Source organism: Salmonella sp. SAL00670 (assembly GCF_046552235.1).
Classification (GTDB): domain Bacteria; phylum Pseudomonadota; class Gammaproteobacteria; order Enterobacterales; family Enterobacteriaceae; genus Salmonella; species Salmonella enterica.
The window spans coordinates 173,014-225,443 of sequence record NZ_JBGDUO010000007.1; the positions used below are offsets into that span (position 1 = coordinate 173,014).

The following is a 52,430-nucleotide window of genomic DNA, read 5'->3' on the forward strand; positions in this document are numbered from 1 at the left end:
TCGATTGTTGACTGCCAGCGTTGCCCATTTAACAGATAGTTAATATTGACATCCTCCCCCACCTTCGCACTTCGTGACTCAGGTGGGGGATTCCCATTAGTGGGTGACGACTGATTGCTCAGCGTCTGGTTCCTGTTTCAGACGGGCGGCCTGACTGCACCATCCCTCCACAGGCAAGAACGGCGTGCCCCGCCGCTAAAATGTTACGAGCGCCGTTTACATCAGCGTTCGCTGTATATCCGCATGCCTGACACACAAATTTACTTTGTGACAGGCGATTTTCTTTCGCGGTATGACCACAGCACGCGCAACGCTGGCTTGTGTATGCTGGCGGAACCGCAAGCACCTGACCGCCACGCCAGAGCTGTTTGTACTCAAGCTGGCGGCGCATTTCATACCAGCCCTGATCCAGTATCGAACGGTTTAGACCTGATTTGGCCTTGACGTTTCGTCCGTGCTGTTCTGCTGTACCTTTTGCCGATTTCGACATGTTACTAACCTTCAAATCCTCAATGACTATCATCGCGTGGTTTTTGCTGATTTCACTGGTAACTTTATGAAGGTAGTCGCGCCGGATATTGGCTATGTGCGAGTGCAGACGCTGGACTTTTCGCTTTTGTTTCTGCCAGTTACTGCTGAATTTGACTTTACGGCTTAACTGCCGCTGGAGTGTTGCCAGCTTGCGCTGACTTGCTTTAAAACTGTTGACTGGTTGGTATACCGTACCGTCTGAAAGCGTGGCGAGTTTTGTTACTCCTGCGTCCAGACCGACTATCGTTGTGCTTGTGTGATTGGGTTCTGCCGTTTCAACTTCAACCTGAAACGAGATATACCACTGTCCCGCTAACTGACTGATTGTCGCATTTTTGATTTTACCGTTCACACGTTGAGATTGCCGGAATTTTACCCACCCAAGACCTGACGGTAGCTTCACTCTGCGATTTTCAAGGCGGCAATATTTCTCAAAGTTCACAAAACGGATTGAGTCTCTGCCCTTATTTTTTCGTTTCCATACCGGGGCCTTAGCTGCGAGCTTTTTATCAAAGCAACGTTTCCATGCAGCATGCAGGTCTTTCAACTTTTGTTGCAGATTGTCGGTATAAGCATCCTGTTCAACTCGAAAGCCGAAGGTAACTTTTCGCCTGAGCCAAGGATGCGCTTTGTCTCCGCAAGACCTAAATTCCAGACAAAACGGGCGCAACCACATAACTGCCGCAAACGCTGCGACTGTTCAGGCGTTGGTTCCAGTCTGAATTTGTAGGCTTTCAGGATTAACATCATCACTCAGTGTGTAGGAGATTTGTTTTCTATGTTACTGTTTTTACGGTCAACTTCAATGCAAAAACATAATATTAATCGTTCAAGACATGCCGCCTTCCTTTTGCATGTTCATCTTGTCTTTGTAACAAAATACCGTCGAAAGATACTGGGTGAGTCACACTATGCTGCATTCCATCAGTATGCAGCAGAAGTCTGCCGTGATTTTGGTGCAGAACTTAAAGAAAGTAACGGAGACGTCGATCATGTCCACATGCTGATCGAATACCCACCAACAGTGCAGCTTTCGGTACTGGTTAACTCACTGAAAGCTGTGACATCCCGCCGTCTGCGAAACGAATTTATTGATTTGCGGGGAGCATACGGAAAAGCCGTGCTCTGGTCGAGGTCATACTTTGCTGGCTCGTGCGGAGGTGCGCCGCTGGAAGTTGTGAAGCAATACATTCAACATCAGCGTGGCTGATGATCCTTCGGGCTTTTCAAGCCCGTCCAAATTCCCCTCCCGCCTTATGTCGGCGGGAGTACCCTTTGGAGTTAAGATGGTATCCCGATGTCCGTTTTTTCTGTCGTGTCCTTGCCAGTGAAAAAAAGCATTGCCGTTTTCAATAATTTCGGTACGCCAAATCTGTTCTGTCCATGTTTTATACTCAAAAAATCGACTCACGGTTTTTATGGAAGGGTTAGCGCGTTGGGTATTGACGAAAAGATAACGGTCGTTCCCTACCAGACGCGCCTGCATACTCACATTCATAAAAGATCATTCCCGAATACCACAAATTTTGATAAAAACACCCGCACCCGAAAGTCAAAATAAAATTATATTCTAAAATAAAAATTAAATTATGCAGAGAGTTCCCGACGAATTCGCACTGTAATCCATTTTTATTTAACCATAGCGGCCAATTGGAATATTATATTTCTACCTGACGGTGCGGATGTTCCAAATGAAATTGTTACACTTTTCATTAAGTAAAACAAACAAAAAATATCGCTTTTTTGTTAATCCGAGAAATAAGTAACAGATTCGAACAAGCGCCTTTCTGAAAAATACTTAATGTATGAAAACAGACTTGACACAAAACGGCTAACACATGGGTAAAAACTGTAAATAAACATGATTCAAAATTAGCAGTTATAGGATAATTATATCTGCTGTCTACACCAGCATCATTATACCCTTCATACTTCGAGTTGCTTATGTGTTGGCTACGGATTACTCGGCCCATCCATGGGCCTTGCCCTGACGGGCCGTCGCACGCGACGTTCAAATCTGCTCCCGGCAGATTGGTCGCTCACCCCAGTCACATAGTTATCTATGCTCCTGGGGACTCACTCCCTTGCCGCCTTTAAGCAACTCGAATTATTTTGGGTATATATTGATAAATATACGTCAGCAAAAATATCTGACGCTAAAAGCCCTTTTATCGTTAAAATATCCATTACACCCGTCACGGGGAACGAACTCATTCATGAAATATCGCTACATCACCAGAATCGCGGCAGGCATAATTCTTATTATGGCCACGGTGTTTATCCATAACGCTATCGCTATTTATCAGTTCAGTCAGCAAAACCAGACGCGCGTAGCTGACTGCGCGATTGTCGCAGGAGCAGGCGTTAGCGGAAAAACGCCTTCTCCCGTTTTTCAGGCCAGACTGGATCATGCCATCTGGCTTTACCAACAACACATTGTCCGCGCGTTGGTATTAACCGGCGGCTACGGCGCTGGCGCAACGGTTTCCGACGCGGCGATAGCCCGTCAATACGTTCTGGAAAAAGGGATTCCGGCTAAGGCGATTTTTATTGAAGAGCGCTCTACCGTGACGCGCGAAAATATTCGTTACGCAAAACAGATACTGCGACAACAACAATGGCGCACAGCGTTACTGGTCAGCGATCCGCTGCATATGCTGCGTCTGAAAACTATCGCTCAGGATAATGGTATCGATAGCCGCTCATCACCCACGCGATCCACCCGCTATAAATCCTGGTGGGCGCAAACCCGCTTCTTACTGCGAGAAACTTTTTATTACAGCGGATATCGGCTTTTACGTTATATGCCTGTACAAAATAACAGTATTACCCCCTAAAACAGGTTATAATTAGCGTGAATTTTTTAGACAGGTAATCATCGTGGCGCAGGCAGGTTTCATTTTAACCCGGCACTGGCGGGATACGCCGCAAGGGACGGAGGTCTCTTTCTGGCTGGCGACAGACAACGGCCCTGTGCAGGCGACGCTGGCGCCGCAAGAGTCCGTGGCGTTTATTCCGACCAGCCAGACCTCCCGCGCAGCCTCGCTGCTACAGGCGGAAAAAGACTATCGCCTGACGCCGCTCCAGCTGCGAGACTTTCATCGTCAGCCGGTATCCGGTCTGTATTGCCGCACTCACCGCCAGCTTATGCGGATGGAGAAACTGCTGCGCGAAAGCGGCGTCACCGTTTATGAAGCGGATGTACGCCCGCCGGAACGTTACCTGATGGAGCGTTTTATTACGTCGCCCGTTTGGGTAGACGGCGAGATGCGCAACGGCGTTATCCGCAATGCGCGTCTTAAACCCCACCCCGACTATCGACCGCCGCTAAAATGGGTCTCGCTGGATATCGAAACCACGCGACACGGCGAACTGTATTGCATTGGTCTGGAAGGCTGCGGCCAGCGTACCGTTTATATGCTGGGTCCGGCGAATGGCGATGACCGCCAACTGGACTTCGAGCTTGTGTATGTCGCCAGCCGCCCGCAGTTGCTGGAAAAACTCAACGCCTGGTTTGCCGAACATGATCCTGACGTCATCATCGGCTGGAACGTGGTGCAGTTCGACCTGCGTATGCTGCAAAAACATGCCGAACGCTACCGTATCCCTTTACGGCTGGGGCGAGACAATAGCGAACTGGAGTGGCGCGAACATGGCTTCAAAAACGGCGTTTTTTTCGCCCAGGCCAGAGGGCGAGTCATTATCGATGGTATCGACGCGCTTAAATCCGCGTTCTGGAATTTTTCGTCTTTTTCGCTGGAAGCCGTCTCGCAGGAACTGCTCGGCGAAGGAAAATCCATTGATAATCCCTGGGATCGTATGGATGAGATCGATCGCCGCTTTGCCCAGGATAAACCCGCCCTCGCCACCTACAACCTGAAAGACTGCGAGCTGGTCACGCGCATTTTCCATAAAACCGAGATCATGCCGTTTTTGCTGGAACGCGCGACGATCAACGGTCTGCCGGTCGATCGCCACGGCGGTTCGGTCGCCGCATTCGGGCATCTTTACTTTCCGCGAATGCACCGCGCCGGCTATGTCGCGCCCAATCTCGGCGAAGTGCCGCCGCTGGCAAGTCCCGGCGGCTACGTAATGGATTCACAACCCGGATTATACGATTCAGTACTGGTGCTGGATTATAAAAGCCTGTACCCGTCGATTATCCGCACGTTTTTGATTGATCCCGTCGGGCTGGTCGAAGGCATGGCGCGGCCGGACCCGGAACACAGTACTGAAGGTTTCCTTGACGCCTGGTTTTCACGAGAAAAGCACTGCCTGCCGGAAATTGTTAGCCAAATCTGGCACGGGCGCGATGAAGCCAAACGTCAGGGCAATAAACCGCTCTCGCAGGCGCTTAAAATCATTATGAACGCCTTTTATGGCGTACTCGGCACCACGGCCTGCCGCTTTTTCGATCCCCGTCTGGCGTCGTCAATCACCATGCGCGGCCATACGATTATGCGCCAGACCAAAGCGCTGATTGAGGCGCAGGGTTATAACGTAATTTATGGCGATACCGATTCCACTTTCGTCTGGCTCCGGCGCGCGCATTCAGAAGCCGACGCGGCGGAAATCGGGCACAGGCTGGTGCGTCACGTGAACGAATGGTGGGCGCAGACGTTACAACAGCAAAAGTTGACCAGCGCGCTGGAGCTGGAGTTTGAAACCCACTTTTGCCGTTTTCTGATGCCGACCATCCGCGGCGCGGATACTGGCAGTAAAAAACGCTATGCGGGCCTGATTCAGGAAGGCGACAACCAGCGCATGGTATTTAAAGGTCTGGAAACGGTGCGGACCGACTGGACGCCGCTGGCGCAGCGCTTTCAACAGGAGCTGTATCTGCGCGTTTTTCGCAATGAACCTTATCAAGACTATGTGCGTGAGACTATCGATAAACTGATGGCGGGCGAACTGGACGCGCAGCTGGTTTATCGCAAGCGTCTGCGTCGCCCTTTACATGAGTACCAGCGTAACGTCCCGCCGCACGTTCGCGCCGCCCGGCTGGCGGATGAACAAAACCTGAAGCGGGGCCGTCCGGCGCAGTATCAGAATCGCGGCGCCATAAAATATGTCTGGACTGTTAACGGCCCCGAGCCCGTGGATTACCAGCAGTCGCCGCTGGATTACGAACACTATCTTACCCGCCAGCTACAACCCGTGGCGGAAGGAATTCTTCCCTTCGTTGAAGATAATTTTGCTACACTACTGACCGGGCAACTGGGGTTATTTTGACGCGTGACGAAAGCGCCGCCTTCCAGTACCATAGCGCCCTTTCCATTCCTGGACCTAATTAACGCCACTACCACATTAGCCTGGTAGCGGGGTCGTATACTCGCAATTATCCAGTGCTGTCGCCTGGGAATGGCGAGTAATGCCTGCAATTAAAGATATAGAGCCGAACACATATGCCTTTTACACTTGGTCAACGCTGGATCAGCGATACAGAAAGCGAGCTGGGACTTGGAACCGTTGTTGCGATGGATGCGCGAACCGTCACCTTACTTTTCCCGTCCACGGGGGAAAACCGCCTGTATGCGCGCAGTGATTCTCCCGTGACCCGCGTCATGTTCAACCCTGGCGATACGATTACAAGCCATGAAGGCTGGCAGCTACATATCGATGAAGTAAAAGAAGAAAATGGCCTGCTTGTTTATGTCGGCACCCGCCTGGATACCGAAGAGACCAATGTGACGTTGCGCGAAGTTCTGCTCGACAGCAAGTTGGTTTTCAGTAAGCCCCAGGATCGTCTGTTCGCCGGTCAAATCGATCGAATGGATCGGTTCGCGCTGCGCTATCGCGCCCGTAAATTTCAGAGCGAGCAGTACCGGATGCCATACAGCGGTCTGCGCGGTCAGCGGACCAATCTGATCCCGCATCAGCTTAATATCGCTCATGATGTAGGTCGTCGCCACGCGCCGCGCGTACTGCTGGCGGATGAAGTGGGCTTAGGTAAAACCATTGAAGCCGGGATGATTCTGCATCAACAGTTATTATCCGGCGCGGCGGAACGCGTATTGATCATCGTTCCGGAAACCCTGCAACACCAGTGGCTGGTAGAAATGCTGCGCCGTTTCAACCTGCGCTTCGCGCTGTTCGATGACGAACGCTATACCGAAGCGCAGCACGACGCGTATAACCCGTTTGAAACCGAACAACTGGTGATCTGCTCGCTGGATTTCGCCCGCCGTAATAAGCAGCGTCTGGAACATTTGTGCGACGCCGAGTGGGATCTGCTGGTGGTCGACGAAGCGCATCATCTGGTGTGGAGTACCGATGCGCCGAGCCGTGAATATATGGCCATCGAACAGTTAGCTGAACGCGTACCGGGCGTGCTGCTGCTGACCGCCACGCCAGAACAGCTGGGGATGGAAAGCCATTTCGCCCGTCTGCGCCTGCTGGATCCGAACCGTTTCCACGATTTCGAACAGTTTGTCGAAGAACAGAAAAACTACCGACCTGTCGCCGATGCGGTGGCCATGCTGCTGGCGGGCAATAAACTCAGCAACGACGAACTGAACAGGCTGGGCGATCTGATCGGCGAACAGGATATTGAACCGCTGTTGCAGGCCGCTAATAGCGATCGCGACGATGCGCAGGCCGCCCGTGATGAGCTGGTGTCGATGCTGATGGATCGCCACGGCACCAGCCGCGTTCTGTTCCGCAACACCCGTAACGGCGTCAAGGGGTTCCCGAAACGTGAACTGCATACGGTAAAACTGCCGCTGCCGACCCAGTATCAGACCGCCATTAAGGTCTCCGGCATTATGGGCGCGCGTAAAAGCGCGGAAGATCGCGCCCGCGATATGCTCTATCCGGAACAAATTTATCAGGAGTTCGAAGGCGATACCGGCACCTGGTGGAACTTCGACCCACGCGTTGAGTGGCTAATGGGCTATCTGACCAGCCATCGTTCGCAAAAAGTGCTGGTGATCTGCGCCAAAGCGACCACCGCGTTACAGCTGGAGCAGGTGCTGCGCGAACGCGAAGGCATCCGCGCCGCCGTGTTCCATGAGGGCATGTCGATTATCGAACGCGACCGCGCCGCCGCCTGGTTCGCCGAAGAAGATACCGGCGCGCAGGTGCTGTTATGTTCCGAAATCGGCTCCGAAGGACGTAACTTCCAGTTTGCCAGCAATCTGGTGATGTTCGACTTGCCGTTTAACCCGGATCTGCTGGAACAGCGTATTGGTCGTCTGGATCGTATCGGCCAGGCGCATGATATCCAGATCCACGTCCCGTACCTGGAAAAAACCGCCCAGTCGGTGCTGGTTCGCTGGTATCACGAAGGGCTGGACGCCTTTGAGCACACCTGCCCAACCGGTCGCGCGATTTATGATTCAGCCTACGCCAGTCTGATTAACTATCTGGCCGCGCCTGAAGAAACCGACGGGTTTGACGATCTGATCAAATCCTGCCGCGAGCAACATGAAGCGCTAAAAGCCCAGTTAGAACAGGGCCGCGACCGCCTGCTGGAGATCCACTCCAACGGCGGAGAAAAAGCCCAACAGCTCGCACAAAGCATTGAAGAACAGGACGACGACACCAACCTGATCGCGTTCGCCATGAACCTGTTCGATATTGTCGGCATTAACCAGGACGATCGCGGCGACAACCTGATCGTGCTGACGCCGTCCGACCACATGTTGGTGCCGGATTTCCCCGGCCTGCCGGAAGACGGCTGTACTATCACGTTTGAACGTGACGTAGCCCTGTCTCGCGAAGATGCGCAGTTTATTACCTGGGAACATCCGCTCATCCGTAACGGACTGGATCTGATCCTCTCCGGCGATACCGGCAGCAGCACCATTTCGCTGTTGAAAAATAAAGCGCTGCCAGTCGGCACGCTGCTGGTCGAACTGGTTTACGTCGTGGAAGCGCAGGCGCCGAAACAGCTACAACTGAACCGCTTCCTGCCGCCGACGCCGGTACGTATGCTGTTAGATAAAAACGGCAACAATCTGGCCGCCCAGGTCGAGTTTGAAACCTTCAACCGTCAGCTCAGCGCCGTGAATCGCCACACCGGCAGCAAACTGGTTAACGCCGTGCAACAGGACGTCTATGCCATTTTGCAACTGGGCGAGACGCAGATTGAACAGTCCGCCAGAGCGCTGATTGATAACGCGCGTCGCGAGGCGGATGAAAAACTGTCCGGGGAACTGTCGCGTCTGGAAGCGCTGCGCGCCGTCAACCCGAACATTCGCGACGACGAACTTGCCGCTATCGACAGCAACCGTCAGCAGGTGCTGGAAAGCCTGAATCAGGCAGGCTGGCGTCTGGACGCGCTGCGTCTTATCGTCGTCACGCACCAATAACGGAGCCGTACATGGGGATGGAAAACTACAATCCGCCGCAGGAACCCTGGCTGGTTATCCTGTATCAGGATGAGCACATTATGGTGGTCAATAAGCCCAGCGGCCTGTTGTCCGTGCCGGGGCGTCTGGAAGCGCACAAAGACAGCATTATGACGCGTATCCAGCGCGACTACCCGCAGGCAGAATCGGTGCATCGTCTGGATATGGCCACCAGCGGCGTGATTGTAGTGGCGCTGACCAAAGCCGCGGAGCGGGAGCTAAAACGCCAGTTCCGCGAACGTGAGCCGAAAAAGCAGTATGTAGCGCGCGTATGGGGTCATCCCTCCCCGGCGGAAGGGCTGGTTGACTTACCGCTCATCTGCGACTGGCCGAACCGGCCAAAGCAGAAAGTGTGTTATGAAACCGGCAAACCGGCGCAAACGGAATATAACGTGGTGGAGTTTGCGGCGGATAATACCGCCCGCGTGGTGCTCAAGCCGATCACCGGGCGTTCGCATCAGCTTCGTGTGCATATGCTGGCGTTAGGCCACCCGATTTTAGGCGATCGGTTTTACGCCTCGCCGGAAGCGTTGTCGCTGGCGCCGCGTTTGCAGTTACACGCCGAAATGCTGACCATTACCCATCCCGCTTACGGCACCAGCATGACGTTTAAAGTCCCGGCAGATTTTTAAATTCAGAGCCAATTTATGCCGGGGCGCTTCGCTTGCCCGGCCTACATTCATTAACGTAGGCCGGATAAGGCGCTAGCCGCATCCGGCAATTCAATCACTTGAAGCCTTTCTGTTCTTTGATTAGCTCATACGCTTTCTGAATTTCCTGCGCTTTTTGCTTCGCCATTTCCATCATTTCCGGCGGTAAACCTTTCGCGACCAGTTTGTCCGGATGATGCTCGCTCATCAGTTTGCGATAAGCGCGTTTAATGGTGGTTGCATCATCGGTGGTTTTAACCCCCAGCACATTACAGGCATCTTCCAGCGTCGGGCCGCGCTGCGCCTGCTGCCAGCCGCCGCCGGACTGTTGATGATAACCGCCGCCAAACTGCGCGCCGCCCTGCATCATGCGCAGAAACTGATCGAACTGTACGCGGGAAATACCTAGCTCTTCCGCAATCACATACAGCACTTCCCGCTCATTAGGGTGTAGCGAGCCATCGGCAAACGCCGCCTGGATCTGAATTTCCAGAAACATCCGGATCAGATCAAAACGCCCGAAGCAGACGCTACGAAACTGCCGCATCTTTTCACGTAATGGGTAATTATCCGCTTTTCCGACCCGAAAGGCGTTCTGCGCGGCAGTACGTGAATCGCCGTGTAAATTCATACGATCCATCAACTGACTGGCGATATGAATATCCGCTTCCGTCACCCGTCCTTTTGATTTGGTTAAGTGGCCCATCACCTCAAAGGTGGTGGCAAAAAACAGCGCCTGCCGTTCCCGCTGGTTGGCAAACCACGCCATTTTTCGGCTGCGGGCTTTGTCGAACATATGGCCCACCAGCAGACCCAGGACCACGCCCCAAAAGCCGCCGCCCATCATCAGGGCTACGGCGACGCCAATTATCTTTCCCCAGTACTGCATAGACTCCCCAAAACGTTACGCTATCGGTGAGGCTATCTCCCACAAAATAAGGTGCTTTTCTGCGAATGAAGGCTACGGTCAATTGTGGGACATCGCCTATAATTTGCATTATCATACCTGTCATTCAATGCCGTGCCTAACACCACAGACGCTAAACGGCAGGATTAACACTGGCGCAGCGAAGATGAGTAAGTTAGGCTGTGACCGTTTGTCACGCGCAACGCTACCGATGATGGAACAATAAATACAACGTATGAAAAAACGTATTCCCACTCTTCTGGCCACCATGATCGCCAGCGCCCTTTATAGTCATCAGGGGCTGGCAGCCGATCTCGCCTCACAGTGTATGTTGGGCGTGCCAAGCTACGATCGTCCTCTGGTAAAAGGCGATACCAACGATCTGCCGGTTACTATCAATGCCGATAACGCTAAAGGTAACTACCCGGACGATGCCGTTTTTACCGGCAACGTGGACATTATGCAGGGGAATAGCCGCCTGCAAGCGGATGAAGTGCAGCTTCATCAGAAGCAGGCGGAAGGTCAGCCGGAACCTGTACGCACCGTCGATGCGCTGGGTAATGTGCATTATGATGACAATCAGGTCATCCTTAAAGGGCCGAAGGGCTGGGCGAACCTGAACACCAAAGACACGAACGTCTGGGAAGGCGATTACCAGATGGTGGGCCGTCAGGGGCGCGGTAAAGCTGATCTCATGAAGCAGCGCGGCGAAAACCGTTATACCATTCTGGAAAACGGCAGCTTTACCTCCTGTCTGCCTGGCTCCGATACCTGGAGCGTGGTGGGGAGTGAAGTCATCCATGACCGTGAAGAACAGGTTGCGGAGATCTGGAACGCCCGGTTTAAAGTAGGTCCGGTTCCGATCTTTTATAGCCCCTATTTACAGCTACCCGTCGGTGACAAACGTCGCTCAGGTTTCCTGATCCCGAACGCGAAATACACGACCAAGAACTATTTCGAGTTCTACTTACCGTATTACTGGAACATCGCGCCCAATATGGACGCCACCATCACCCCGCACTATATGCACCGCCGCGGCAATATTATGTGGGAGAACGAATTCCGTTATCTCACGCAGGCAGGCGCCGGGTTGATGGAATTAGATTATCTGCCTTCTGATAAAGTCTACGAGGACGATCATCCCAAAGAGGGCGATAAGCACCGCTGGTTATTCTACTGGCAGCACTCAGGCGTGATGGATCAGGTGTGGCGTTTTAACGTCGATTACACCAAAGTCAGCGACTCCAGCTACTTTAACGATTTCGACAGTAAGTACGGTTCCAGTACCGACGGTTACGCAACGCAGAAATTCAGCGTCGGCTACGCCGTACAAAACTTTGACGCTACGGTGTCGACCAAACAATTCCAGGTCTTTAACGATCAAAACACCAGCAGCTACTCTGCGGAGCCGCAGTTAGACGTTAACTACTACCATAACGATCTCGGGCCGTTTGATACCCGGATTTACGGCCAGGCGGTGCACTTTGTTAACACCAAAGACAATATGCCGGAAGCGACCCGCGTCCACCTGGAGCCAACCATTAATTTGCCGCTCTCCAACCGCTGGGGCAGCCTGAACACCGAAGCGAAGCTGATGGCGACGCACTATCAGCAAACGAATCTGGACAGCTATAACAGCGATCCAAACAATAAAAATAAGCTGGAAGATTCGGTTAACCGCGTCATGCCGCAGTTTAAAGTCGACGGTAAGCTCATCTTCGAACGCGATATGGCGATGCTGGCGCCGGGGTATACCCAGACGCTGGAACCACGCGTGCAGTACCTGTATGTGCCGTACCGCGACCAGAGCGGCATCTATAACTACGATTCTTCTTTGCTGCAATCCGACTATAACGGCCTGTTCCGCGACCGCACTTATGGCGGTCTCGACCGTATTGCTTCCGCCAACCAGGTCACGACCGGCGTCACAACACGCATTTATGATGATGCCGCCGTTGAACGTTTTAACGTTTCTGTTGGTCAAATCTACTATTTCACGGAGTCTCGCACCGGCGATGACAACATTAAATGGGAGAATGACGACAAAACCGGTTCGCTGGTTTGGGCAGGCGACACTTACTGGCGTATTTCAGAACGCTGGGGGCTGCGTAGCGGAGTGCAGTACGATACCCGTCTGGATAGCGTCGCTACCAGCAGCAGCAGCCTCGAATACCGTCGGGATCAGGATCGTCTGGTACAGTTGAACTACCGCTATGCCAGCCCGGAATATATTCAGGCTACGTTGCCTTCGTATTATTCCACGGCAGAGCAGTATAAAAACGGCATCAACCAGGTGGGCGCGGTGGCAAGTTGGCCGATTGCCGATCGCTGGTCGATTGTCGGCGCGTACTACTTCGATACCAATTCGAGCAAACCTGCAGACCAGATGCTCGGCTTGCAGTACAACTCTTGCTGCTATGCGATCCGCGTCGGATACGAACGTAAGCTGAACGGTTGGGATAACGATAAACAACACGCGATTTATGATAACGCGATTGGCTTCAACATTGAGCTGCGCGGTTTGAGCTCTAACTACGGCCTCGGCACGCAAGAAATGTTGCGTTCGAACATTCTGCCGTACCAAAGCTCTATGTAATCTGATTGATTTACAACGTAATCCGCATTGCGGTTAATTGAAATGGAAAAAGTATGAAGAACTGGAAAACGCTGCTTCTCGGTATCGCCATGATCGCGAATACCAGTTTCGCTGCCCCCCAGGTAGTCGATAAAGTCGCAGCCGTCGTCAATAATGGCGTCGTGCTGGAAAGCGACGTTGATGGCTTAATGCAATCAGTCAAACTCAACGCGGGTCAGGCAGGTCAGCAGCTTCCGGACGACGCCACGCTGCGTCACCAGATCCTGGAACGTTTGATTATGGATCAAATTATCCTGCAGATGGGTCAGAAGATGGGGGTGAAGATCACGGATGAGCAGTTGGATCAGGCCATCGCCAACATCGCCAAACAAAACAATATGACGATGGATCAGATGCGCAGCCGTCTGGCTTACGATGGACTGAACTATTCAACCTACCGTAACCAGATTCGTAAAGAGATGATTATCTCTGAAGTGCGCAACAATGAGGTTCGTCGCCGTATCACCGTTTTGCCGCAAGAAGTTGACGCGCTGGCAAAACAGATTGGCACCCAAAACGATGCCAGCACCGAGCTGAACCTGAGCCATATCCTGATTGCTCTGCCGGAAAACCCAACCTCCGAGCAGGTTAACGACGCGCAGCGCCAGGCGGAAAGCATTGTTGAAGAAGCGCGTAACGGCGCAGATTTCGGCAAACTGGCGATTACCTACTCTGCCGACCAGCAGGCGCTAAAAGGCGGTCAGATGGGCTGGGGCCGTATCCAGGAGCTGCCGGGGATTTTCGCCCAGGCGCTGAGCACCGCGAAGAAAGGCGACATTGTCGGCCCGATTCGCTCCGGCGTCGGTTTCCACATTCTGAAAGTAAACGACCTGCGCGGTCAGAGCCAGAGTATCTCCGTGACCGAAGTTCACGCTCGTCATATTCTGCTTAAGCCGTCGCCGATCATGAACGATCAGCAGGCGCGCCTGAAGCTGGAAGAAATCGCGGCTGACATTAAGAGTGGTAAAACCACCTTTGCCGCTGCGGCGAAAGAGTACTCTCAGGATCCGGGCTCCGCTAACCAGGGCGGTGATTTGGGTTGGGCTACGCCAGATATTTTCGATCCGGCGTTCCGCGACGCGCTGACGAAGCTGCATAAAGGCCAAATAAGCGCGCCGGTACACTCCTCTTTCGGCTGGCATCTGATCGAATTGCTGGATACGCGTAAGGTAGACAAAACCGATGCGGCGCAGAAAGATCGCGCTTATCGTATGCTGATGAACCGTAAGTTCTCAGAAGAAGCGGCGACCTGGATGCAAGAACAGCGCGCCAGCGCTTACGTTAAGATTTTGAGTAACTAATGAGCAGTGCGCAACGCGTTGTTATCACTCCCGGCGAACCCGCCGGGATTGGCCCCGATCTTGTCGTCCAACTGGCGCAACGCGCGTGGCCGATTGAACTGGTCGTCTGTGCGGACGGCGCGCTCCTGACGGAGCGGGCCGCCATGCTCGGCCTGCCCCTCTCGCTTCTCCCTTACTCGCCTGATGTCCCCGCTGCGCCGCAGCCCGCGGGAACGCTGACCCTATTGCCGGTCTCGCTGCGCGCGCCTGCCATCCCCGGTCAGTTGACGGTAGAAAATGGCCCCTACGTGGTAGAGACGCTGGCGCGAGCGTGTGATGGCTGTCTGAACGGTGAATTTGCCGCGCTGATCACAGGCCCCGTGCACAAAGGCGTTATTAACGACGCAGGCATTCCGTTTACCGGTCATACCGAGTTTTTCGAAGAGCGTTCGCAGGCGAAAAAAGTCGTGATGATGCTGGCAACCGAAGAACTTCGCGTGGCGCTGGCGACCACGCATCTGCCGCTACGGGCGATTGCAGACGCCATCACCCCTGCGCTTTTGCACGAAGTGATTGCTATTTTGCATCACGATTTGCGGACCAAATTTGGTATTGCCGAACCGCGCATTCTTGTCTGTGGCCTGAATCCGCACGCGGGCGAAGGCGGTCATATGGGCACGGAAGAGATAGACACCATCATTCCGGTGCTCGACGAGCTGCGGGCGCAGGGAATGAAACTCAACGGGCCGCTACCTGCTGATACGCTGTTTCAGCCCAAATATCTCGATAATGCCGACGCGGTGCTGGCGATGTACCACGATCAGGGCCTGCCCGTGCTAAAATACCAGGGATTCGGTCGGGGAGTGAATATTACGCTCGGCCTACCTTTTATTCGAACCTCCGTTGACCACGGCACCGCGCTTGAACTGGCGGGCCGTGGAAAAGCGGATGTCGGCAGTTTTATTACGGCGCTTAATCTCGCCATCAAAATGATTGTTAATACCCAATGAATAATCGAGTCCATCAGGGCCATTTAGCCCGTAAACGCTTCGGGCAAAACTTTCTCAACGATCGGTTTGTGATCGACAGTATTGTTTCTGCTATTAATCCGCAAAAAGGCCAGGCGATGGTTGAAATCGGCCCCGGCCTGGCGGCGCTGACGGAGCCGGTCGGCGAACGACTGGATAAGCTCACGGTCATTGAACTTGACCGCGATCTGGCGGCGCGTTTGCAAACCCATCCGTTTTTAGGGCCGAAGCTGACTATTTATCAGCAGGACGCCATGACCATGAACTTTGGCGAACTGTCTGCGCAGTTGGGCCAACCGCTGCGTGTGTTCGGCAATCTGCCCTATAATATCTCCACCCCGCTGATGTTCCATCTCTTTAGCTATACTGATGCCATTGCCGACATGCACTTTATGTTGCAAAAAGAAGTGGTAAATCGTCTGGTTGCAGGGCCGAACAGCAAAGCGTATGGTCGTTTAAGCGTGATGGCGCAATATTACTGTCAGGTGATCCCGGTGCTTGAAGTGCCGCCATCCGCCTTCACGCCGCCGCCCAAAGTGGACTCCGCCGTGGTGCGTCTGGTTCCACACGCAACAATGCCTTACCCGGTTAAAGATATTCGCGTGTTGAGCCGTATTACCACCGAGGCCTTTAACCAGCGCCGTAAAACGATCCGTAACAGTCTCGGCAATCTTTTTAGCGTTGAGACGTTAACGGAAATGGGTATTGACCCGGCAATGCGCGCGGAAAATATCTCTGTCGCGCAGTACTGCCAGATGGCCAACTATCTGTCGGAAAACGCGCCTTTGAAGGAGAGTTAAACATGATCAATTCGCCCAGAGTGTGTATTCAGGTGCAAAGCGTCTACATTGAGGCGCAATCCTCACCTGACGATGAACGTTACGTTTTTGCCTATACCGTAACCATCCGCAATCTGGGCCGGGCGCCAGTGCAGCTATTGGGCCGCTACTGGCTGATTACCAATGGTCATGGCCGTGAAACTGAAGTCCAGGGCGAAGGTGTGGTTGGCGTCCAGCCGCGCATTGCGCCTGGCGAAGAGTATCAGTACACCAGCGGCGCGGTAATTGAAACGCCGCTGGGCACCATGCAAGGTCATTACGAAATGATCGATGAAAATGGCGACGCCTTTACCATCGACATTCCCGTGTTTCGACTCGCCGTCCCTACACTCATTCACTAAAATTATAACAATGGCAACTTATCTCATCGGCGACGTTCACGGTTGCTACGACGAACTGATCGCCTTATTACAGCAAGTGGAATTTACGCCAGATACAGACACTCTATGGCTGACTGGCGATTTGGTCGCCCGCGGTCCCGGTTCGCTGGACGTGTTACGCTACGTCAAATCGCTTGGCAATAGCGTGCGTTTGGTGCTGGGGAATCACGATTTACACCTGTTGGCCGTATTCGCCGGGATTAGCCGCAACAAACCTAAAGACCGGCTGACCCCGCTTCTTGAAGCGCCGGACGCCGATGAGCTGTTGAATTGGTTACGCCGTCAGCCGCTGTTGCAGGTAGATGAAGAGAAAAAGCTGGTCATGGCGCATGCGGGTATTACCCCGCAGTGGGATTTGCAGACGGCAAAAGAGTGCGCCCGCGATGTTGAAGCGGTGCTGTCGAGCGACTCGTACCCGTTTTTCCTCGACGCGATGTATGGCGATATGCCAAATAACTGGTCGCCGGAGTTAAGCGGTCTGGCGCGGCTACGCTTTATTACTAATGCTTTTACCCGTATGCGTTACTGCTTTCCTAACGGTCAACTGGATATGTACAGCAAAGCGTCGCCGGAAAATGCCCCTGCGCCGCTGAAGCCGTGGTTCGCCATTCCGGGGCCGGTGAGCGAGGCTTACAGTATTGCGTTTGGGCACTGGGCGTCGCTGGAAGGGAAAGGGACGCCGGAAGGTATTTACGCGCTGGATACCGGCTGCTGCTGGGGCGGGGAGTTGACCTGTTTACGCTGGGAAGATAAACAGTATTTTGTGCAGCCGTCAAACCGCCAGATGGATATGGGCGAAGGCGAAGCGGTCAACGCCTGATAGATTTATGCCTGATGGCGCTACGCTTATCAGGCCTACATCCGGCTACATCTGGCTCAAGAGTAGGCCGGATAAGGCGTTTCGCCGCCATCCGGCACTACAGCGTTAACGACGTTCCAGAATCTCGAAACAATAGCTGTGAGAATTCTGCGCGTCGGCATCGTGAAACTCACTGAATACCGATTCCCAGTCATCCGGTTCATAATCCGGAAAATGGGTATCGCCTTCGACTTCCGCATCAATATGCGTCAGATAAAGCTTCTGCGCCTTTGGCAGGAACTGCTCGTACACGCGCCCGCCGCCAATGACCATAATTTCCGGCGCATCGCCGCAAGCGGCAATCGCCTCATCGACAGACTTCACCCACTGCACGCGATCGTCGGTGCCCGGCTGGCTGCTGATAACAATATTTTTACGTCCCGGTAAGGGGCGTCCGATGGACTCCCAGGTGTGACGTCCCATGACGACAGGTTTATTTAACGTGTTACGTTTAAACCAGGCGAGATCGGCAGGCAGGTTCCACGGCATGGCGTTTTCCATACCGATGACGCGATCCACCGCTAACGCCGCAATCAGACTGATCATTAATTATTTCCTGATACAAAAAAAATTGCCGCCACTATACGTAAAGCGCAATCTTTCGTCGACTGACGAAAAGAGGATGAGCACGAAAATTTTTCGTTCTGCTGGCGACGCCACTCATTTGGTGTGGAGCGCCAGCATTACAGTAGTTCAAAAACAGCCAATTAGCAGTAAAGTTTGCAGAACATCACATTTTTTACTTTAGATTGACGGTTTGACCTCGGGTTCATCAGCGGCCTCCCCGGAATGTTTGCCCTCAGCCGTTCCCTGCCAGCCGTGGCGCTGAATCAACGACAGATGCTCCCGGTCCTCGGTAATAATTTCGCTCAACATCGCGCTGGTACGTTTATAGGCGGCGGCGCGAGATAACGGATCGTTTTCCCCTTTCGCCATCTCTTCCACCATCCGGGTATTAAAATGACGGAACAGATCCGCGCGCTCGCGGGCTTCATAACGTCCCAGCCCCAGCGCTTCCAGCGCCTGTCGTCCGCTTTTGAGCGCGCCTTCGAAGGTTTCACGTTCGGGCATCGCCACACCAGCCTGGCGCAGGCGAATATAATGATCGACATCACGGGCACGGGCGATAATCTGCAGATGCGGGAAATGCGACTTCACCAGTTCACTCAGTTGCAAATTGGTTTGCGGATCGTCAATGGCGTTAATCAATACCTCCGCCTTCGCCGCTCCGGCAGATTCCAGTAAATCCATACGCGTCGCGTCGCCATAAAAAACCTTCATGCCGAATTTACGCAGCGTTTCGATATGATCGGGGTCGTGATCGAGCACCACCATCTTCACCCCGCTCGACAGCAGCAAACGCCCGGCTATCTGACCAAATCGTCCAAACCCGGCCACAATAACCCGCGGTTGCTCTTCGTCGATTTCATCCGCCTCGCGCGCTTCACCCGTCGCGGTCTTCTCCATGCGCGTCAGCAGCACCAGAAAAATCGGCGTAGCCGCCATCGACAGCGCGACCGCCAGCGTCAGCGCTTTTGCCCATTCCGGCTCAAGTACATCCGCCATTTGCGCCGCGCCAAAAACCACAAACGCAAACTCACTTCCCTGGCCTAATAAGACGGCAAACCAGCGACGCTGTTTTGCCGGTACGCCCAGCGGCCTCGCGACCAGCCACAGCATGACGATTTTGATTGCCAGAAAACCGGCCAACAACAGCAGAATGCGCAGCGGATTCTCCACCAGCGTGCCGAAATCAATCGACATGCCGACGCCAATAAAGAACAGCCCCAGCAGCAACCCCTTAAAGGGTTCAATATCGCTTTCCAGCGCATGACGATATTCCGAACTCGCCAGCAGAACGCCCGCCAGAAACGCGCCCATCGCCATTGACAGCCCAACCTCTTCCAGCAACAGGCCGAAACCAAACACCAGAAATAGCGCCACGGCGCTGAACACTTCCCGCAAACCAGAACGCGCGACAAAGCGCAGCGCCGGGCGCGTAACGTAGCGTCCCAGCAGCACCACCAGCGCCAACGCGCCTGCGACTTTCAACGCCGACAGCGCAAACGCGCCAAGCGTGGTGGATGCGCCGCTGGCGGCCAGCAGAGGAATCATCGCCACCAGCGGGATCGCCGCGATATCCTGGAACAAGAGCACTGCGAATGCGCTACGTCCTACTTGTGAAACGGTCAGGTTACGCTCATTCATTGCCTGCATGGCAATAGCCGTGGACGAAAGCGCCAGCGTCATGCCAATCAGTTCCGCCACCTGCCAACGCAGGCCAAGAAACATACAGAACAGACCAATCAGTCCGCCGCAGACCACCATCTGTAACGCGCCGCCGCCAAATACCGAGGCGCGCAGCTTCCATAACCGTTGCGGGTCCAGCTCAAGCCCAATAACAAACAACATCAGCACGACGCCGATTTCCGCAAAATGCAGAATAGATTCGGCGTCCGTTACCAGCCGTAGCCCCCAGGGGCCGATAATGCAACCCGCAATCAGATACCCCAGCACCGATCCTAAGCCCAAACGTACCGCAATCGGCACAATCAGCGCCGCCGAACCAAGATAGATCAGCGCCTGCAGTAGAGTATGGCTATCCATGATTCACCTCCTGCCATGCCAGTAAACGCTGTTTATACTGACGCGCCTGCGCCTGTAAGGTGTCGTCATCGCAAATGAACGTGCAGTGCATGGCAAACGGCGGCAGCCATTTGAGGCCGCAATAGAGCGCCGTCGCCTGTAGCGGCTGAGAAAGGACGTCAAATCCCGGATGTGAACCGATAGTAAAATGGTTTTCACCACCGCCGGTCGTTACCGCCCACAGCAGATGTTTACCGTGCAATGCCGTACCGCCATGACCGTAAGCCCAGCCGTGGGTGAGGACTTTATCCATCCATAATTTGAGTAAAGGAGGGACGCTATACCACTGCATCGGATGCTGCCAGACGATAAGACTCGCGCGCGACAGCGCCTCCTGTTCGGCGGCAACGTCAATATTGAAATCGGGATAGAGGTGATAAAGCGAACGTATTTCGACGTTTTCCAGCGTCCCTGCCTGTTCAAGCATCCGCTTATTCGCATGAGAATGATGCGGATACGGATGCGCATAAATAATGAGGATCATGATTAGCCTGTGATGATCTGTTTTTTATCACAAAGTGTAGTGACAAATTCGCCAGGCTAATAGTGAATATTATTGAGCGGCTAACCAGAAAAAATTGAATTAACGCCCGCAAGGAGTTGACGCCATCCTGCACCAGGAAGGCGCTCTCGAAGGGCCGCAGGCGTTTGCGGAAAAGCGCGATCCGGTGTGGAAAGGTCGGTGATGATAGCAGTCTTAAATCGCTGACCAATCGGTTTAAGGCCTTCTTGTCGGGCGGCGCTGCGCTAAATTTTCCTGTAATGACTGTAATATCAATCCATTACATGATGACACAGGCCCAATAAGCGCAGCGCCAACAGCATCTGAACCTCCAGACACGCTGGATGCCAGATCGCCGACGCATAAATTAACCTAATGGGTCAGGTACTTAGAGCCTGGCCCAGTAGGCGTAATTGTTGAAGCCAGTTTGGGGCCGACCAGCGCGCAGAAACCGGAGCGTACACGTAGTACGTGAGGATTTTGAGCACTGCCCGGTCCCAAAATGGCGAATAAAATAGCCTAATGGGCCAGGCACTTAATCTTTCGCCATGCGGTTAAACTGCTCAATAGTAAGATCCCACGGCTCATGGGCCGCATCCGGCATAAAACTGCCGTCATCCACGCCAATTTCGTCCTTGATAATTTTATTCAGTTTTTCATTCATCGTAAGAATGAGATCCTGATATTTCTGTTTATCAGCAGCAAGGTTATGGTTCTCATCGGGATCATTTTTAAGATCGTAAAGTTCAAGATCGTTGTACTTAATAAGATCCTCCCAGGTTTCCGGCGTATTATGCTCCCTTAGCGAGAAATAACGCGCAAACTTATAACGGCCATCGTTAATCATGCGCGTCCCTGAACGATGGCTAAAATCAGGATGCAGATGGGATATTTCCTGCTTGATTTGCGCCACCGTTTTTTGTTTATCTCTTTGTAGCGCGATAACGCGGTGGAGATAATGGGCATCGGTATACAAGATCATGCCATAGCAATATAAGCTGGCATTTCTCACCGCATTAACCGCAACGCCCTCCGGATTTTTTAGCAATCCGCTAAAATTAACACCTTTGCGGTTGCCTAACGCCTGGTGCTGTTTTTCTTCCGGCAAACCGGTCAGTCCAACTAATGTCGGCGCGATATCAAGATGACAGGTCAACGCCTGACATTTCTTATTACCGGGGTACGCCGGGTGGGAAATAATCATCGGTACATGGATCTGTTCTTTATAAACGGAAGCGCCTTTACCGTGCATCTGATGGCTTCCGCCTAATTCGCCATGATCGGCAGTAAATACAACAATCGTTTTATCAGTTAACTTGAGGGCATCAAGTTCATTTAATATCCGGTCAAGGTGAGTATCACAATCGCGGATACAGTTGAAATAGTAGTCAAGCAGTTTACGCCAACGACGATCTTCATCAGGAAACTGCCCTTCCAGCGCAGCGCGCGCCGTCTGGTATTCAAGATGCGCCGGCGGTCTTCCCTGCTCATTGAATGATTGATGCCTGTTTGCCGGCAGCGGATAGTTCGGCCAGCTTGCCTGATAAAGCTCGTTTTCCGGCGGCTGCGTGGGCGCCAGGGTATTATCATCCTGATCCAACTCGCCACGCCACTGTATCTTTTCTCCCTCTTTATCGGTATCAATAAACATGACGTCATGAGGATTAACGAGGTTAACGGCCAGGAACCAGGGCTTGTGTTGGTCATTCAAGGGCTGCCCCTTGCATCTTAACCAATTTATAGTCTGAGCCGTGGTGGTTGAATCATAAAAATAGCCGCCTTTACTATGGCCTATAATATCGCCGATGCCGTGATAGTCAGCAAAACCATATTTTTCCATAATTTTATGTAATTCTGGTTCAGGAATATCACCGACATCAATATCCTCATCTTTTTCGTCAGGCAAAGGCTTCTCCAGTTTTTCTGTAAGATGCCACTTACCTTTATAGGCCGTATAGTATCCCAGTTCCCGCATCATATGACCTGTGGTTCCAAGAGCGGGGTCAAGGTCATAAGGCATCCAGGGTAATCCCAGATTATCAAACATCTTTGTCTGGGGCATATGTAAGCCGGTATACAATACGGAGCGGGAAGGCGTACAGACATTACTGGTATTCTGATGATTACAGAATGTCACCCCCGTTTTCATGAGCCGCTCTCTGCCGGGTACCGGGAAAGGAAACGTAGGAAAAAAACGCTCCTGGTCGGTCACGACTAACAGAATATTATATCCTTCTGGCAATTTTTCCGGGATTTCGCCAGTAAACGGTTTATCCCACGCCGGTTTCGCCTTGACGGCGCATTTTTCATCAGCCTTTACCGCGCCGGATAACATACCGCCTGCGGCAAGAATACCGGCACTGGTTAACAGTTTCCTACGCGTAAGATCCGTCTCTTCTGCGGACAGATTTTTTTTATTACTCATATTATTATACCTGTAGTCAGTAACTTTATCACATATTCATTTATTACTGTACGAGGAAGCGTGGATATGTATCAATGCCTTCCGGGTAAGAATATGTGTTATAAATTGATTTGTATTTCAAATTAGAAATATATTAATAAATGAGCATAATTCATTGAAAAATTATTTAGATGAAAAGTTCATTGTTTTTATTTTAGAGATACAACTGCAGACATTACTTCATAAAAAAATACATTATTAAACATACTCTATAGCTCTGTGTTCGTGCCTTTTCCCTTCAACTACGGTGATTACCCTATGCCGCTACAATAAAATCGCCCCGAAAGAAACACTATCAGTAACAGGCCGCGCAACCATAGACATACAACCGGTAATATCACGCTGGGAAATTAAAACATAACTCAATTCTGTTATGTTGCTTATGAATAAAACTAGCGTATTGCCGCGTGATTCAATAAAAATTACGCCATTAAAAGAAATAATATAAAAACTATTATTTACAGGGGGTTAAGTTTCTTTTTAGCTGGCAGTGCATTATTTTACATTGACAACAACATAAAGAGGTGACTATAACAAGATATAAAACGGTCACACCAAATAAGGCTATTTTCAGATAATCAACCGAGGTTATTACCCAAAATAATTCGAGTTGCTTAAAGGCGGCAAGGGAGTGAGTCCCCAGGAGCATAGATAATTATGTGATTGAGGTGAGCGACAAATTTGCCGGGAGCAGATTTGAACGTCGCGTGCGACGGCCCGTCAGGGCGAGGCCCATGGGTGGGCCGAGTAATCCGTAGCCAACACATAAGCAACCTGAAGTATGAAGGGGATAAATAATTTCGTTACGGATTACTGATATTGCGCAAACCTTATCATCAATGCAACAGGAACAGAACTATGAAAAAACGCATTATTGCCGCCGCATTACTGGCAACGGTTGCTTCATTCAGCACACTTGCGGCAGAGCAGGTCTCTAAACAAGAAATCAGCCACTTCAAACTGGTTAAGGTCGGCACCATAAATGTGTCCCAGAGTGGCGGGCAGATTTCCTCACCCTCTGATCTACGCGAAAAACTGTCAGAATTAGCCGATGCGAAAGGCGGAAAATATTACCATATTATCGCTGCACGTGAGCATGGTCCGAATTTTGAAGCCGTTGCCGAAGTTTATAACGATGCGACGAAATAAAGCTCTGATTGCGCCATAACGATGGCACTGGCATGAAATAATAAGAGAGCGCCAGCAAGGTGCCATGTTACGTCACAATCCACTCAGGGCCGTCTGGAAACAGATGCTGGCCCTCTTTTTTATCAACAGTTCATCCGGGGCAGGCAAGCCGTTGGAATGTGCGCGCGCAGGCAGTAAGCCCTTCGTGAATAAGACGGTTTTGCGGGCTGTTTTAAGGTAATATTTAGTGCGCTTTTACCTGCCTGAACCAGTAATTTTCCATTTTCGTTATCCATTTCCCCTTTTTATTTTTCGGTATTACGCCAGCCCAAAGTAATTGCAGCTGTCGGTTATAGGTTCCAATAGCGTGTCCACCATACGCCCCTTCAAATGCTATCACCATGGGTCCCTGCCCTTTTACCCCCTCTTGTCCTTCATGGCAATAAAGCGCATTGCGGTGAGTCACGTCAAGTTCATACTGCACGTTCAGTTTCACACATTTTTCCCCGCAGCTTTCTACTGGCGGCAATATTGTCATGGTATAAGGCGGGTTATCTGCCGTGGTTTTCCATGTTCCGATCAGGTCTTTGCAGGCGTTTATCTCCGTAGCCCCGGAGGCGGCAGAAAATAGCGCGAGCAAATAAAAAGGTATTAGTTTCAGTTTCATTACAGACTCCTGTTCCTTATACCTCATCATTTATACCTAATCATAAGGATAAATGCGCTGCGATATGTTTTTCTCCGGGAAATGTTGAGCCGCTGTTCAGAGAAATGTCGATGAGTGTAACCTCATGTAAGCGGGCAGCGCGGTGGGGAAAGCGGGAACGCGGGCGAACGGTCTAACGTATTTCGACGTTTTCCGGCGTCCCTGCCTGTTCAGGCATCCGTTTATTCGCATGGGAATAAATGGATGCGCATAAAGAGAGAATATTATTGCGCGGCTAACCAGAAAAAATTGAATTAATTATCCAGCTCGCTCATATTCTTCAGCTGATCGCGGTTAATCTGTTCGGTTTTCCCGGTGGCGGCGTTTTTGTAAGACACCATACCGGTATCGTTATCGACTTCGGGTTTCCCGTCGGTGACAATAGTTTTGCCATCCGTGGTTTCAACCGCCTGGTTAGAAGAGCATCCTGCGACGGTGAATAGTGTTGCTGCGGTAAACAGTGCGGTCATAAGACGTTTTTGCATGGTGTTCTCCCTGCTTTTCAGTTGTTTTAGCATGTGACTGTTAACTGTAGCGTTATTGGCGAAAAGCAGGGAGAAATGCAGAACACTCTTAACGAGGGTTATCCGATGGCGTTCCGCGCAAAGTCATGTTTCCGGTCTGTGTTAGCGTCAAGCCGCGAGTTTCCGGAGCAAACATCACCGATACGCCAAGCCCGACTAACGAAATCAACGCGCCAATCAGCATGACGTTATTAATACCGTAACGAGTAATAAAAATCGGTAATGCCCAGGTGGATATAATAGTTCCAATACGGCTTAATGACATGATGACCCCCACGGCCGAAGCGCGAATATCCGTAGGGAAGAGTTCATTAGGATAAAGCCATTGCAGTATGCCCGGTCCGCCGGAAAAGAAGGCGTATACCGCAAACGCCACCACGACCAGTATGATGCCCAGATTTGACACCAGCCCCAGCAGCGCCAGCGCGATAGTCATCATGGCGAAGCTGCCAATAAGCAGAGGGCGACGGCCAATACTGTTTAGCCAGAACATCGCCGGTATACAGCCCAGCATAAAAAAGAGGCTAATCACCACATTGCCGAGCGCCGCGTTGCGCCCCTGCTCCCAGCCGAGTAACCCGACGATCTGCGGCCCAAAGGTATAGATAGCGAACATCGGGATTACCTGACAGGTCCAGATAGCCGCAACGAACAGTACAAACGGAAAATGACGGCGGTTAAACAACTGCAGGAAGCGGGTCTCCTGCGGCGGCTCATCGTCAAAGCAGACCGGTTCGCCGAACAGTTTGATCATCATTTGTTCGCACTCTTTTACCCGTCCTTTTCGCAATAGCCAGCGTGGCGATTCCGGCAGGTCAAAGCGGCCAATCAAAATGATTAAGCACGGGATAAAGGCGCTGCCAAGCATCCAACGCCAGCCGCCTTCCATGTCATACAGCCAGTAGCCCACCAGGTTGGCGCAGGTCGCGCCGACGTACCACATCGCGGCGATAAAACCGATGGAGAACGCGCGCTGGCGGGTGTTGGAAAACTCCGTAATCATGGAAGTGGCGATAGGGTAATCCGCGCCGATAACAATGCCAATTAAAACGCGCATCACCAGTAATTCAAGCGGCGTGGAAACAAACATGGTCGCCACGGAGATAACGCCGATAGCGATAATATCAAGCAGGAACATTTTACGCCGCCCGACTTTATCGCAAATATAGCCAAACAACGAGGTGCCGATAAACAGTCCGGCAAGCGTAGCCGCGCCGAGCGCGCCAATCCATTCAGCATCAAGGTGCAATAGCGGCGTCAGTTGTTCCAGCGCCACGCCAATGATCACCAGCACGTAGCCATCAAGGAACGGGCCGCCGCTTCCCCACAGCATAATTCTGCGATGAATGGAGGAGAATTTAAGGTCATCAAAGTTCCTGGGCTGCTGCATGGTGATGTCCTGTTTCAACACGGGCAAAGCGCATCTGTAGGCCGGATAAGGCGTTTCCGCCGCCATCCGGCATTGGCGCCACATGCTTGCCGGATGGCGACGCTACCGCATCTTATCCGGCCAACGGGGGCACAACTTCGTACTTATTAGCCGTAGCGGAACTCCACGCCAAACGTCCCGCGCGGGTATTCCCATTTTTCCAGCGCCGTATCAAGGCCGAGGATCCGGCACGTTCCGCACTCCAGGCACCCGGCGTAATCAAAACGAACACTGCCGTCGTCCTGCTTTTTATACAGTCCCGCCGGACAGGCCTTAATCAGCACCTCCAGCGCCTGTTTATCAGGATCGGTTTTGAGAATGATGTGCGGGCTGTCTTCATCCACATTGAACTTATTGACGCCCAGTTTGACGTCCACATTGACGGGAGATGTCATAATACGGTCACTCCTTTCAGGCCATCTTTCATCAGGTTGATGAAGCCCACTTTCTTCGCATGGCGCAGGATTTTTTTACGCATCGGCACCGGCGCGGAGCCATCCACGGTGAACAGGTCGCGCGCGATATTGACCGCCATTTCGGGATAAGCGGTAAACATGCGGGGATTATCAAGAAAAGCTGGCAGTTTCTGATACATGCGCATATCGCGCATCGGACCTTCGTCCAGATGCTGACGGTATTCACCCAGCGACTGCTTGCTAAAATCGTCGCGCTTCATCGCCGAAAGCACCGTCTTCGCCGCCGCTTCGCCTGCGGATATGGCGAGATCCATACCCCGGATGGTAAAGCCGAGGTTCATACACATGCCGGCAGCGTCTCCGGCAATCAGTACGCCATCGCCCACCAGTTCAGGCTGCATATTCATTCCCGCCTCGGGTACAACGTGCGCGGCATATTCCACCAGCTTGCCACCGGCGATCAGCGGCGCAACTGCCGGATGCTGTTTGAAATCCTCCAGCATTTGCGGGACCGATTTTTTCGCGTCTTTCAGATGATGAAGTCCGCAGACCAGCCCCAGGGAAAGGGTTGTTTCATTCGTATACAGGAAGCCACCGCCCATCAGACCATCGGTTGGCGCCCCGGCAAACAGACAGGCGGCACCTTCGTTGCCCTGTAGCTGGAAACGATCTTCAATGACCGACTTCGGCAATTCGATCAGTTCCTTCACACCGACGGCAACATGCGATGCCTCAACACGCTTGGCCATGCCCAGCTTTTCAGCCAGCAGAGAATTCACCCCGTCAGCGAGGATTACGACTTTGGCTTCCAGAATATCGCCATCGGCTTCCACGCCCACGACTTTGCCATCACGCTGAACAACGTTATCCACGCGAATACCGGTGATCAGTTGCGCCCCCGCCTCTTCGGCCTGCTCCATCAGCCAGGCGTCAAATTTACTGCGCAAAACGGAATAAGAAACTTGCGACGATGCGGCGTCCTCGCCGTTGCAATAATCCATCGTCATCGCCCCGTTGTCGGTCATAAAGGCGAGTTTTTCGTGGGTGATCATGCGTTCAATGGGGGCCTGATCCGCAAAGCCGGGAATGATGCGTTCCAGGCTATGTGCATACAAACGCCCACCGGTGACATTCTTCGCGCCAGCAGAATTGCCGCGCTCGATAACCAGCACCTGTGCACCTTCGCGAGCAAGCACCAGCGCCGCAACCGAACCGGCCAGACCTGCACCCACGATGATGGCATCAAAGATATATTCGGACATACGTACTCCTGTCAGCGGCAGGATACCTTCGCATCCTGCCCGAAATGGTTTATCGCGCTAAGGCAGCCGTCAACGCAGGCAGGATCTTCAGCGCATCGCCAACGATGCCAAAATCCGCATACTGGAAGATTGGCGCGTTTTTATCTTTGTTGATGGCGAAAATCGTCTGCGCGCCGTTGGCGCCGACCATGTGTTGGATCTGCCCGGAGATCCCCACTGCCAGATACAGTTCAGGTTTGAGCATCAGGTTGGAGATACCGACGTAGCGCTCGTGCTCCATCCACTTCTCGTTTTCCGCTACAGGGCGGGAACAGGCCAGCTCGGCGCCAATCGTCTGGCACAGCGCTTCGGCCAGCGAGATATTCTCTTTGCTGCCGATGCCGCGTCCCACGCTGACCACCAGACGCGCTTTGTCGAGGTCAACGCTGTTGCTCTGACGCGCCTGGGTTGCGGTGCGGGTCACGGCAGTGGCCGGAGCCTGCCACTGCACGGTGTGCATCTCGCCGCTGCGAGAAGTGTCCGGTTGTTGTGCGTCAAACGTTCCGCTGCTGAGTGTGATCACGGCAAACGGCGAAGCGATGGTTTCTGCCCCTATCGCCAGACCGCCGTAGACCATATGTTTAACCGCCGCTTTTCCATCCTGCAGGGAGACGTCGCTGGCATCGTTGGAAACCGCAGCCGACAAGCGATAGCCCAGCTTTGCCGCCAACAGCTTGCCCCGACGCGTATTCGGCAGCAGCACCGCGCCGCCCTCGCTATGCTGACGAATAGTCTCAGCCATCGCAGCAGCGTAGTCTTCGATCATGCGGTCTTCTGGTTTGCCGCTGAGCAGCCAGACATGATCCGCGCCCAAATGACATGCTGTCGCGCTATCCGCTTCGTTCAGTACGAACGCGTTAACTTTTTCACCTACAGCCTGCGCGCCACTCATCAGTTCGGGCAGACGAGAAGGGGTATCGCTGAATACCCAGACACTGGAAAATTTGTTCATAACATCCCCTGATAATTAAATGATTTTGCGCAGATTCTCGACAAACGCGGCGATTTGTTCTTCACCGTCACCTTCAATCACCACGCGCTGACGCTCGCGCTGCTTCGGTGCGGCAACCTGTTGTGCGGAATACGCGGATACGCTGTTCAGCCCGATATCCGCAGGCGACCAGACCTGAACCGGTTTTTTCGCCGCGCCAAGAATGGCTTTCATCGAAGGGATTTGTGGGATGTTGATGTCGGTGGAAACCGCGATCACCGCCGGGAGCGGGATGCTCAGCGTTTCAACTTCATCTTCCAGTTCGCGTTCTACTGTCAATGTGCTGTCGGTAAGAGAGAGGATTTTACTCACGCCGTTAATCGCCGGAATGTTCAGCGCTTCGCCCACCAGCAGACCAACCTGCTGAGCATAAAGATCGGAGGAACCGTCGCCGCAGATAAGTAGATCGAAACCTGATTTTTGCGCGGCGGCAGCCAGCGCGGTAGCGGTGTGTTGCGGCAGTGCCTGCTCAAATTGATCGTCGATGACCACAATCAGTTCATCAGGGCCACGAGAGAGGACATCTTTGCGCCCTTTTGCATTAGTCAGCGCTTTGCCGCCAACGCTCATGGCGACAACCTGAGCGTCTCCCAACTGCTGTTTTAACTGGCAAGCAGCTTCAATTGCATTCAGATCATATTGGCTGATTTTGCTATCCGCTTTGCTGAAATCGAGTGTTCCGTCAGCATTATTAATCGCAATATCCTGCTCATCAGGTACGCATTTGTAGCAAGTAATTATCTTCATTGCATCTCCAGAAATCATGAAGGAAACGTATTTATATCGGCGGTGTTAAATACAGATATCACGCTCTTTAATTCGGAAATAAAACCTTAATCACCAATATTGAAAATGTCACACATTGATATTCGTAACTTTCAATAGTGTTACGCACCTCACCAATATTGAAAGAAATATGCCAAATATGAAAATTTTCAATATTGTTTGCTGGCTCAACAATATTGAACGTCAGATACTTAAAAAAGTTAAAAAACCACAACCAATCAATTGATAAATAAAGCAAAAATCAAAATTTAGACACAAAATAATCAACGCAAAAAAGTGTGACGAAGATAACAGAATCACCCGAAGTGAATACCCATCATGAGTTACTCATTGAGGCGTCCCAGAGGTTAAAAACTTATCAACAAATCATTAATAATAAATAAACAAACGTTCATGGACTGGCACGCTAAATAAATTTCGTTTTCACACTGGAATTCACTTATGAAAAATGAAAAGAAAAAATCGGGAATTGAACCGAAGGTTTTTTTTCCGCCATTAATAATTGTCGGGATACTTTGCTGGCTAACAGTCAGAGATCTTGATGCCGCTAACGTCGTTATTAATGCGGTATTCAGTTATGTCACCAACGTCTGGGGTTGGGCATTTGAATGGTATATGGTTGTCATGCTCTTCGGCTGGTTCTGGCTGGTTTTTGGCCCCTATGCCAAAAAGAGATTAGGTGACGAAAAACCGGAGTTTAGCACCGCCAGCTGGATTTTCATGATGTTCGCCTCCTGTACATCCGCTGCAGTTCTGTTCTGGGGCTCTATTGAGATCTACTACTATATCTCCACCCCGCCGTTCGGCCTGGAACCAAATTCCACAGGCGCGAAAGAGATAGGTCTGGCGTACAGCCTGTTCCACTGGGGGCCGCTGCCGTGGGCAACCTATAGCTTCCTTTCCGTGGCCTTCGCCTACTTCTTCTTTGTACGCAAGATGGATGTCATCCGCCCCAGCTCCACGTTGGTACCGCTCGTCGGTGAAAAGCATGCGAAAGGGTTGTTCGGTACCATCGTCGATAACTTCTACCTGGTGGCGCTGATCTTCGCGATGGGCACCAGCCTCGGTCTGGCTACCCCGCTGGTCACCGAGTGTATGCAATGGCTGTTCGGTATTCCGCATACGCTGCAATTGGATGCCATCATCATTACCTGCTGGATCATTCTGAACGCGATTTGCGTGGCCTGCGGCCTGCAAAAAGGGGTCAGAATCGCCAGCGATGTGCGTAGCTACCTGAGCTTCCTGATGCTCGGCTGGGTGTTTATCGTCAGCGGCGCCAGCTTCATCATGAACTACTTCACCGACTCCGTCGGGATGCTGTTAATGCACCTGCCACGGATGCTGTTCTATACCGACGCCATCGGTAAAGGCGGCTTCCCACAGGGCTGGACCGTTTTCTACTGGGCGTGGTGGGTTATTTACGCCATCCAGATGAGTATCTTCCTGGCCCGTATTTCCCGTGGTCGTACCGTACGTGAACTGTGCTTCGGGATGGTGATGGGCCTGACCGCGTCTACCTGGATCCTGTGGACAGTGCTGGGCAGCAACACGCTGCTGCTGATGGATAAAAACATCCTCAACATTCCGCAACTGATTGAGCAACACGGCGTGGCGCGCGCCATTATCGAAACCTGGGCCGCCTTGCCGCTCAGCACCGCCACCATGTGGGGCTTCTTCATCCTCTGCTTTATTGCCACCGTCACGCTGATTAACGCCTGCTCTTACACCCTGGCGATGTCGACCTGTCGTGAAGTTCGCGATGGTGAAGAGCCGCCTCTGTTAGTGCGTATCGGCTGGTCAGTGCTGGTCGGCATCATCGGTATCGTTCTGCTGGCGCTGGGTGGGTTGAAGCCGATTCAGACCGCGATTATCGCCGGAGGATGTCCGCTGTTCTTCGTCAACATTATGGTGACGCTGTCCTTTATTAAAGACGCCAAGGTGCACTGGAAAGACAAGTAATTCTTATTAACCCAATTGATCAAGAGGCTGAAAGATGGATTTCAACTTAAATGACGAACAGGAGCTGTTTGTCGCCGGTATTCGCGAACTGATGGCCAGTGAGAACTGGGAAGCTTATTTTGCCGAGTGCGATCGTGACAGCGTCTACCCTGAGCGTTTTGTAAAAGCGCTGGCGGATATGGGTATTGATAGCCTGCTGATCCCGGAAGAACACGGCGGTCTGGAAGCGGGTTTTGTTACCGTCGCCGCCGTCTGGATGGAGCTGGGACGTCTTGGCGCGCCAACTTACGTGTTGTACCAATTGCCAGGAGGTTTTAACACTTTCCTGCGTGAAGGGACTCAGGAGCAAATTGATAAAATCATGGCGTTCCGGGGCACCGGTAAGCAGATGTGGAACTCTGCTATCACCGAACCGGGAGCGGGATCGGATGTTGGTAGTCTGAAAACCACTTATACACGCAAAAATGGTAAGGTTTATCTTAATGGCAGTAAGTGCTTTATCACCAGTAGCGCCTATACCCCGTACATCGTGGTCATGGCGAGAGACGGTGCATCGCCGGATAAACCGGTTTACACCGAGTGGTTTGTGGACATGAGCAAAGCGGGTATCAAGGTCAACAAACTGGAGAAACTCGGTCTGCGCATGGATAGCTGCTGTGAAATCACCTTTGACGACGTTGAACTGGACGAGAAAGACATGTTCGGTCGGGAAGGTAACGGCTTCAACCGCGTGAAAGAAGAGTTTGACCATGAACGCTTCCTCGTCGCGCTGACCAACTACGGTACCGCAATGTGCGCTTTTGAAGACGCTGCGCGTTACGCGAATCAGCGCGTGCAGTTTGGTGAAGCTATTGGCCGTTTCCAGCTGATTCAGGAGAAGTTTGCGCATATGGCGATCAAACTGAACTCCATGAAAAATATGCTGCTGGAAGCCGCGTGGAAAGCGGATAACGGCACGATTACCTCCGGCGACGCGGCAATGTGCAAATACTTCTGCGCCAACGCCGCGTTTGAAGTGGTAGACACCGCCATGCAGGTACTGGGAGGTGTTGGTATCGCGGGCAACCACCGCATCACGCGTTTCTGGCGTGACCTGCGCGTTGACCGTGTTTCTGGTGGTTCTGATGAAATGCAGATCCTGACGTTGGGTCGTGCGGTACTTAAGCAATACCGCTAATCGATCCCTTGTAGGCCTGATAAGACGCGGGGCGTCGCCATCAGGCAATCATGCCGGATGGCGCTGTGCTTATCCGGCCTACATACCGCAAAAAATGCCAGGAGAAAAATGATGAATCATTTACCAATGCCAACCTTTGGCCCGCTTGCTGGGGTACGCGTTGTTTTTTCAGGAATCGAAATCGCCGGTCCATTCGCCGGACAGATGTTCGCCGAATGGGGCGCCGAGGTTATCTGGATTGAAAACGTCGCATGGGCCGATACCATCCGCGTACAGCCTAACTACCCGCAGCTCTCACGCCGCAACCTGCACGCCCTGTCGCTGAATATTTTCAAAGATGAAGGTCGGGAAGCGTTTCTGAAACTGATGGAAACTACCGATATTTTCATTGAAGCCAGTAAAGGCCCGGCCTTTGCCCGCCGTGGTATTACTGATGAAGTGCTGTGGGAACATAACCCGAAACTGGTCATTGCCCACCTTTCCGGCTTCGGCCAGTATGGTACCGAGGAGTACACCAATCTTCCGGCGTATAACACCATCGCGCAGGCATTCAGTGGTTATCTGATCCAAAACGGCGACGTTGATCAGCCGATGCCAGCCTTCCCGTATACCGCCGATTACTTCTCCGGGATGACCGCGACGACAGCCGCGCTGGCGGCCCTGCACAAAGTACGCGAAACGGGTAAAGGTGAAAGCATCGATATCGCCATGTACGAAGTGATGCTGCGCATGGGTCAGTACTTCATGATGGACTACTTCAACGGCGGCGAAATCTGTCCACGTATGACGAAAGGGAAAGACCCCTACTACGCTGGTTGCGGCCTGTATAAATGCGCCGATGGTTACATCGTCATGGAGTTGGTCGGCATCACGCAAATCAACGAGTGTTTTAAAGATATTGGCCTGGCCCACATTCTCGGTACGCCGGAAGTTCCGGAAGGCACGCAGCTCATCCATCGCGTGGAATGCCCTTACGGCCCGCTCGTCGAAGAGAAACTGGACGCCTGGCTGGCAACACACACTATCGCCGACGTTCAGGCGCGCTTTGCTGAGCTGAATATCGCCTGTGCGAAGGTGCTCACCATTCCGGAACTGGAAGGTAATCCGCAGTACGTTGCCCGCGAATCGATTACTCAGTGGCAAACAATGGACGGTCGCACCTGTAAAGGGCCGAACATCATGCCGAAATTTAAAAACAACCCAGGGAAAATCTGGCGTGGCATGCCGTCACACGGCATGGATACCGCCGCCATTCTGAAAAACATTGGTTATAGCGAAGCAGATATTAAGGAACTGGTCGGCAAAGGCCTGGCCAAAGTTGAGGATTAAACGCGATGCGCTAATCGGTTTTCCGGTTAGCGCTCACGCCTGATTTCAGTGGATAAAGCAATATGGATATCGTTGGCGGACAAAACTTACGTCAGATGTGGGACGACCTGGCCGGGGTGTACGGAGATAAAACGGCGTTAATTTTCGAATCCTGTGAGGGAATCGTTCGGCAGTTTAGCTATGCTTCGCTCAATGAAGAGATTAACCGCACGGCGAACCTTTTTTATTCCTTAGGGATCCGCAAGGGTGATAGGGTCGCGCTGCATCTGGATAACTGTCCGGAATTCATCTTTTGCTGGTTTGGACTGGCAAAAATCGGCGCCATTATGGTGCCGATTAATGCCCGCTTACTGGGCGAAGAAAGCGCCTGGATCCTGCAAAACAGCCAGGTGAGTCTGCTGGTTACCAGCGCCCAGTTTTATCCTATGTACCGTGAAATACGCCAGGACAATAGCACTCCGCTTAATCATATCTGTCTGATTGGCGAGCAGCTTCCGGCTGACGATGGCGTGAGCCACTTTTCCCAACTGCAAGCACGTCAATCGGCCACGCTGTGCTATACGCCCGCGTTATCCACTGACGATACGGCGGAAATTCTGTTTACCTCAGGCACCACCTCGCGTCCAAAAGGGGTGGTAATTACCCACTACAACCTGCGTTTTGCAGGCTACTACTCTGCCTGGCAAATCGCCCTGCGCGATGATGACGTGTACATGACGGTGATGCCCGCTTTTCATATCGACTGCCAGTGTACCGCCGCAATGCCAGCCTTTTCCGCCGGCAGCACCTTTGTGCTCCTGGAAAAGTACAGCGCCCGGGCATTCTGGGATCAGGTACGTAAATATCAGGCGACGGTGACCGAGTGCATTCCGATGATGATCCGCACGCTGATGGTCCAGCCCGCCGCACCAACGGACAGGCAGCATCACCTGCGCGAAGTGATGTTCTATCTCAATTTATCCGAGCAGGAAAAAGACGATTTTACCGAACGCTTTGGCGTCAGGCTGCTGACCTCTTATGGTATGACTGAAACCATTGTCGGAATTATTGGCGACCGTCCCGGAGACAAACGGCGCTGGCCTTCCATTGGTCGCGTGGGTTTTAGCTATGAAGCTGAAATTCGCGACGATCAAAATCGCCCGCTGCCCGCCGGAGAAATTGGCGAAATCTGTATTAAAGGCATCCCCGGCAAGACTATCTTCAAAGAGTATTACATGCAGCCGGAGGCTACCGCCAAAGCGCTGGAACCTGAGGGCTGGTTACATACCGGTGATTCGGGCTATCAGGATGAGGATGGCTATTTTTATTTCGTCGACAGGCGCTGCAACATGATTAAACGCGGCGGAGAAAATGTCTCCTGCGTCGAGCTGGAAAATATTATTTCTGCACATCCGAAAATTCAGGACATTGTGGTGGTCGGTATTAAAGATGCGATCCGTGATGAAGCCATTAAAGCGTTTATCGTCCTTAATGAAGGTGAAACATTAAGCGAAGCCGAGTTTTTCAGCTTTTGCGAAAACAATATGGCGAAATTCAAGGTTCCCTCTTTTATGGAGATCAGAACCGACCTGCCGCGCAACTGTTCAGGAAAAATAATCAAAAAAAATCTGAAATAAACCTTCCGGCAGGAATCCCTCCCGCCGGGAAACTATTTATCTGGAGATGAACTATGAGTGAGTCATTACATCTGACCCGTAACGGCCCGATCCTGGAAATTACCCTCGACCGACCTAAAGCGAATGCCATTGATGCCAAAACCAGCTTTGCAATGGGTGAAGCTTTTCTTAATTTCCGTGACGATCCGGAATTACGCGTAGCAATCATTACCGGCGGCGGGGAGAAATTCTTTTCTGCTGGCTGGGACTTAAAAGCGGCAGCGGAAGGTGAAGCGCCGGATGCCGATTTTGGTCCCGGCGGCTTTGCCGGTTTAACCGAAATATTTGACCTCGATAAGCCGGTTATCGCCGCGGTGAACGGCTACGCGTTTGGCGGCGGTTTTGAGCTGGCGCTGGCGGCGGACTTTATTGTCTGCGCCGAAAACGCCAGCTTCGCGCTGCCGGAAGCAAAGCTCGGCATCGTGCCTGACAGCGGCGGCGTTTTGCGCCTGCCTAAGCTGTTGCCGCCGGCTATCGTCAACGAAATGGTAATGACCGGCAGACGAATGAGCGCCGAAGAAGCGCTGCGTTGGGGAGTAGTGAACCGCGTTGTCAGCCAGAGCGAACTGATGGATAGCGCGCGCGAACTGGCGCAACAACTGGTCAATAGCGCCCCGCTGGCTATCGCGGCGCTGAAAGAGATTTATCGCGCGACCAGCGAAATGCCGGTAGAAGAAGGCTACCGCTACATCCGCAGCGGCGTACTGAAGCATTATCCGTCGGTACTGCATTCAGAAGATGCGCTCGAAGGACCGCAGGCATTTGCCGAAAAACGCGCTCCGGTGTGGAAAGGTCGTTAATGTGACTATGCCGGATGGCGCTTCGCTTATCCGGCCTACAGCACATGCGCAACCGTAGGCCGGATAAGGTATTTACGCCGCCATCCGACAAAAAAACCGAGGTACAACTATGAGCTATTACGCCTTTGAAGGACTGATCCCGGTGGTGCATCCGGACGCGTTTGTCCATCCCAGCGCCGTGCTGATTGGCGATGTCATCGTGGGCGCCGGTGTTTATATTGGCCCACTCGCGTCATTGCGTGGGGATTATGGTCGCCTGATCCTGGAGGCCGGCTCTAATCTGCAGGATGGCTGCATTATGCATGGCTACTGCGATACCGATACCATCGTGCATGAGAACGGCCATATCGGCCACGGCGCTATTCTACATGGCTGCGTGGTGGGACGGGACGCCCTGGTCGGCATGAATAGCGTCATTATGGACGGCGCAGTGATTGGCGAAGAGAGCATTGTCGCCGCCATGAGTTTTGTCAAAGCCGGATTTCAGGGTGAGGCAAGGCAACTGCTGGTGGGATCACCGGCGCGCGTACTACGCCAGGTTACGGACCAGGAGCTGCACTGGAAACGCCTCAATACCAAAGAATATCAGGATCTTGCGATCCGTTGTCGAACGGGGTTATCTGAAACGAAGCCGTTAACGCAGGTCGAAGAAAACCGGCCACGCCTGAAAGGCACGACGGACGTGAAGCCAAAATCAGCACAGTAATTGATGCCGGATGCGCTCACGCTTATCCGGCCTACGCGTCAATTACCGTTTACCCCGCCAACAGGTTAAACAGACAATTAGCGACGCATACTCTTGGAGAGCATCATCTGCCATTTCTGCTCACGGTTTAGCTCTGTGGGGGGAACGGCAGACAGCCGCGGCGCTTTCGCCACGCTCACTTTTCTTTCCTGCAAATTATGATTCAATCGGCGATAGAGTTGAGAGTCGATACTCACGACTTTCACCAGACGCTGGCACTGGCAGCCTCGTCCTGCAATTTGGTTAGGGATCATCTTCACTTCACAAACAATTTCCCCCACTTCTGACAGAATATAGGAGAGCGTATTAATTGCTTTGCAATGTTCAATATCAAATTGACGGGAAATCTCCCTGGCAGTGATCCATCGGTTCTCTGCCATCATCCAGTCAGCAATTAACAAATAAAGCGGTCTTTCAACATATTTTTCACACATAAGCACACCATTTCACAAATTAAAAATCTGGCTACGGCCTGTCCAAACTAATAAAAACTAAGCCATATTAAAATTGTGGATATGCAAGATAGTATGCGACTTAAATATTGATTAGTGTGAGCAATATCGTGCTTATTACATTGAAAATGTGGTTACGGAAACGGACTTCTCCAGGAATGACCTTACGCAAGATAAAAAAAGGGTTTCTTTACAGAAACCCTTTCAACATTATATTACAGGTCCGGTTAGAGCAATATCCGCCGGACCCTTTGTTTACGACTTTTTGATCTGCGCGTGCATTTCCTGCACCGAGGTTACCTTCTCGGTGGCATCGGCATTGAGCGCCATCGTCGTGGCAAAACCGCCGTTCAGCGTGGTGTCATAATGCACTTTATACTGCAGCGCGCTGCGGCGAATCACCCTGGAGTCTTCAATCGCGCGGCGGCCTGCGGTGGTGTTGATGATGTAGGTATATTCGCCATTCTTAATACGGTCCTGAATGTGCGGACGACCTTCGTGCACCTTGTTCACCAGACGCGGGTTGATACCAGCTTCGCCCAGCACAATCGCCGTACCGTGGGTGGCATCCAGCTCAAAGCCCTGTTTCAGCAGCTTAGCGGCGAGATCCACCACGCGCTCTTTGTCGCCTTCGCGAACGGAGAGCAGCGCACGGCCCTGTTTCTTCATGGTGGAGTTACTGCCCAGCTGCGCCTTAGCGAACGCTTCCGCGAAGGTACGGCCCACGCCCATCACTTCCCCGGTGGAGCGCATTTCTGGCCCTAACAGCGGGTCAACGCCCGGGAATTTGTTAAACGGCAACACCACTTCTTTCACCGAGTAGTACGGCGGGATAATTTCTTTGGTCACGCCCTGCTCGGTCAGCGATTTGCCGGCCATCACGCGCGCCGCCACTTTCGCCAGCGGCACGCCGGTGGCTTTGGAGACGAACGGTACGGTACGCGCCGCACGCGGGTTGACTTCAATCAGGTAGACTTCGTTGTCCTTGACCGCAAACTGCACGTTCATCAGGCCGCGCACCTGCAACTCGAAGGCCAGCTTCTGCACCTGCTGGCGCATCACGTCCTGAATTTCCTGGCTCAGCGTGTAGGCCGGCAGGGAACAGGCGGAGTCGCCGGAGTGTACGCCCGCCTGCTCAATGTGCTCCATAATGCCGCCAATCAGCACCATTTCGCCGTCGCAGATAGCGTCCACGTCCACTTCAACCGCGTCATCAAGGAAGCGGTCCAGCAGCACCGGCGCATCGTTAGAGACGCTGACCGCCGTCTGGAAGTAGCGACGCAGGTCGGCTTCGTCATAGACAATTTCCATCGCCCGACCGCCCAGCACGTAAGAAGGACGTACCACCAGCGGGTAGCCGATCTCTTTCGCTTTTTCGACAGCCTGTTCAATGGCGGTGACGGTGGCGTTGGCCGGTTGCTTCAGCTTCAGACGGTCAACCGCATGCTGGAAGCGTTCACGGTCTTCCGCGCGGTCGATGGCGTCCGGGCTGGTGCCGATAACCGGCACGCCTGCCGCTTCCAGCGCGCGCGCCAGCTTCAGCGGGGTCTGGCCGCCGTACTGCACGATAACGCCTTTCGGCTTCTCGATGCGCACGATTTCCAGCACGTCTTCCAGCGTCACCGGCTCGAAGTACAGACGGTCGGAAGTGTCGTAGTCGGTGGAGACGGTTTCCGGGTTACAGTTGACCATGATGGTCTCGTAACCGTCTTCGCGCAGCGCCAGCGAGGCGTGTACGCAGCAGTAGTCAAATTCGATACCCTGGCCGATACGGTTCGGGCCGCCGCCGAGGACCATGATTTTATCGCGGTCAACGGACGGGTTCGCTTCGCACTCATCTTCATAAGTGGAGTACATGTAGGCGGTATCGGTGGCGAATTCCGCAGCGCAGGTATCCACGCGTTTGTAAACCGGGTGCAGGTCATACTGGTCACGCAGCTTACGGATTTCCGCTTCGCGTACGCCCGCCAGTTTCGCCAGACGCGCATCGGCAAACCCTTTACGCTTCAGCTGACGCAGGAAGTCGGCGTTGAGGCCGGTAATACCGACTTCAGCCACTTTCTCTTCCAGACGCACCAGTTCTTCAATCTGTACCAGGAACCAGCGGTCGATGTTGGTCAGGTTGAACACGCCGTCGACGGAGAGGCCTGCGCGGAAGGCATCGGCGATATACCAGATACGATCCGCGCCCGCGTCTTTCAGCTCGCGGCGGATTTTGGTCAGCGCTTCCGGGTCGTCGAGGCTGACTTTCGGGTCGAAGCCGGTGGCGCCCACTTCCAGGCCGCGCAGCGCTTTTTGCAGGGATTCCTGCTGCGTGCGACCAATCGCCATCACTTCCCCGACCGATTTCATCTGGGTGGTCAGACGGTCGTTAGCACCGGCGAATTTCTCGAAGTTAAAGCGCGGAATTTTGGTGACAACGTAGTCAATAGACGGCTCAAACGACGCCGGCGTACGGCCACCGGTGATGTCGTTCATCAGTTCGTCGAGGGTGTAACCTACCGCCAGTTTGGCCGCCACTTTGGCAATCGGGAAACCGGTGGCTTTCGACGCCAGCGCCGAGGAGCGGGAGACGCGCGGGTTCATTTCGATAACGATCAGACGACCGTTTTTCGGGTTCACTGCGAACTGGACGTTAGAACCGCCGGTTTCGACGCCGATTTCACGCAGTACCGCCATCGAGGCGTTACGCATGATTTGGTATTCTTTGTCGGTCAGCGTCTGTGCCGGGGCCACGGTGATGGAGTCACCGGTGTGGATACCCATCGCATCGAAGTTTTCGATAGAGCAGACGATGATGCAGTTGTCGTTTTTATCACGCACCACTTCCATCTCGTACTCTTTCCAGCCGATCAGCGATTCATCAATCAGCAGTTCGTTGGTTGGCGAGAGATCCAGACCGCGTTCGCAGATTTCTTCGAACTCTTCACGGTTGTAAGCGATACCGCCGCCGGTGCCGCCCATGGTAAAGGAAGGACGGATGATGCACGGGAAGCCCACGTCAGCGGCAACCGCCAGCGCTTCTTCCATAGTGTGTGCGATACCGGAACGCGCGGTGTCGAGACCAATTTTCTTCATCGCGATATCGAAGCGACGACGGTCTTCGGCTTTATCAATGGCGTCGGCGGTGGCGCCAATCATGGTGACGCCGAACTCTTCCAGCACGCCCTGCCGCTCCAGCTCCAGCGCGCAGTTCAGCGCGGTCTGGCCGCCCATGGTCGGCAGCACCGCATCCGGACGCTCTTTTTCAATGATTTTGCGCACCACTTCCCAGTGAATCGGCTCGATGTAGGTGGCATCGGCCATTTCCGGGTCGGTCATGATGGTGGCCGGGTTGGAGTTCACCAGAATAACGCGGTAGCCCTCTTCGCGCAGGGCTTTACACGCCTGAGCGCCGGAGTAGTCAAACTCACACGCCTGACCGATAACAATCGGGCCCGCGCCCAGAATCAGGATGCTTTTTATATCTGTACGTTTTGGCATGGCTCTTATTACTCCTGATTATTTCGCGGACTGACAGTATTGCTCAATAAGCTCGATAAAGTGATCGAACAGCGGCGCCGCATCGTGCGGGCCGGGGCTGGCTTCCGGGTGTCCCTGGAAGCTGAACGCCGGTTTGTCGGTACGATGAATACCCTGCAGGGTGCCGTCGAACAGCGACTTGTGGGTCACGCGCAGGTTGGCGGGCAGCGAGTCTTCATCCACCGCAAAGCCGTGGTTCTGCGCGGTGATCATCACCACGTTTCGGTCCATATCTTTTACCGGATGGTTGCCGCCGTGATGGCCGAACTTCATCTTAACGGTCTTCGCACCGCTCGCCAGCGCCAGCAGCTGATGGCCGAGGCAGATGCCGAACACAGGAATGTCGGTCTGGAGGAATTTCTTAATCGCCTCGATGGCGTAGTCGCACGGAGCCGGGTCGCCAGGGCCGTTTGACAGGAAGATGCCGTCCGGATTCATTTTCAGCACCTCTTCAGCAGAGGTTTGCGCTGGCACCACCGTCAGGCGGCAGCCGCGATCCACCAGCATACGCAGGATGTTGCGCTTCGCGCCGAAATCATAGGCCACCACATGGAACGGCAGGTCATCCTCAGATTTCGCTTCCGGTAAACCGTCTTTCAGCGTCCAGCTACCCTGCGTCCAGCGGTAAGTTTCCGCCGTGGTCACTTCTTTCGCCAGATCCATACCGTTAAGTCCAGGAAATGCTTTCGCTTTTTCCAGCGCCAGCTTCGCATCCGGGCTATCGCCTGCAATGATGCAGCCGTTCTGTGCGCCTTTCTCACGCAGCAGTCGGGTCAGCTTGCGGGTATCGATATCAGCAATCGCCACGATGTTATGGCGTTTGAGGTAAGAAGAGAGGTCTTCTGTGTTACGAAAGTTGCTGGCAATCAACGGCAGATCGCGAATCACTAAACCTTGCGCATGAACCTGAGAAGATTCTTCATCGGCTTCATTGGTGCCGACATTACCAATATGGGGATAAGTAAGAGTGACGATTTGGCGGGAATAGGAAGGATCAGTGAGGATTTCTTGATAACCGGTCATTGAAGTATTGAAAACGACTTCCCCAACCGCCGAACCTGTTGCCCCTATGGCCCGACCGTGAAACTGGGTTCCGTCTTCCAGAACCAATAGCGCTGACTTAATCAAAACACCCTCCAGAGAATATTCACTCACTTTATTTGCATATTAATTCATTCAGTCAGTATGAAGCAATGCAAATTTGCTTACCCGTGGATTTCTGGCAAACGGCGGCATTCTGAAGTTAAGCCGGATAAAAGTCAACTTAAAGCGGGTATTTTTTATGTTATTTTGCACATTATAAGTAAGTTATTCTGTTTAAGAGGCAAAAAGATCAACTAAGTGACGATAGAAAACGCTTGCGCTTCCTTGAGTTCGCAAAAAACTGGCTGTCATGATAAAAAGTGGACCAAATGGTCAAATTTCACATTAAAACAACAAAAAACAACGATAAAAATTCATTTAATAGCCATTAATGTTATTAAATTAATAAAAATTCAAAATTAAGAAAATTAAAAACAAAAATAACTTAAAAATCAACTTGTTATAAAAAGAAAAAATCAAATCAAACGCATCATAAAATCACAAAAAAACAGCAAGTTAAGGCAATATAATGATAACTCAAATTTAGATATTAATATCTAACTTCTTTTTCTTTAAGACAGGCGCATACGATTGGACCACAAACAGCCTCACTACAGCATAAAAAAGCTAACTTATTGAAGCAAAATAGATAAAACGATCCCGTGGAACAGCACTAACCCCCCAATGGATATCAGTCTTATCAGTCTGGTCGAGGTGCCTTTTGCATACGGTAAGCCACTGCGGCAGAACATGCCGTGGGCGAAGAAACTGTCGAAACATGAATGGCGAAAGGCGTTATTTATCTGACCGAATAACCGGGGGGCAAAAAAACAAAAGGGCAATAATATATTGCCCTTTGTAATCAATTAATCTTGATTACCACAACCACATCACGAAGGTATTTAGTCGCTATAATACATCCAGCCCCAGCACGTCCCGCATGTCAAATAGCCCATTTTTCTTCGTTTTTAGCCATAATGCCGATCGCAACGCGCCATTTGCAAACGTCATGCGGCTGGAAGCTTTATGCGTAATCTCTACGCGCTCGCCGATATCGGCAAACATCGCGGTATGTTCGCCGACGATGTCGCCCGCGCGTACGGTCGCAAAGCCAATCGTGCCCGGTACGCGCTCGCCGGTATAACCTTCACGCGAGTAGACCGCGCAGTCCTTCAGATTTTTATCCAGCGCCCCGGCGATTGCCTCGCCCATTGCCAGCGCCGTACCCGACGGTGCATCCACTTTATGGCGGTGGTGCGCTTCAATAATTTCAATATCGCTATAGTCGCCCATTACCTTCGCGGCTTTCTCCAGCAGCTTGAGCATGACGTTAACGCCGACGCTAAAGTTTGCGGCGAAAACGATCGCAATCTCTTGCGACGCCTCGCGAATGGCCTGTTTACCGGCGTCGTCAAAGCCGGTAGTACCAATCACCATCCCTTTACCATGCTGGCGGCAAAACGCCAGATGCGTCAACGTGCCTTCCGGACGGGTAAAATCGATGAAAACGTCAAAATCATCTTTTACCGCCTCAAGGCTGCTTTGAACGATCACGCCGGACTTTCCCGCCCCCGCCAGTTCGCCAGCATCGCTGCCCAGCAAGGAAGAGCCTTCGCGCTCCAGCGCGGCACCCAGCTGAACACCTTCCATCGCCATGGCGGCCTGGATTAACTGCCGTCCCATGCGGCCACCGGCGCCGGCAATGGCGACGCGGATTTGTGCTTCATGCATAGCTATTCTCTTTTGTAAAAATTGCGTAAACCGTTTTCAGAGTAACCAGCGCGCCCGGAGGCCGCCATCTAAAATCGCCGATAATTAGAAATTAATGATAAACAGGGAGCGATATCAGTAAAAGACATGATTCATCCCGCAGGATGAATCATTGCTGGAGAGAATGAAAGAAGAGAAACTTACTCAGAATAGAGGGAACCGGCAGAAAAATGACTTAAAAACCAGGTCACTGCCAGTAAATCCGCGCTACCGCCAGGGCTTAAGTTACGCAGAATGAGTTCATCATCGAGGGACTGCATCGCTTCAATGCCCCCCTCAACCAATACGCCCCCTTGCCACAACAATTTTTGTGCCTGCTGCTGCACGTAGTAAAGCCCTTCCAGGCCTCCCCGTGACACCAGATTGGTATCATCATTCCACGCCATCAGATGCAACAATGTTTGCAGCAGGGCAAGATGGGTATCGTCATGCTCCTGCACGACCCGGTTAAACACCGGCAAAGCCTGCGTTCTGACGGTTCGAAAACCGCTTTCCGCTTCTCCCCGCGCGCCCGACAGGCCATAGCACTGGAAATGGGTTTCACTCTTTGTCAGTTTTCCCGCTTTTTTTGCTGAGAGCTCGTGGGCAACAATATTCCGACTCAGGCGGGCAACCTGGTCGCAGATACGATTTTGCTCCAACGGTTCTCCCCGCGCGAGAAGTCGACCAATCGCTGCGCTCAGCAGGCCAAAAGCGAAAATCGCCCCGCGATGGGTATTCACACCATTGGTCGCCTGTAGCATATCGTTCTCACAGGCCATCCCCAGCGGACGCAGCATCACCAGGACATTTTCTGCCGCCAGCGCCGCCGTGTTGTTGCCCATGATAAAAAACTTTTCCATCCATGGAGCAATGGCGGTAGTGCTACGTTCAAATGCCGCCAGATCCATATCCCTATGCGCTCCCGAATTACGAATATCGACCAGACCGGGTTTTGGTGTCAGCCTGGCTTCCGTCAGCAGCGCTCTTGCAACCAACCCATTAAGTTCGCCAGCCGCCAGCGATGAGTACGCTGGCGTACGCCGTTCAGTCACAACGCTCACGTTCATAGCATTCAATCCTTCGTGCAATTTCATCCAACAAAAGGTCAAGGGTGTGATGCTTGCCCCGGGCACAGAGATGAGCATCCTGCTGGCATATCAAACATGGCCGGGCAGGATGCCCGAGTTCACGGCGTGATAGCGACTTACCGTCGCTATCAATAATGTCGATGTCCCAAAGCCGCCCTAACGGATGGCTCATCTCTAGTGTCGACATGTGCTGTTTCAACGCCATTGCCGGCGCACAGACCGCTGCCATCCATTCCGGGCCGCTGCGTTCATTTACCTGCATTTCCCAGACGTTGACCCACTCCTTCTGTTCGCAAAGCGCCAGTATTTCGGCAATTGCGTAATCGGCGACACGCCGCCAGACCGCTGAGTTTTTAACGGCGCCCGGTGCAACCAGCGTGAGGGAAATCAACGGTAGCCGATAGCAGTTCAACGCCTGACGCTGCCTGGCGGCACGTTTATCGCGCGCTTGTAGCATCTCCTCCAGCGTAACTGCCTGGCCCTGGTACAGCAGGTCTGTGCCCTTCATCAGCCTTTAACCTGGCGAATCACGTCAATCACTGAACCGTCGCGATAACGCACCACAGCCACCACCCGATCGGTAAACTCAATCGGCTGCGGTTTACCGGTCAGTTGCTCAGCGCGCTGTTGCAGTTGTTCGATGGTCATCAGCGCCACGCCCGCAGCACGCAGGTTATCAAGCAGATCCTGACGCGCAGGGTTCACTGCAATACCATGGTCGGTAACCAGCACATCAACACTTGCCCCAGGCGTGACGGTAGTCAGCACTTTTTCCACCACACATGGGATTCGGCCACGGACCAGCGGTGCGGTAATAATGGTGAGATCGGCCCCTGCTGCCGTATCGCTATGGCCGCCCGATGCGCCACGCAGTACGCCGTTTGAACCGGTCATCACGTTAACGTTGAAATTCACGTCAATTTCCAGCGCGCTCAGCATCACCACATTCAGGCGTTCGCATGCCGCGCCTTTAGAGGCGGGGTTCGCGTATTGATTGGTTGAGATTTCAATATGATGTGGATTCTGCGCCAGCGAACGGGCTGCATCGCCATCGAATGATTGCGTATCCAGCAGCGCTTTGATCAACCCTTTCTCATGCAGATCCACCATGGTGCCGGTGATCCCGCCCAGGCCAAAACTCGCCGTAATGTTGTGGCGACGCATTTTGTCTTCCAGGAAACGGGTGACCGCCAGAGATGCGCCACCGGTGCCGGTTTGCAGCGAGAAACCGTCACAAAAATAACCTGAGTGTTCGATCACATTAGCCGCCTGCCGGGCGATCAACAGTTCACGCGGGTTGCTGGACAGACGAATCGCGCCCGCGGTGATCTTTTCCGGATCCCCTACTTCGTCCACCTGTACGATCAAATCAACCTGATCCTGCGCGATACTGGCCGGATAATTGGGAAATTCGACCCACTCTTCAGTCAGGAGCACCACACATTTAGCATACTGCGCATCAACCTGCGCATATCCCAAAGAGCCGCAGCGTGACTTGCCGCTAAAGCCGTTAGCATTACCAAATTCATCGCAGCACGGCACGCCGAGGAAAGCGACATCAATATTCAGCTCACCGCTCTGAATCAGCTTTACGCGGCCGCCGTGAGAGTGGATCTGTACCGGGTTTTCCATCAGGCCAGCGGAGATCTCTTCCCCTAACTTGCCGCGCAGCCCGGAGGTGTAGATCTGCCGCACCACGCCATTTTTAATGTGTTCGATAAGCGGCCAGTGGGCATCAATTAATGAGCTGGAGGCAAGCGTCAGATCGCGGAATCCCATTTCCGCCAGCTTCGCCATCACCATATTGACAACTTTGTCGCCACCACGAAACGCATGGTGGAAGGATATCGTCATGCCATTTTTAAGCCCGGAACGACGGATAGCCTCTTCAAGCGAGTCACAAATTTTACGCCGACGCTTTTCCGTTTCACTGGCAAGCCACGGGCTGTTCGCTGTTACCCCCTGGTAGGGCTGTAATCCTTCCGGTACGACATATTGCTGGTTGAGCATGGTTACAGTCTCTTTCATGGTTCCTTCCTTAATCACGAATACCGGAAGCCGACAGCGCCACCACTTTACGCGCGTGGTCGATAATCGGGCCGTCAATCATTTTGCCGTTGAGTGAAACGACGCCCAGACCGCGAGACTCAGCCTCTTCAGCGGCGGCAATCACCTCATACGCATGCTCAACTTCTTTACGTGTCGGAGAATAAGCCTGATGTAATAGCTCAATCTGACGTGGGTTCACTAAGGACTTACCGTTAAAACCAAGCCCTTTCGCCAACTGCACTTCCTTCAGGAAGCCTTCTTCATTATTGATATCCGACCAAACGACATCATAGGCGGCAATACCCGCAACGCGCGCCGCATGCAGCACTGCGCAGCGGGCGTAGAACAGCTCGGTGCCATCGCCCCGGCTGGTGCCCATATCCATCACGTAATCAAATGCCGCCAGCGCAATTGCCACCATGCGCGGGCTGGAGGTGGCGATGTCGACGGCATTGACCACGCCTTTCGCTGATTCGATCGCCGCCATCAGCCTGGTACTGCCGACCTCGCGTCCACATTCACGTTCGATCCGTTCGACCTGCGCTTCCAGCTCCAGCACATCGTTTTTGCTGTCGGTTTTCGGCAGACGCACGATATCCGCGCCACCACGCACGACGGCTTCAAGATCGGCCAGACCAAACGGCGTGTTCAGTGGATTAATGCGCACCACTTTTTCAACATCCTGATAGAACGGATGTTGAAGCGCGTGATGGACTAAAAGACGGGCGGTATCTTTCTCACGTAACGCTACGGCGTCTTCTAAGTCGAACATCACCGCGTCCGCACCGTAGACAAACGAGGTGCTCAACATGGCCGCATTTGCGCCGGGGATAAACAACATACTGCGACGTGGTCTCATAACGCACTCCATTGAATTTCCGTTTGTTCTGCAGCGCGTAACGCCGCCGCCTGCACTCGGGCGCGTAAAATGCACTCCAGCGCGCCTTTGTCATCGACGCTAACCAGCGCGCGTTCAACGCCCAGCTTCGCCAGCGTTTCGCGCACCACCTGCTCAATCGCCGCGCCAAACTGCTGCTTCACCAGACTCTCTAGCTCCAGCCGAATTCCTGGCTCGCTGGATGGACCAATCCTGATCATCACATCGCTGGATTCCAGCGTGCCTGCCAGGGCATCTTTAATGATTTTCATTAGTTATGTTCCTTGTTAACGGTGTTACGTCATATGGTTTCAGTGTGTCTGGCGGCATGCCGCTGCAGATATGCCAGGGTGCCAGCAGGCACCAGCGCGCTTATTGCCGACCAATTACGTTCGCTATACAGTTTTCTGACGCGAGAGGCGGAAATAGCCGCGCCGTTTTTCTCCACCCGCGCCAGCTCGACGACCTCAATAACCGGGCCGCTACGCTTCGGATCGTGCAAAATGTCGTGCATTCGCTGGTTATAGGCACAGGTCAGAGGACAAAACGGTTCACTGCCGACAAAACGATGGGTAATCCCCAGCGCTGGAGCCAGATGTTCACGGAAGAGTTGCAGATCGATCTGGCAATGGCAGTCGTCCACAACCCCTTTTTCTTTGAGGAAATAGCCGGGAAACGTCGCACGCGAGATCATATAAGCGGAGCCGGAATGCAACGTGACGTTGTCAATGCCCGCGATTCCTTGTTCGATCAGCGCCCAACGGTCGGTATAGGAAAAAAATGAAGCATCTTCTTTGACTACAAACAGATGCAACCAGTCACAGGCCGCAGCCGCTTGCTCCACCAGATAACGGTGGCCCAATGTAAACGGATTGGCGTTCATGACGATGGCGCCGATCGTTTTTCCCGGTTGACGATAAAGCGCCAGTTGGCGACAAAAGCGCGCTAACCGTTCACTGCTGTTCTCCATTAACACCGCCAGCTCACCTGCCTGCGCAATGGGCCAAAACCCCGCGCCAGAAAACAGCAACCGATTTTGCGGCTTAGTGAACAGGAAAAGCTCGCTGCGGTTTAACTCGTAGGCCAATGTAAGCAGCTCGGTCAGCAGTTTGAGGCTGAGCCCTTCCCCTTGTAAAACCGGGGAAACGGCGATGCATTTCAGTACGCTCCCGGCCAGAGAACCGCACCCGACTATCTCACCCTGCCAATATGCGCATACCGCGATTTCACAATCGTCTTCCAGGGCGAGTCCCACGCCCTCCAGAAACATGGCGACCGACTCGCGACGCAATACATCCTTTTGCAAATAAATGCGTTTAAATATTAGATTCACTCTATTCTGCATCCGTCAGCAAATAACGTCGCATATTTCGCCAGCGTTTGTATTACTCGTCTGGAATAGACATCACACTTTCCCCCTTGCTTTTATAAGCTTTATGGTTTTTATTTCCTTAATTAACCAGAGTTAATAAAAATAATTAAATTAATTAAAAACACAACCATTCAGTGAAGATAGTCACATCTCATGGTTCATTGAATTTATTAGTATGCGCGGGTCTTGTTACCCATCAATACACAGGAAAATGTTTATGACCAACATGACCCAGGCTTCGGCGACGGAGAAAAAGGGGGCTAGCGATTTACTCAGATTCAAAATCTTTGGTATGCCGCTACCGCTTTATGCCTTTGCATTAATTACTTTATTACTTTCTCATTTTTATAATGCTATACCGACTGACTTAGTAGGTGGTTTTGCCCTTATGTTTGTGATGGGGGCCATTTTTGGTGAAATCGGCAAACGTTTACCGATCTTCAATAAATATATTGGCGGCGCACCGGTTATGATATTTCTGGTTGCAGCTTATTTTGTCTATGCTGGCATATTTACGCAGAAAGAAATTGATGCGATCAGCAACGTAATGGATAAAAGCAACTTCCTTAACCTGTTTATCGCAGTGTTGATCACAGGCGCGATCCTGTCGGTAAACCGTAAGCTGCTATTAAAATCACTGCTGGGCTATATCCCAACCATCCTCGCCGGGATTGTCGGCGCGTCCCTTTTCGGTATCGTCATTGGTCTGTGCTTCGGTATCCCGGTCGACCGTATCATGATGCTGTACGTTCTGCCGATTATGGGCGGTGGTAACGGCGCGGGCGCCGTGCCTCTGTCTGAAATTTATCACTCGGTTACCGGACGTTCTCGCGAAGAGTATTACTCAACGGCTATTGCTATTCTGACCATTGCGAATATCTTCGCCATTATTTTCGCCGCCCTCCTCGATATGATAGGCAAAAAATACACCTGGCTTAGCGGTGAAGGTGAGTTGGTTCGTAAGGCTTCCTTCAAAACCGAAGATGATGAAAAGGCCGGTCAGATTACCCATCGTGAAACGGCGGTTGGCATGGTGTTATCCACCACCTGCTTCCTGCTGGCCTATGTCGTTGCCAAGAAAATTCTGCCAAGCATCGGCGGCGTCTCTATTCACTACTTCGCCTGGATGGTTCTGATTGTTGCTGCGCTGAACGCATCAGGTCTTTGCTCACCGGAGATTAAAGCCGGGGCGAAACGTCTTTCTGACTTCTTCTCCAAACAGCTACTGTGGGTGCTGATGGTAGGTGTGGGTGTTTGCTACACCGATCTGCAAGAGATCATCGATGCCCTGACGTTCGCGAACGTCGTTATCGCCGCAATCATTGTGGTCGGCGCTGTCGTTGGCGCAGCTATCGGGGGCTGGTTGATTGGCTTCTACCCGATTGAATCATCCATTACTGCGGGTCTTTGTATGGCCAACCGCGGCGGCTCCGGCGATCTGGAAGTGCTCTCCGCCTGTAACCGTATGAACCTCATTTCATATGCACAAATTTCCTCTCGTCTGGGCGGCGGTATTGTGCTGGTTATCGCTAGCATCGTGTTCAGCATGATGGTGTAAAAAAACGCACGGCGGTGTCTTTGCCGCAAACGACCTGGAGAAAAGTAGAGGCCAAAGCCAGAGGTGGCCAAGGGAAATCCACTCTACTCCTTAGCCGGATTCACCAGGAAGGCTGTCGTCAAGGCCACCGTCGTGCCTCTCATTATGGAAAATGATTCATGAACGAAGCTGTACTACTGGGTGAAGGTTTCACCCTGATGTTTTTAGGGATGGGGTTCGTACTGAGCTTTCTGTTCCTGCTCATCTTTGCCATTCGCGGCATGTCTGCCGTGATTACTCGCTTCTTCCCGGAACCCGTCGCCGCGCCCGCACCGCGCGCCGTTCCCGTCGTGGACGACTTCACCCGCTTAAAGCCGGTGATTGCCGCCGCCATTCACCATCACCGCCACCACGTTTAATTTCCCGGAGGGATCCATGACCATTGCCATTACCGACGTCGTCCTGCGTGACGCCCACCAGTCTCTGTTCGCCACCCGCCTGCGCCTTGATGACATGCTGCCGATTGCCGCCGCGCTCGATGACGTGGGCTACGGGTCGCTGGAGTGCTGGGGCGGCGCCACCTTTGACGCCTGTATCCGCTTTCTCGGCGAAGACCCGTGGCTGCGCCTGCGCGAACTGAAAAAAGCCATGCCCAAAACCCCGCTGCAGATGTTGCTGCG

General features: G+C 52.7%; 42 protein-coding genes and 5 pseudogenes (1 of these 47 running past the window's edge). 22 read left to right on the plus strand and 25 right to left on the minus strand.

Features of this window, described 5'->3' with window-relative positions; genetic code table 11:
- Nucleotides 1–53: pseudogene (locus ACLJRS_RS20195) on the minus strand (DUF4751 family protein) (its annotated part extends 163 nt beyond the left edge of the window); the annotation flags it as partial.
- Between the two features lie 43 nt (nucleotides 54–96).
- A pseudogene (locus ACLJRS_RS20200) lies at nucleotides 97–1,278 on the minus strand (RNA-guided endonuclease InsQ/TnpB family protein).
- 58 nt (nucleotides 1,279–1,336) lie between these two features.
- Here ACLJRS_RS20200 and tnpA point away from each other — a divergent pair.
- Nucleotides 1,337–1,741, plus strand: a complete 405-nt coding sequence (gene tnpA, locus ACLJRS_RS20205) for an IS200/IS605 family transposase (RefSeq protein ID WP_001169102.1) — start codon at nucleotides 1,337–1,339, stop codon at nucleotides 1,739–1,741.
- Nucleotides 1,742–1,813: 72 nt separating this feature from the next.
- Here the strand turns inward: tnpA and ACLJRS_RS20210 are convergent.
- A pseudogene (locus tag ACLJRS_RS20210) lies at nucleotides 1,814–2,029 on the minus strand (DUF4751 family protein); the annotation flags it as partial.
- A 718-nt stretch (nucleotides 2,030–2,747) separates the two neighbouring features.
- On the opposite strand from ACLJRS_RS20210, the gene ACLJRS_RS20215 reads away from it, so the two are divergent.
- The 4 genes from ACLJRS_RS20215 to rluA all read left to right on the plus strand — a co-directional run bounded on the left by ACLJRS_RS20215 (nucleotide 2,748) and on the right by rluA (nucleotide 9,514).
- The gene (locus ACLJRS_RS20215; protein ID WP_000877520.1) at nucleotides 2,748–3,368 is read left to right on the plus strand and encodes a YdcF family protein; all 621 of its coding nucleotides are present in this window, start codon (nucleotides 2,748–2,750) and stop codon (nucleotides 3,366–3,368) included.
- A gap of 43 nt (nucleotides 3,369–3,411) precedes the next feature.
- Nucleotides 3,412–5,763 (plus strand): DNA polymerase II, encoded by a 2,352-nt coding sequence (gene polB, locus ACLJRS_RS20220; RefSeq protein ID WP_000035727.1) that lies wholly within the window; start codon nucleotides 3,412–3,414, stop codon nucleotides 5,761–5,763.
- 173 nt (nucleotides 5,764–5,936) lie between these two features.
- On the plus strand, nucleotides 5,937–8,843 hold the full coding sequence (gene rapA, locus ACLJRS_RS20225; RefSeq protein WP_001116970.1) for an RNA polymerase-associated protein RapA: 2,907 nt from the start codon (nucleotides 5,937–5,939) through the stop codon (nucleotides 8,841–8,843).
- Nucleotides 8,844–8,854: 11 nt separating this feature from the next.
- Nucleotides 8,855–9,514, plus strand: coding sequence for a bifunctional tRNA pseudouridine(32) synthase/23S rRNA pseudouridine(746) synthase RluA (gene rluA / locus ACLJRS_RS20230; RefSeq protein ID WP_000525198.1), 660 nt, complete (start codon nucleotides 8,855–8,857; stop codon nucleotides 9,512–9,514).
- A gap of 94 nt (nucleotides 9,515–9,608) precedes the next feature.
- On the opposite strand, the gene djlA is transcribed toward rluA, so the two are convergent.
- Entirely contained in the window at nucleotides 9,609–10,421 is an 813-nt protein-coding gene (gene djlA / locus ACLJRS_RS20235) for a co-chaperone DjlA (protein ID WP_001200595.1), read from the minus strand.
- 253 nt (nucleotides 10,422–10,674) lie between these two features.
- On the opposite strand from djlA, the gene lptD reads away from it, so the two are divergent.
- From lptD to apaH, 6 genes are read left to right on the plus strand one after another with little or no spacing between them, the layout of a single operon-like run.
- A complete protein-coding gene (lptD, locus tag ACLJRS_RS20240; protein ID WP_000746116.1) occupies nucleotides 10,675–13,035 on the plus strand; it encodes an LPS assembly protein LptD in 2,361 nt (786 codons plus the stop codon).
- Between the two features lie 53 nt (nucleotides 13,036–13,088).
- Nucleotides 13,089–14,375 carry a peptidylprolyl isomerase SurA gene (gene surA / locus ACLJRS_RS20245; protein ID WP_000800482.1) on the plus strand — a complete coding sequence of 429 codons (1,287 nt, stop codon included), beginning with the start codon at nucleotides 13,089–13,091 and terminating at the stop codon, nucleotides 14,373–14,375.
- A complete protein-coding gene (pdxA, locus tag ACLJRS_RS20250) occupies nucleotides 14,375–15,364 on the plus strand; it encodes a 4-hydroxythreonine-4-phosphate dehydrogenase PdxA (RefSeq protein ID WP_000093001.1) in 990 nt (329 codons plus the stop codon). The genes surA and pdxA overlap by 1 nt, the downstream gene beginning before the upstream one ends.
- Nucleotides 15,361–16,182 carry a 16S rRNA (adenine(1518)-N(6)/adenine(1519)-N(6))-dimethyltransferase RsmA gene (gene rsmA, locus ACLJRS_RS20255; protein ID WP_001065397.1) on the plus strand — a complete coding sequence of 274 codons (822 nt, stop codon included), beginning with the start codon at nucleotides 15,361–15,363 and terminating at the stop codon, nucleotides 16,180–16,182. The genes pdxA and rsmA overlap by 4 nt, the downstream gene beginning before the upstream one ends.
- A 2-nt stretch (nucleotides 16,183–16,184) precedes the next feature.
- Complete coding sequence (apaG, locus tag ACLJRS_RS20260; protein ID WP_000610894.1) at nucleotides 16,185–16,562, plus strand: Co2+/Mg2+ efflux protein ApaG; 378 nt, start codon at nucleotides 16,185–16,187, stop codon at nucleotides 16,560–16,562.
- Between the two features lie 10 nt (nucleotides 16,563–16,572).
- Entirely contained in the window at nucleotides 16,573–17,421 is an 849-nt protein-coding gene (gene apaH / locus ACLJRS_RS20265) for a bis(5'-nucleosyl)-tetraphosphatase (symmetrical) ApaH (RefSeq protein WP_000257211.1), read from the plus strand.
- 105 nt (nucleotides 17,422–17,526) lie between these two features.
- On the opposite strand, the gene folA is transcribed toward apaH, so the two are convergent.
- The 3 genes from folA to kefF form a co-directional block, all read right to left on the minus strand.
- Nucleotides 17,527–18,006, minus strand: coding sequence for a type 3 dihydrofolate reductase (gene folA, locus ACLJRS_RS20270; protein WP_000624379.1), 480 nt, complete (start codon nucleotides 18,004–18,006; stop codon nucleotides 17,527–17,529).
- 198 nt (nucleotides 18,007–18,204) lie between these two features.
- Nucleotides 18,205–20,067 carry a glutathione-regulated potassium-efflux system protein KefC gene (gene kefC, locus ACLJRS_RS20275; RefSeq protein ID WP_000377163.1) on the minus strand — a complete coding sequence of 621 codons (1,863 nt, stop codon included), beginning with the start codon at nucleotides 20,065–20,067 and terminating at the stop codon, nucleotides 18,205–18,207.
- Entirely contained in the window at nucleotides 20,060–20,590 is a 531-nt protein-coding gene (gene kefF, locus ACLJRS_RS20280; protein WP_000600710.1) for a glutathione-regulated potassium-efflux system oxidoreductase KefF, read from the minus strand. The genes kefC and kefF overlap by 8 nt, the downstream gene beginning before the upstream one ends.
- A gap of 121 nt (nucleotides 20,591–20,711) precedes the next feature.
- Here kefF and ACLJRS_RS20285 point away from each other — a divergent pair.
- Nucleotides 20,712–20,792 (plus strand): annotated as a pseudogene (locus ACLJRS_RS20285) (hypothetical protein); the annotation flags it as partial.
- A 351-nt stretch (nucleotides 20,793–21,143) separates the two neighbouring features.
- On the opposite strand, the gene ACLJRS_RS20290 reads toward ACLJRS_RS20285, so the two are convergent.
- Nucleotides 21,144–23,033: a sulfatase-like hydrolase/transferase gene (locus ACLJRS_RS20290; protein WP_000066312.1), complete on the minus strand. Its 1,890-nt coding sequence runs from the start codon at nucleotides 23,031–23,033 to the stop codon at nucleotides 21,144–21,146.
- Nucleotides 23,034–23,930: 897 nt separating this feature from the next.
- On the opposite strand from ACLJRS_RS20290, the gene srfN reads away from it, so the two are divergent.
- Nucleotides 23,931–24,221, plus strand: coding sequence for a DUF1471 family virulence protein SrfN (gene srfN / locus ACLJRS_RS20295; protein ID WP_000745961.1), 291 nt, complete (start codon nucleotides 23,931–23,933; stop codon nucleotides 24,219–24,221).
- A gap of 223 nt (nucleotides 24,222–24,444) precedes the next feature.
- On the opposite strand, the gene ACLJRS_RS20300 is transcribed toward srfN, so the two are convergent.
- From ACLJRS_RS20300 to ACLJRS_RS20330, 7 genes are all read right to left on the minus strand, one after another.
- Nucleotides 24,445–24,861, minus strand: a complete 417-nt coding sequence (locus ACLJRS_RS20300; RefSeq protein ID WP_161970902.1) for a hypothetical protein — start codon at nucleotides 24,859–24,861, stop codon at nucleotides 24,445–24,447.
- Between the two features lie 299 nt (nucleotides 24,862–25,160).
- Nucleotides 25,161–25,391 carry a YgdI/YgdR family lipoprotein gene (locus ACLJRS_RS20305; protein ID WP_001172089.1) on the minus strand — a complete coding sequence of 77 codons (231 nt, stop codon included), beginning with the start codon at nucleotides 25,389–25,391 and terminating at the stop codon, nucleotides 25,161–25,163.
- 88 nt (nucleotides 25,392–25,479) lie between these two features.
- Entirely contained in the window at nucleotides 25,480–26,820 is a 1,341-nt protein-coding gene (locus tag ACLJRS_RS20310; protein ID WP_001670709.1) for an MFS transporter, read from the minus strand.
- Nucleotides 26,821–26,966: 146 nt separating this feature from the next.
- Nucleotides 26,967–27,254 carry a ferredoxin-like protein FixX gene (gene fixX / locus ACLJRS_RS20315; RefSeq protein WP_000203736.1) on the minus strand — a complete coding sequence of 96 codons (288 nt, stop codon included), beginning with the start codon at nucleotides 27,252–27,254 and terminating at the stop codon, nucleotides 26,967–26,969.
- Nucleotides 27,251–28,537 (minus strand): FAD-dependent oxidoreductase, encoded by a 1,287-nt coding sequence (locus tag ACLJRS_RS20320; protein WP_410957889.1) that lies wholly within the window; start codon nucleotides 28,535–28,537, stop codon nucleotides 27,251–27,253. The genes fixX and ACLJRS_RS20320 overlap by 4 nt, the downstream gene beginning before the upstream one ends.
- 49 nt (nucleotides 28,538–28,586) lie before the next feature.
- The gene (locus ACLJRS_RS20325) at nucleotides 28,587–29,528 is read right to left on the minus strand and encodes an electron transfer flavoprotein subunit alpha/FixB family protein (RefSeq protein WP_001032190.1); all 942 of its coding nucleotides are present in this window, start codon (nucleotides 29,526–29,528) and stop codon (nucleotides 28,587–28,589) included.
- 15 nt (nucleotides 29,529–29,543) lie between these two features.
- Complete coding sequence (locus ACLJRS_RS20330; RefSeq protein WP_000692183.1) at nucleotides 29,544–30,314, minus strand: electron transfer flavoprotein FixA; 771 nt, start codon at nucleotides 30,312–30,314, stop codon at nucleotides 29,544–29,546.
- A 480-nt stretch (nucleotides 30,315–30,794) separates the two neighbouring features.
- On the opposite strand from ACLJRS_RS20330, the gene caiT reads away from it, so the two are divergent.
- The 6 genes from caiT (at nucleotide 30,795) to caiE (ending at nucleotide 37,979) form a co-directional block, all read left to right on the plus strand.
- The gene (gene caiT, locus ACLJRS_RS20335) at nucleotides 30,795–32,312 is read left to right on the plus strand and encodes an L-carnitine/gamma-butyrobetaine antiporter (RefSeq protein ID WP_000787073.1); all 1,518 of its coding nucleotides are present in this window, start codon (nucleotides 30,795–30,797) and stop codon (nucleotides 32,310–32,312) included.
- A 34-nt stretch (nucleotides 32,313–32,346) separates the two neighbouring features.
- A complete protein-coding gene (caiA, locus tag ACLJRS_RS20340) occupies nucleotides 32,347–33,489 on the plus strand; it encodes a crotonobetainyl-CoA dehydrogenase (protein ID WP_000347134.1) in 1,143 nt (380 codons plus the stop codon).
- Between the two features lie 111 nt (nucleotides 33,490–33,600).
- Nucleotides 33,601–34,818 carry an L-carnitine CoA-transferase gene (caiB, locus tag ACLJRS_RS20345; protein WP_001016212.1) on the plus strand — a complete coding sequence of 406 codons (1,218 nt, stop codon included), beginning with the start codon at nucleotides 33,601–33,603 and terminating at the stop codon, nucleotides 34,816–34,818.
- 62 nt (nucleotides 34,819–34,880) lie between these two features.
- Nucleotides 34,881–36,434, plus strand: a complete 1,554-nt coding sequence (gene caiC, locus ACLJRS_RS20350; RefSeq protein WP_000355801.1) for a crotonobetaine/carnitine-CoA ligase — start codon at nucleotides 34,881–34,883, stop codon at nucleotides 36,432–36,434.
- Nucleotides 36,435–36,487: 53 nt separating this feature from the next.
- Nucleotides 36,488–37,273, plus strand: coding sequence for a crotonobetainyl-CoA hydratase (gene caiD, locus ACLJRS_RS20355; protein WP_000004381.1), 786 nt, complete (start codon nucleotides 36,488–36,490; stop codon nucleotides 37,271–37,273).
- A 109-nt stretch (nucleotides 37,274–37,382) separates the two neighbouring features.
- Nucleotides 37,383–37,979, plus strand: coding sequence for a carnitine operon protein CaiE (gene caiE, locus ACLJRS_RS20360; RefSeq protein ID WP_000122863.1), 597 nt, complete (start codon nucleotides 37,383–37,385; stop codon nucleotides 37,977–37,979).
- Nucleotides 37,980–38,056: 77 nt separating this feature from the next.
- Here caiE and caiF read toward each other — a convergent pair whose 3' ends face one another.
- From caiF to citC, 10 genes are all read right to left on the minus strand, one after another.
- Complete coding sequence (gene caiF, locus ACLJRS_RS20365; protein ID WP_000333324.1) at nucleotides 38,057–38,452, minus strand: carnitine metabolism transcriptional regulator CaiF; 396 nt, start codon at nucleotides 38,450–38,452, stop codon at nucleotides 38,057–38,059.
- 273 nt (nucleotides 38,453–38,725) lie between these two features.
- Nucleotides 38,726–41,953 carry a carbamoyl-phosphate synthase large subunit gene (carB, locus tag ACLJRS_RS20370; protein ID WP_001126307.1) on the minus strand — a complete coding sequence of 1,076 codons (3,228 nt, stop codon included), beginning with the start codon at nucleotides 41,951–41,953 and terminating at the stop codon, nucleotides 38,726–38,728.
- 18 nt (nucleotides 41,954–41,971) lie between these two features.
- A complete protein-coding gene (gene carA / locus ACLJRS_RS20375) occupies nucleotides 41,972–43,120 on the minus strand; it encodes a glutamine-hydrolyzing carbamoyl-phosphate synthase small subunit (RefSeq protein WP_000597275.1) in 1,149 nt (382 codons plus the stop codon).
- An 864-nt stretch (nucleotides 43,121–43,984) separates the two neighbouring features.
- The gene (dapB, locus tag ACLJRS_RS20380) at nucleotides 43,985–44,806 is read right to left on the minus strand and encodes a 4-hydroxy-tetrahydrodipicolinate reductase (protein ID WP_000544032.1); all 822 of its coding nucleotides are present in this window, start codon (nucleotides 44,804–44,806) and stop codon (nucleotides 43,985–43,987) included.
- 179 nt (nucleotides 44,807–44,985) lie between these two features.
- Nucleotides 44,986–45,894, minus strand: a complete 909-nt coding sequence (gene citG, locus ACLJRS_RS20385; RefSeq protein ID WP_001103239.1) for a triphosphoribosyl-dephospho-CoA synthase CitG — start codon at nucleotides 45,892–45,894, stop codon at nucleotides 44,986–44,988.
- Complete coding sequence (gene citX / locus ACLJRS_RS20390) at nucleotides 45,872–46,423, minus strand: citrate lyase holo-[acyl-carrier protein] synthase (RefSeq protein WP_000679050.1); 552 nt, start codon at nucleotides 46,421–46,423, stop codon at nucleotides 45,872–45,874. The genes citG and citX overlap by 23 nt, the downstream gene beginning before the upstream one ends.
- Nucleotides 46,423–47,943 carry a citrate lyase subunit alpha gene (citF, locus tag ACLJRS_RS20395; protein WP_000665573.1) on the minus strand — a complete coding sequence of 507 codons (1,521 nt, stop codon included), beginning with the start codon at nucleotides 47,941–47,943 and terminating at the stop codon, nucleotides 46,423–46,425. The genes citX and citF overlap by 1 nt, the downstream gene beginning before the upstream one ends.
- Before the next feature lie 10 nt (nucleotides 47,944–47,953).
- Nucleotides 47,954–48,823: a citrate (pro-3S)-lyase subunit beta gene (gene citE, locus ACLJRS_RS20400; RefSeq protein WP_001247811.1), complete on the minus strand. Its 870-nt coding sequence runs from the start codon at nucleotides 48,821–48,823 to the stop codon at nucleotides 47,954–47,956.
- Entirely contained in the window at nucleotides 48,820–49,113 is a 294-nt protein-coding gene (gene citD, locus ACLJRS_RS20405) for a citrate lyase acyl carrier protein (protein ID WP_000691461.1), read from the minus strand. Before citD ends, citE begins: the two co-directional genes overlap by 4 nt.
- A 29-nt stretch (nucleotides 49,114–49,142) precedes the next feature.
- Nucleotides 49,143–50,186: a [citrate (pro-3S)-lyase] ligase gene (gene citC / locus ACLJRS_RS20410; RefSeq protein ID WP_001181453.1), complete on the minus strand. Its 1,044-nt coding sequence runs from the start codon at nucleotides 50,184–50,186 to the stop codon at nucleotides 49,143–49,145.
- Between the two features lie 244 nt (nucleotides 50,187–50,430).
- On the opposite strand from citC, the gene citS reads away from it, so the two are divergent.
- The 3 genes and pseudogenes from citS to ACLJRS_RS20425 form a co-directional block, all read left to right on the plus strand.
- Entirely contained in the window at nucleotides 50,431–51,771 is a 1,341-nt protein-coding gene (gene citS / locus ACLJRS_RS20415; RefSeq protein ID WP_000183602.1) for a citrate/sodium symporter CitS, read from the plus strand.
- A 158-nt stretch (nucleotides 51,772–51,929) separates the two neighbouring features.
- Nucleotides 51,930–52,169 carry an oxaloacetate decarboxylase subunit gamma gene (locus tag ACLJRS_RS20420; RefSeq protein ID WP_001001154.1) on the plus strand — a complete coding sequence of 80 codons (240 nt, stop codon included), beginning with the start codon at nucleotides 51,930–51,932 and terminating at the stop codon, nucleotides 52,167–52,169.
- A gap of 16 nt (nucleotides 52,170–52,185) precedes the next feature.
- Nucleotides 52,186–52,430, plus strand: a pseudogene (locus tag ACLJRS_RS20425) (oxaloacetate decarboxylase); the annotation flags it as partial.

Coding starts and splice junctions, on each gene's coding strand:
- tnpA (WP_001169102.1), top strand. CDS start 1,337: ATGCAAAAACATAATATTAATCGTTCAAGACATGCCGCCTTCCTTTTG.
- ACLJRS_RS20215 (WP_000877520.1), top strand. CDS start 2,748: ATGAAATATCGCTACATCACCAGAATCGCGGCAGGCATAATTCTTATT.
- rapA (WP_001116970.1), top strand. CDS start 5,937: ATGCCTTTTACACTTGGTCAACGCTGGATCAGCGATACAGAAAGCGAG.
- rluA (WP_000525198.1), top strand. CDS start 8,855: ATGGGGATGGAAAACTACAATCCGCCGCAGGAACCCTGGCTGGTTATC.
- djlA (WP_001200595.1), bottom strand. CDS start 10,421: ATGCAGTACTGGGGAAAGATAATTGGCGTCGCCGTAGCCCTGATGATG.
- lptD (WP_000746116.1), top strand. CDS start 10,675: ATGAAAAAACGTATTCCCACTCTTCTGGCCACCATGATCGCCAGCGCC.
- surA (WP_000800482.1), top strand. CDS start 13,089: ATGAAGAACTGGAAAACGCTGCTTCTCGGTATCGCCATGATCGCGAAT.
- pdxA (WP_000093001.1), top strand. CDS start 14,375: ATGAGCAGTGCGCAACGCGTTGTTATCACTCCCGGCGAACCCGCCGGG.
- rsmA (WP_001065397.1), top strand. CDS start 15,361: ATGAATAATCGAGTCCATCAGGGCCATTTAGCCCGTAAACGCTTCGGG.
- apaG (WP_000610894.1), top strand. CDS start 16,185: ATGATCAATTCGCCCAGAGTGTGTATTCAGGTGCAAAGCGTCTACATT.
- apaH (WP_000257211.1), top strand. CDS start 16,573: ATGGCAACTTATCTCATCGGCGACGTTCACGGTTGCTACGACGAACTG.
- folA (WP_000624379.1), bottom strand. CDS start 18,006: ATGATCAGTCTGATTGCGGCGTTAGCGGTGGATCGCGTCATCGGTATG.
- kefC (WP_000377163.1), bottom strand. CDS start 20,067: ATGGATAGCCATACTCTACTGCAGGCGCTGATCTATCTTGGTTCGGCG.
- kefF (WP_000600710.1), bottom strand. CDS start 20,590: ATGATCCTCATTATTTATGCGCATCCGTATCCGCATCATTCTCATGCG.
- ACLJRS_RS20290 (WP_000066312.1), bottom strand. CDS start 23,033: ATGAGTAATAAAAAAAATCTGTCCGCAGAAGAGACGGATCTTACGCGT.
- srfN (WP_000745961.1), top strand. CDS start 23,931: ATGAAAAAACGCATTATTGCCGCCGCATTACTGGCAACGGTTGCTTCA.
- ACLJRS_RS20305 (WP_001172089.1), bottom strand. CDS start 25,391: ATGCAAAAACGTCTTATGACCGCACTGTTTACCGCAGCAACACTATTC.
- ACLJRS_RS20310 (WP_001670709.1), bottom strand. CDS start 26,820: ATGCAGCAGCCCAGGAACTTTGATGACCTTAAATTCTCCTCCATTCAT.
- fixX (WP_000203736.1), bottom strand. CDS start 27,254: ATGACATCTCCCGTCAATGTGGACGTCAAACTGGGCGTCAATAAGTTC.
- ACLJRS_RS20320 (WP_410957889.1), bottom strand. CDS start 28,537: ATGTCCGAATATATCTTTGATGCCATCATCGTGGGTGCAGGTCTGGCC.
- ACLJRS_RS20325 (WP_001032190.1), bottom strand. CDS start 29,528: ATGAACAAATTTTCCAGTGTCTGGGTATTCAGCGATACCCCTTCTCGT.
- ACLJRS_RS20330 (WP_000692183.1), bottom strand. CDS start 30,314: ATGAAGATAATTACTTGCTACAAATGCGTACCTGATGAGCAGGATATT.
- caiT (WP_000787073.1), top strand. CDS start 30,795: ATGAAAAATGAAAAGAAAAAATCGGGAATTGAACCGAAGGTTTTTTTT.
- caiA (WP_000347134.1), top strand. CDS start 32,347: ATGGATTTCAACTTAAATGACGAACAGGAGCTGTTTGTCGCCGGTATT.
- caiB (WP_001016212.1), top strand. CDS start 33,601: ATGAATCATTTACCAATGCCAACCTTTGGCCCGCTTGCTGGGGTACGC.
- caiC (WP_000355801.1), top strand. CDS start 34,881: ATGGATATCGTTGGCGGACAAAACTTACGTCAGATGTGGGACGACCTG.
- caiD (WP_000004381.1), top strand. CDS start 36,488: ATGAGTGAGTCATTACATCTGACCCGTAACGGCCCGATCCTGGAAATT.
- caiE (WP_000122863.1), top strand. CDS start 37,383: ATGAGCTATTACGCCTTTGAAGGACTGATCCCGGTGGTGCATCCGGAC.
- caiF (WP_000333324.1), bottom strand. CDS start 38,452: ATGTGTGAAAAATATGTTGAAAGACCGCTTTATTTGTTAATTGCTGAC.
- carB (WP_001126307.1), bottom strand. CDS start 41,953: ATGCCAAAACGTACAGATATAAAAAGCATCCTGATTCTGGGCGCGGGC.
- dapB (WP_000544032.1), bottom strand. CDS start 44,806: ATGCATGAAGCACAAATCCGCGTCGCCATTGCCGGCGCCGGTGGCCGC.
- citG (WP_001103239.1), bottom strand. CDS start 45,894: ATGAACGTGAGCGTTGTGACTGAACGGCGTACGCCAGCGTACTCATCG.
- citX (WP_000679050.1), bottom strand. CDS start 46,423: ATGAAGGGCACAGACCTGCTGTACCAGGGCCAGGCAGTTACGCTGGAG.
- citF (WP_000665573.1), bottom strand. CDS start 47,943: ATGAAAGAGACTGTAACCATGCTCAACCAGCAATATGTCGTACCGGAA.
- citE (WP_001247811.1), bottom strand. CDS start 48,823: ATGAGACCACGTCGCAGTATGTTGTTTATCCCCGGCGCAAATGCGGCC.
- citD (WP_000691461.1), bottom strand. CDS start 49,113: ATGAAAATCATTAAAGATGCCCTGGCAGGCACGCTGGAATCCAGCGAT.
- citC (WP_001181453.1), bottom strand. CDS start 50,186: ATGCAGAATAGAGTGAATCTAATATTTAAACGCATTTATTTGCAAAAG.
- citS (WP_000183602.1), top strand. CDS start 50,431: ATGACCAACATGACCCAGGCTTCGGCGACGGAGAAAAAGGGGGCTAGC.
- ACLJRS_RS20420 (WP_001001154.1), top strand. CDS start 51,930: ATGAACGAAGCTGTACTACTGGGTGAAGGTTTCACCCTGATGTTTTTA.